Source organism: Actinobacillus equuli (genome assembly GCF_900636745.1).
Lineage (GTDB): Bacteria > Pseudomonadota > Gammaproteobacteria > Enterobacterales > Pasteurellaceae > Actinobacillus > Actinobacillus equuli.
This window is the reverse complement of record NZ_LR134310.1, coordinates 1,095,560-1,151,957: the sequence shown is the minus strand read 5'-3', so window position 1 is coordinate 1,151,957 and position 56,398 is coordinate 1,095,560. Positions and strand designations below refer to the sequence as shown.

General features: G+C 41.9%; 61 protein-coding genes, 8 tRNA genes and 4 rRNA genes (2 of these 73 cut by a window edge). 59 read left to right on the top strand and 14 right to left on the bottom strand.

Annotation, left to right across the window (positions count from 1 at the left end):
• Window positions 1-1,142 carry the 5' portion of a hypothetical protein gene (locus tag EL121_RS05420; RefSeq protein ID WP_039198250.1) on the bottom strand. Its footprint begins 145 nt before the window's first position, so only the first 1,142 of its 1,287 coding nucleotides appear in the window; it begins with the start codon at window positions 1,140-1,142; the stop codon falls past the left edge of the window.
• Between the two features lie 17 nt (window positions 1,143-1,159).
• On the bottom strand, window positions 1,160-1,639 hold the full coding sequence (locus tag EL121_RS05415; RefSeq protein WP_039198248.1) for a hypothetical protein: 480 nt from the start codon (window positions 1,637-1,639) through the stop codon (window positions 1,160-1,162).
• Window positions 1,640-1,994: 355 nt separating this feature from the next.
• On the opposite strand from EL121_RS05415, the gene wecA reads away from it, so the two are divergent.
• The 7 genes from wecA to wzxE all read left to right on the top strand — a co-directional run bounded on the left by wecA (window position 1,995) and on the right by wzxE (window position 9,479).
• Complete coding sequence (gene wecA, locus EL121_RS05410) at window positions 1,995-3,065, top strand: UDP-N-acetylglucosamine--undecaprenyl-phosphate N-acetylglucosaminephosphotransferase (RefSeq protein ID WP_039198246.1); 1,071 nt, start codon at window positions 1,995-1,997, stop codon at window positions 3,063-3,065.
• A gap of 15 nt (window positions 3,066-3,080) precedes the next feature.
• The gene (locus EL121_RS05405) at window positions 3,081-4,001 is read left to right on the top strand and encodes a transporter (protein WP_231554673.1); all 921 of its coding nucleotides are present in this window, start codon (window positions 3,081-3,083) and stop codon (window positions 3,999-4,001) included.
• Window positions 3,985-5,124, top strand: coding sequence for a non-hydrolyzing UDP-N-acetylglucosamine 2-epimerase (wecB, locus tag EL121_RS05400; RefSeq protein ID WP_081978378.1), 1,140 nt, complete (start codon window positions 3,985-3,987; stop codon window positions 5,122-5,124). Before EL121_RS05405 ends, wecB begins: the two co-directional genes overlap by 17 nt.
• 67 nt (window positions 5,125-5,191) lie before the next feature.
• Window positions 5,192-6,460, top strand: coding sequence for a UDP-N-acetyl-D-mannosamine dehydrogenase (gene wecC / locus EL121_RS05395; protein WP_039198244.1), 1,269 nt, complete (start codon window positions 5,192-5,194; stop codon window positions 6,458-6,460).
• The gene (gene rffC, locus EL121_RS05390) at window positions 6,460-7,083 is read left to right on the top strand and encodes a dTDP-4-amino-4,6-dideoxy-D-galactose acyltransferase (RefSeq protein WP_039198242.1); all 624 of its coding nucleotides are present in this window, start codon (window positions 6,460-6,462) and stop codon (window positions 7,081-7,083) included. The genes wecC and rffC overlap by 1 nt, the downstream gene beginning before the upstream one ends.
• Before the next feature lie 15 nt (window positions 7,084-7,098).
• On the top strand, window positions 7,099-8,232 hold the full coding sequence (gene rffA / locus EL121_RS05385; protein ID WP_039198240.1) for a dTDP-4-amino-4,6-dideoxygalactose transaminase: 1,134 nt from the start codon (window positions 7,099-7,101) through the stop codon (window positions 8,230-8,232).
• Window positions 8,229-9,479: a lipid III flippase WzxE gene (gene wzxE, locus EL121_RS05380; protein WP_039198238.1), complete on the top strand. Its 1,251-nt coding sequence runs from the start codon at window positions 8,229-8,231 to the stop codon at window positions 9,477-9,479. Before rffA ends, wzxE begins: the two co-directional genes overlap by 4 nt.
• Before the next feature lie 76 nt (window positions 9,480-9,555).
• Here the strand turns inward: wzxE and hcr are convergent, their stop codons facing one another.
• Complete coding sequence (hcr, locus tag EL121_RS05375; RefSeq protein ID WP_039198236.1) at window positions 9,556-10,575, bottom strand: NADH oxidoreductase; 1,020 nt, start codon at window positions 10,573-10,575, stop codon at window positions 9,556-9,558.
• A gap of 110 nt (window positions 10,576-10,685) precedes the next feature.
• Window positions 10,686-12,341 carry a hydroxylamine reductase gene (gene hcp, locus EL121_RS05370; RefSeq protein ID WP_039198234.1) on the bottom strand — a complete coding sequence of 552 codons (1,656 nt, stop codon included), beginning with the start codon at window positions 12,339-12,341 and terminating at the stop codon, window positions 10,686-10,688.
• Window positions 12,342-12,733: 392 nt separating this feature from the next.
• On the opposite strand from hcp, the gene EL121_RS05365 reads away from it, so the two are divergent.
• From EL121_RS05365 to EL121_RS05290, 16 genes are all read left to right on the top strand, one after another.
• Complete coding sequence (locus EL121_RS05365; protein WP_039198232.1) at window positions 12,734-13,804, top strand: TDP-N-acetylfucosamine:lipid II N-acetylfucosaminyltransferase; 1,071 nt, start codon at window positions 12,734-12,736, stop codon at window positions 13,802-13,804.
• A gap of 1 nt (window position 13,805) precedes the next feature.
• Entirely contained in the window at window positions 13,806-15,122 is a 1,317-nt protein-coding gene (wzyE, locus tag EL121_RS05360; RefSeq protein ID WP_197050927.1) for an ECA oligosaccharide polymerase, read from the top strand.
• Between the two features lies 1 nt (window position 15,123).
• Window positions 15,124-15,849 carry a lipopolysaccharide N-acetylmannosaminouronosyltransferase gene (gene wecG / locus EL121_RS05355; protein WP_039198230.1) on the top strand — a complete coding sequence of 242 codons (726 nt, stop codon included), beginning with the start codon at window positions 15,124-15,126 and terminating at the stop codon, window positions 15,847-15,849.
• A 159-nt stretch (window positions 15,850-16,008) separates the two neighbouring features.
• Window positions 16,009-16,085 (top strand) — tRNA-Arg (locus EL121_RS05350).
• 30 nt (window positions 16,086-16,115) lie between these two features.
• Window positions 16,116-16,191: transfer RNA gene (locus EL121_RS05345), tRNA-His, on the top strand.
• A gap of 28 nt (window positions 16,192-16,219) precedes the next feature.
• A tRNA-Pro gene (locus EL121_RS05340) sits at window positions 16,220-16,296 on the top strand.
• 180 nt (window positions 16,297-16,476) lie between these two features.
• Window positions 16,477-18,016 (top strand): 16S ribosomal RNA (locus EL121_RS05335).
• 81 nt (window positions 18,017-18,097) lie between these two features.
• Window positions 18,098-18,174: transfer RNA gene (locus tag EL121_RS05330), tRNA-Ile, on the top strand.
• 51 nt (window positions 18,175-18,225) lie between these two features.
• Window positions 18,226-18,301: transfer RNA gene (locus EL121_RS05325), tRNA-Ala, on the top strand.
• Window positions 18,302-18,569: 268 nt separating this feature from the next.
• Window positions 18,570-21,469: ribosomal RNA gene (locus EL121_RS05320) — 23S ribosomal RNA — on the top strand.
• A gap of 96 nt (window positions 21,470-21,565) precedes the next feature.
• A 5S ribosomal RNA gene (gene rrf, locus EL121_RS05315) occupies window positions 21,566-21,681 on the top strand.
• 57 nt (window positions 21,682-21,738) lie between these two features.
• A 5S ribosomal RNA gene (gene rrf / locus EL121_RS05310) occupies window positions 21,739-21,854 on the top strand.
• Together the 16S, 23S and 5S rRNA genes with 7 tRNA genes alongside form the textbook arrangement of a ribosomal RNA operon.
• 12 nt (window positions 21,855-21,866) lie before the next feature.
• A tRNA-Asp gene (locus EL121_RS05305) sits at window positions 21,867-21,943 on the top strand.
• Window positions 21,944-21,993: 50 nt separating this feature from the next.
• Window positions 21,994-22,069 (top strand) — tRNA-Trp (locus EL121_RS05300).
• Window positions 22,070-22,182: 113 nt separating this feature from the next.
• Window positions 22,183-23,076 (top strand): site-specific tyrosine recombinase XerD, encoded by an 894-nt coding sequence (xerD, locus tag EL121_RS05295; RefSeq protein WP_039198229.1) that lies wholly within the window; start codon window positions 22,183-22,185, stop codon window positions 23,074-23,076.
• Between the two features lies 1 nt (window position 23,077).
• On the top strand, window positions 23,078-23,368 hold the full coding sequence (locus tag EL121_RS05290) for a DUF5389 family protein (protein WP_039198227.1): 291 nt from the start codon (window positions 23,078-23,080) through the stop codon (window positions 23,366-23,368).
• Window positions 23,369-23,395: 27 nt separating this feature from the next.
• Here the strand turns inward: EL121_RS05290 and tilS are convergent, their stop codons facing one another.
• The gene (tilS, locus tag EL121_RS05285; protein ID WP_039198225.1) at window positions 23,396-24,655 is read right to left on the bottom strand and encodes a tRNA lysidine(34) synthetase TilS; all 1,260 of its coding nucleotides are present in this window, start codon (window positions 24,653-24,655) and stop codon (window positions 23,396-23,398) included.
• 130 nt (window positions 24,656-24,785) lie between these two features.
• Here tilS and tldD point away from each other — a divergent pair, with 130 nt between their 5' ends.
• Window positions 24,786-26,246, top strand: a complete 1,461-nt coding sequence (gene tldD / locus EL121_RS05280; RefSeq protein ID WP_039198223.1) for a metalloprotease TldD — start codon at window positions 24,786-24,788, stop codon at window positions 26,244-26,246.
• 129 nt (window positions 26,247-26,375) lie between these two features.
• Complete coding sequence (gene prmA / locus EL121_RS05275) at window positions 26,376-27,257, top strand: 50S ribosomal protein L11 methyltransferase (RefSeq protein ID WP_039198221.1); 882 nt, start codon at window positions 26,376-26,378, stop codon at window positions 27,255-27,257.
• A 110-nt stretch (window positions 27,258-27,367) separates the two neighbouring features.
• Here prmA and fumC read toward each other — a convergent pair whose 3' ends face one another.
• The 5 genes from fumC to selA form a co-directional block, all read right to left on the bottom strand.
• The gene (gene fumC / locus EL121_RS05270) at window positions 27,368-28,762 is read right to left on the bottom strand and encodes a class II fumarate hydratase (protein ID WP_039198220.1); all 1,395 of its coding nucleotides are present in this window, start codon (window positions 28,760-28,762) and stop codon (window positions 27,368-27,370) included.
• Window positions 28,763-28,974: 212 nt separating this feature from the next.
• On the bottom strand, window positions 28,975-30,351 hold the full coding sequence (gene trkA / locus EL121_RS05265) for a Trk system potassium transporter TrkA (protein WP_039198218.1): 1,377 nt from the start codon (window positions 30,349-30,351) through the stop codon (window positions 28,975-28,977).
• Window positions 30,348-31,655, bottom strand: coding sequence for a 16S rRNA (cytosine(967)-C(5))-methyltransferase RsmB (gene rsmB, locus EL121_RS05260; protein WP_039199069.1), 1,308 nt, complete (start codon window positions 31,653-31,655; stop codon window positions 30,348-30,350). The genes trkA and rsmB overlap by 4 nt, the downstream gene beginning before the upstream one ends.
• 1 nt (window position 31,656) lies before the next feature.
• Window positions 31,657-33,507, bottom strand: a complete 1,851-nt coding sequence (gene selB / locus EL121_RS05255; RefSeq protein WP_039198216.1) for a selenocysteine-specific translation elongation factor — start codon at window positions 33,505-33,507, stop codon at window positions 31,657-31,659.
• Entirely contained in the window at window positions 33,504-34,889 is a 1,386-nt protein-coding gene (selA, locus tag EL121_RS05250) for an L-seryl-tRNA(Sec) selenium transferase (RefSeq protein ID WP_039198214.1), read from the bottom strand. Before selA ends, selB begins: the two co-directional genes overlap by 4 nt.
• A gap of 69 nt (window positions 34,890-34,958) precedes the next feature.
• Here selA and EL121_RS05245 point away from each other — a divergent pair.
• Window positions 34,959-35,053: transfer RNA gene (locus EL121_RS05245), tRNA-Sec, on the top strand.
• 131 nt (window positions 35,054-35,184) lie between these two features.
• Here the strand turns inward: EL121_RS05245 and EL121_RS05240 are convergent.
• Together EL121_RS05240 and murJ are read right to left on the bottom strand one after the other, a co-directional pair.
• The gene (locus EL121_RS05240) at window positions 35,185-36,252 is read right to left on the bottom strand and encodes an MFS transporter (protein ID WP_039198210.1); all 1,068 of its coding nucleotides are present in this window, start codon (window positions 36,250-36,252) and stop codon (window positions 35,185-35,187) included.
• A gap of 20 nt (window positions 36,253-36,272) precedes the next feature.
• Window positions 36,273-37,841, bottom strand: coding sequence for a murein biosynthesis integral membrane protein MurJ (murJ, locus tag EL121_RS05235; RefSeq protein WP_039198208.1), 1,569 nt, complete (start codon window positions 37,839-37,841; stop codon window positions 36,273-36,275).
• 406 nt (window positions 37,842-38,247) lie between these two features.
• Between murJ and rpsT the strand changes: the two genes are divergently transcribed.
• Complete coding sequence (gene rpsT / locus EL121_RS05230) at window positions 38,248-38,511, top strand: 30S ribosomal protein S20 (protein WP_005619152.1); 264 nt, start codon at window positions 38,248-38,250, stop codon at window positions 38,509-38,511.
• Window positions 38,512-38,569: 58 nt separating this feature from the next.
• On the opposite strand, the gene EL121_RS05225 is transcribed toward rpsT, so the two are convergent.
• Window positions 38,570-39,205, bottom strand: coding sequence for a TfoX/Sxy family DNA transformation protein (locus EL121_RS05225; protein ID WP_039198207.1), 636 nt, complete (start codon window positions 39,203-39,205; stop codon window positions 38,570-38,572).
• 415 nt (window positions 39,206-39,620) lie between these two features.
• Between EL121_RS05225 and rpsJ the strand changes: the two genes are divergently transcribed.
• The 32 genes from rpsJ to rplS all read left to right on the top strand — a co-directional run bounded on the left by rpsJ (window position 39,621) and on the right by rplS (window position 55,606).
• Entirely contained in the window at window positions 39,621-39,932 is a 312-nt protein-coding gene (rpsJ, locus tag EL121_RS05220) for a 30S ribosomal protein S10 (RefSeq protein ID WP_001181005.1), read from the top strand.
• A gap of 25 nt (window positions 39,933-39,957) precedes the next feature.
• Entirely contained in the window at window positions 39,958-40,584 is a 627-nt protein-coding gene (gene rplC / locus EL121_RS05215; RefSeq protein WP_014992369.1) for a 50S ribosomal protein L3, read from the top strand.
• 15 nt (window positions 40,585-40,599) lie between these two features.
• A complete protein-coding gene (gene rplD / locus EL121_RS05210) occupies window positions 40,600-41,202 on the top strand; it encodes a 50S ribosomal protein L4 (RefSeq protein WP_005599282.1) in 603 nt (200 codons plus the stop codon).
• Window positions 41,199-41,504, top strand: a complete 306-nt coding sequence (gene rplW / locus EL121_RS05205) for a 50S ribosomal protein L23 (protein WP_005599290.1) — start codon at window positions 41,199-41,201, stop codon at window positions 41,502-41,504. The genes rplD and rplW overlap by 4 nt, the downstream gene beginning before the upstream one ends.
• A gap of 20 nt (window positions 41,505-41,524) precedes the next feature.
• Complete coding sequence (rplB, locus tag EL121_RS05200) at window positions 41,525-42,346, top strand: 50S ribosomal protein L2 (protein WP_014992368.1); 822 nt, start codon at window positions 41,525-41,527, stop codon at window positions 42,344-42,346.
• 27 nt (window positions 42,347-42,373) lie between these two features.
• The gene (gene rpsS, locus EL121_RS05195) at window positions 42,374-42,649 is read left to right on the top strand and encodes a 30S ribosomal protein S19 (RefSeq protein ID WP_005539416.1); all 276 of its coding nucleotides are present in this window, start codon (window positions 42,374-42,376) and stop codon (window positions 42,647-42,649) included.
• Between the two features lie 10 nt (window positions 42,650-42,659).
• Window positions 42,660-42,992: a 50S ribosomal protein L22 gene (rplV, locus tag EL121_RS05190; protein ID WP_005599292.1), complete on the top strand. Its 333-nt coding sequence runs from the start codon at window positions 42,660-42,662 to the stop codon at window positions 42,990-42,992.
• 18 nt (window positions 42,993-43,010) lie between these two features.
• Complete coding sequence (rpsC, locus tag EL121_RS05185) at window positions 43,011-43,715, top strand: 30S ribosomal protein S3 (RefSeq protein ID WP_014992367.1); 705 nt, start codon at window positions 43,011-43,013, stop codon at window positions 43,713-43,715.
• Between the two features lie 13 nt (window positions 43,716-43,728).
• Window positions 43,729-44,139 carry a 50S ribosomal protein L16 gene (gene rplP / locus EL121_RS05180; RefSeq protein ID WP_005625160.1) on the top strand — a complete coding sequence of 137 codons (411 nt, stop codon included), beginning with the start codon at window positions 43,729-43,731 and terminating at the stop codon, window positions 44,137-44,139.
• Window positions 44,139-44,330: a 50S ribosomal protein L29 gene (rpmC, locus tag EL121_RS05175; protein WP_005599295.1), complete on the top strand. Its 192-nt coding sequence runs from the start codon at window positions 44,139-44,141 to the stop codon at window positions 44,328-44,330. Before rplP ends, rpmC begins: the two co-directional genes overlap by 1 nt.
• Window positions 44,330-44,584, top strand: coding sequence for a 30S ribosomal protein S17 (gene rpsQ, locus EL121_RS05170; RefSeq protein WP_014992366.1), 255 nt, complete (start codon window positions 44,330-44,332; stop codon window positions 44,582-44,584). Before rpmC ends, rpsQ begins: the two co-directional genes overlap by 1 nt.
• Window positions 44,585-44,822: 238 nt before the next feature.
• Window positions 44,823-45,194 (top strand): 50S ribosomal protein L14, encoded by a 372-nt coding sequence (gene rplN, locus EL121_RS05165; protein ID WP_005619403.1) that lies wholly within the window; start codon window positions 44,823-44,825, stop codon window positions 45,192-45,194.
• Window positions 45,195-45,204: 10 nt separating this feature from the next.
• Entirely contained in the window at window positions 45,205-45,516 is a 312-nt protein-coding gene (gene rplX, locus EL121_RS05160; protein WP_014992365.1) for a 50S ribosomal protein L24, read from the top strand.
• Window positions 45,517-45,533: 17 nt separating this feature from the next.
• Complete coding sequence (rplE, locus tag EL121_RS05155) at window positions 45,534-46,073, top strand: 50S ribosomal protein L5 (RefSeq protein ID WP_005619405.1); 540 nt, start codon at window positions 45,534-45,536, stop codon at window positions 46,071-46,073.
• A gap of 11 nt (window positions 46,074-46,084) precedes the next feature.
• Window positions 46,085-46,390 carry a 30S ribosomal protein S14 gene (gene rpsN, locus EL121_RS05150; RefSeq protein ID WP_005625153.1) on the top strand — a complete coding sequence of 102 codons (306 nt, stop codon included), beginning with the start codon at window positions 46,085-46,087 and terminating at the stop codon, window positions 46,388-46,390.
• 36 nt (window positions 46,391-46,426) lie between these two features.
• Window positions 46,427-46,819 (top strand): 30S ribosomal protein S8, encoded by a 393-nt coding sequence (gene rpsH / locus EL121_RS05145; protein ID WP_005619408.1) that lies wholly within the window; start codon window positions 46,427-46,429, stop codon window positions 46,817-46,819.
• Between the two features lie 16 nt (window positions 46,820-46,835).
• Window positions 46,836-47,369: a 50S ribosomal protein L6 gene (gene rplF, locus EL121_RS05140; RefSeq protein WP_014992364.1), complete on the top strand. Its 534-nt coding sequence runs from the start codon at window positions 46,836-46,838 to the stop codon at window positions 47,367-47,369.
• A 14-nt stretch (window positions 47,370-47,383) separates the two neighbouring features.
• Window positions 47,384-47,737: a 50S ribosomal protein L18 gene (gene rplR, locus EL121_RS05135; RefSeq protein ID WP_005625149.1), complete on the top strand. Its 354-nt coding sequence runs from the start codon at window positions 47,384-47,386 to the stop codon at window positions 47,735-47,737.
• 14 nt (window positions 47,738-47,751) lie between these two features.
• Entirely contained in the window at window positions 47,752-48,252 is a 501-nt protein-coding gene (rpsE, locus tag EL121_RS05130; protein WP_005625147.1) for a 30S ribosomal protein S5, read from the top strand.
• A 6-nt stretch (window positions 48,253-48,258) separates the two neighbouring features.
• Window positions 48,259-48,438 carry a 50S ribosomal protein L30 gene (gene rpmD, locus EL121_RS05125; protein WP_005599315.1) on the top strand — a complete coding sequence of 60 codons (180 nt, stop codon included), beginning with the start codon at window positions 48,259-48,261 and terminating at the stop codon, window positions 48,436-48,438.
• Between the two features lie 4 nt (window positions 48,439-48,442).
• Window positions 48,443-48,877, top strand: coding sequence for a 50S ribosomal protein L15 (rplO, locus tag EL121_RS05120; RefSeq protein WP_039198204.1), 435 nt, complete (start codon window positions 48,443-48,445; stop codon window positions 48,875-48,877).
• A 3-nt stretch (window positions 48,878-48,880) separates the two neighbouring features.
• Window positions 48,881-50,203 (top strand): preprotein translocase subunit SecY, encoded by a 1,323-nt coding sequence (gene secY, locus EL121_RS05115; protein ID WP_014992362.1) that lies wholly within the window; start codon window positions 48,881-48,883, stop codon window positions 50,201-50,203.
• 25 nt (window positions 50,204-50,228) lie between these two features.
• On the top strand, window positions 50,229-50,342 hold the full coding sequence (gene rpmJ, locus EL121_RS05110; RefSeq protein ID WP_005599318.1) for a 50S ribosomal protein L36: 114 nt from the start codon (window positions 50,229-50,231) through the stop codon (window positions 50,340-50,342).
• A gap of 136 nt (window positions 50,343-50,478) precedes the next feature.
• Window positions 50,479-50,835, top strand: a complete 357-nt coding sequence (rpsM, locus tag EL121_RS05105; RefSeq protein WP_005599322.1) for a 30S ribosomal protein S13 — start codon at window positions 50,479-50,481, stop codon at window positions 50,833-50,835.
• 16 nt (window positions 50,836-50,851) lie between these two features.
• Entirely contained in the window at window positions 50,852-51,241 is a 390-nt protein-coding gene (gene rpsK, locus EL121_RS05100; RefSeq protein ID WP_005599323.1) for a 30S ribosomal protein S11, read from the top strand.
• Window positions 51,242-51,269: 28 nt separating this feature from the next.
• Complete coding sequence (gene rpsD / locus EL121_RS05095; RefSeq protein WP_005599325.1) at window positions 51,270-51,896, top strand: 30S ribosomal protein S4; 627 nt, start codon at window positions 51,270-51,272, stop codon at window positions 51,894-51,896.
• 65 nt (window positions 51,897-51,961) lie between these two features.
• Window positions 51,962-52,951, top strand: a complete 990-nt coding sequence (locus EL121_RS05090; protein WP_014992361.1) for a DNA-directed RNA polymerase subunit alpha — start codon at window positions 51,962-51,964, stop codon at window positions 52,949-52,951.
• A 35-nt stretch (window positions 52,952-52,986) separates the two neighbouring features.
• Window positions 52,987-53,370: a 50S ribosomal protein L17 gene (gene rplQ / locus EL121_RS05085; RefSeq protein WP_014992360.1), complete on the top strand. Its 384-nt coding sequence runs from the start codon at window positions 52,987-52,989 to the stop codon at window positions 53,368-53,370.
• Between the two features lie 238 nt (window positions 53,371-53,608).
• Complete coding sequence (rpsP, locus tag EL121_RS05080; protein WP_005625134.1) at window positions 53,609-53,857, top strand: 30S ribosomal protein S16; 249 nt, start codon at window positions 53,609-53,611, stop codon at window positions 53,855-53,857.
• A 33-nt stretch (window positions 53,858-53,890) separates the two neighbouring features.
• Window positions 53,891-54,418 (top strand): ribosome maturation factor RimM, encoded by a 528-nt coding sequence (gene rimM / locus EL121_RS05075; RefSeq protein ID WP_039195411.1) that lies wholly within the window; start codon window positions 53,891-53,893, stop codon window positions 54,416-54,418.
• A 56-nt stretch (window positions 54,419-54,474) separates the two neighbouring features.
• On the top strand, window positions 54,475-55,230 hold the full coding sequence (gene trmD / locus EL121_RS05070) for a tRNA (guanosine(37)-N1)-methyltransferase TrmD (protein ID WP_005599344.1): 756 nt from the start codon (window positions 54,475-54,477) through the stop codon (window positions 55,228-55,230).
• A gap of 25 nt (window positions 55,231-55,255) precedes the next feature.
• Window positions 55,256-55,606 carry a 50S ribosomal protein L19 gene (gene rplS, locus EL121_RS05065; protein WP_039198199.1) on the top strand — a complete coding sequence of 117 codons (351 nt, stop codon included), beginning with the start codon at window positions 55,256-55,258 and terminating at the stop codon, window positions 55,604-55,606.
• A 190-nt stretch (window positions 55,607-55,796) separates the two neighbouring features.
• Here the strand turns inward: rplS and EL121_RS05060 are convergent, their stop codons facing one another.
• Window positions 55,797-56,398 carry the 3' portion of a ribosomal protein uL16 3-hydroxylase gene (locus EL121_RS05060; RefSeq protein ID WP_014992356.1) on the bottom strand. Its footprint extends 592 nt past the window's final position, so only the last 602 of its 1,194 coding nucleotides appear in the window; the start codon falls outside the window, past its right edge; its stop codon occupies window positions 55,797-55,799.

The window sequence follows — 56,398 nt, the reverse complement described above, 5'->3', positions numbered from 1 at the left end:
TTATCTACTTTATCGTATGATAAAGAATATTTACCATTAGCCACAATTTTCTCAATTTTATGAGAATTATCAGGTACTGTTTGCATTTCGTTAACTGTAACGAAACGTCTTTTTAGACCACCTTTCCAGCGCTTAGTAGCAACCATTTCTGTTTTTAAGTTAAACCAGTTTTGTACTAAGAGGGCATTGCTAGATGTCGTATCTATAATTTTTAAGTCATTTCCTGATTTTCTAAATAGTAATTTACTAAAATCCTGGTGAATGTTTAGTGTATCGTTTCCTCCACTGTCTGAAATTATTATATTTTTATTTGTGTTTATCTCATACGTATCATTACTATCTCCTTTATTAAAGAGAATCGAATTAAATCCAGTAGAATTACTATATTTTCCGATGATTCTAGGTATATCATCGTACTTCATATTCTTGAAATCTTGAAACTCATTATTAGAAAAAACTTTTTCATAAGCAATATTTTCGGGAATTCCATTAGTAATTAAAGAAACTACTTCTGCATAGCCACTAGCTAAGGTTTTTCCTTGCATAAAATTAGCAACAATTTTCTCGGAATTCTTGATGTCTGCTTTTTTTAAAATATCAATAGAAAAATCGACACAATTATGTGCTTTACCAATAATATCGTAATCTTCTTTCTTTGCATTAGTATTTTCGTGCATCTTTTGAGCTTCAATTAATGCCTTACTATAAGATTCTTTTGATACTTCAATTACTTGATATGAATGTTTATTTGGTTTATATCTTATTCTTGATTGGGAATCCATGTATTCGGGAAATATTCCTCCTGTTATATTTCCTAATTCAATTTTTTCAGTATTAGCTCCAAACCAACCATCTCTTTTAGCGTTGTGAACAAATTCTATATTAGTGTGACCAATAATTGTATCTTTATATTCATGTATTACGATATAAAATCCTTTTCCTGTAGGAAATCCAGAATATACTTTATCAATTCTTTCAGCAGCTTGCTCCGTAAGTTTTTTGTTTAGACTCCATACTGATGACGGGGTGTAGTCATGGTGATTGTTATCATCACTTTTCTCTCGGCTATATTTATCAGAGTCATCTAATTTGCCAGTGACTTCAATAGTATCTAGTTCCATTGTATCGTTATTTTTAGACATGGAAAAACTCCTTTGAATTAATATTTGATAATAAAGGTATGTTGGTTTATTTGTTCTAATTTATAGTATCCTTTTCGGCAGCGAATAATACTTTTCATTCGACCGAATGGGAATCCTAAGCCGGCAGGCTTATAATGGCTCATTTCATCATTCTTCATGACTTTTGCTTTACATGGTGAATTGAATAAGGAGATAAGAAAATCTTTTTCTTTAACTAATTCAGGGTCTTGTATTTCAAATAAATAACCTTGTTTGGAGAGGTTTATGTGTCTTTTATCATTAGGGTAAATATTAGTAATGTAATTTGGTATAACACTTTGGTGTATTTGAATATTATATGGGTTAATACCTGTTTTCTTTAGATGCCATTCAGATCTAATCAGGTCGTTTAATGCAATATAATGATCTATATATCCAAACTCTGCTCTGAGGAAATTAATACTGCAAGCACTCATGGGTAATATACAAATAAGATAATAAATTGATTTCTTAAACATAGAAATACTCCCTTTGATATTAGTGTAGCAAGATAGTAACAGCAATTTTACTTTTCTATTTCAAATAAGTAAAAATACAACAGATGCCAGTTTATATTTAGTTACGATAGTAGAATTTAGTATCATGGTTAGTCAATTACAAAAAGTAAAAAGTGTGAACTATCTCAAAAAAAATGATGAAGAGATGTGATAAAAATGGTTTCACCAAAGTGTTATTTGCTGAATATATAATAGTAGTGAACATTTTGTTTGTAGGATTGTTTAGCTTCAGTAATTTAAAAAAATTTGAGAGTCCGCCCCTTTATGATATTCTGCACACATTTTTGTACATTCGTTTTGAGGGAGTAAACCCTTTATGTGGCTTACTTTTATAGCTGTTTTTATTGTCTCGTTCGCCAGTCTCATTTTTATGCGCCCTGTGGCGGAAAAAATCGGTTTGGTGGATAAACCTAACTATCGTAAGCGCCACCAAGGGCTTATTCCATTAATCGGCGGAATTGCTTTATTTTTAGGCAATCTCACCTTCTATTTTATGGAATGGCAAGATATGCGATTACCGTGGTTGTATTTAACGGCGGTGACTTCGTTGCTGATTATCGGTGTATTAGACGACCGCTTCGATGTTAGCCCGTTTATTCGTGCCGTTATCCAAGCAACGCTAGCCGGTTTGATGATTTATAACGGGCTTTCGTTGGATAGCTTAGGTCAGGTAATTGCACCGTTTAGTATTGAACTCGGTGTGTTGGGTATTATTTTCACTGTGTTAGTGACCATCGGGGTGATTAACGCCTTTAACATGGTGGATGGAATTGACGGCTTATTGGCGGGGCTTTCCAGTGCCAGTTTTGCCGGTATCGGTGTGCTGATGTGGCTGGACGAGCAATACACCTTAGCTTATTGGTGCTTTGCGATTATTGTCGTATTGATTCCGTATGCGCTGTTTAACCTCAGTGTCTTCGGTGCAAAGTGGAAAGTGTTTATGGGCGATTCGGGTAGTACTCTGATTGGCTTTACTATTATTTGGATTCTGTTACTCAGCACGCAAGGTCAAGGGCATACGATTAGCCCGATTACCGGTTTATGGCTGATTGCCGTGCCGCTAATTGATATGGTAGCGGTAATTATTCGCCGTTTGAAAAAGGGCAAAAGCCCGTTTCGACCGGATCGCTTACACTTACACCATTTAATGATGCGTGCGGGATTAACTTCGCGCCAAGCGTTAGCGGTGATTACCTTCGGGGCGGCAATTTGTTCTACCATCGGCGTGCTAGGTGAATATTACTATTGGAACCAGTGGGTGATGACTATTGGTTTTATTGCGCTGTTCTTTATCTATGCTTACTCAATTACGCATGCTTGGCGTGTTACTCGTTTGATTCGCCGAATGAAACGTAGAGCAAAAAGAAAGCTGAAACTTGAGCAATAATCATAAGGTTTTGTTATGCAACAACAGCAATCAATCAGCCTAAGCGCCTTTTTCAAAAGATTATGTAAAGGTACGACAACGCTTATTTTCACTACCGCCATCGGTGCGGGCGCTGCTTTTGGTTTAGCGCAGTTACAAACACCAGTATGGAAATCGGTCGCACAGTTTGATCAGCCGAGAGTATTAGAGCTTGGCAATTACTATGCACTGTATTCGACTTATAGTTTTTTAAATGGTGGTGATAATGTCACTTACCATGTCTTAAAAGACGATAAAAGTGCGCTTTCCTTAGCACCGGCGGTGTCACAAAAAGCGGAAGAACTTGCGGCACAGGCGGCGTATGAGGAATTTAAACGAAATCTTACGTCAGTCGATGTGTTAGTAAATTTCTTAGCGCAAACGGAAACGGTGAAATTAAAGGCTCAGCTTGAAAATAAGCCGATTGCGGTGGTAGCACAACAAATGGCAACCCAGTTTGTGTTTGATAATGCTTCAAAACGTCAACCGGCGGATCGTTTAAGCGTATCGTCAGTCAATCCGGAAGAAGCGCAACAGTTACTGAGCCAATTTATTGCGTTTGCTAATCAACAGACGAAACAAACCTTAAATGCGGAACTGATTGCCAAATGGAAAATCTTATTTCAACAAGTGAAAACGGCAGCGGAAATCAAATTAGGTGCAACGCAACAAGGCAATCAAATTGCTGCGCAAGATTGGAACGGGAAATTAGCTTTAATGCGTTCAGTACAACCGCTGGATGATAAATTGGTGGCATTCCGTTTCGTCAAAGCACCGAATGTTCCGCTTTCACCCCATTCTCCTAATCAATCGCTTTGGTTAATGATTGGCGGATTAAGCGGATTATTATTCGGTATCATGCTGGTTTCTTTTTCGGGTTTATTGAGCAGAAAGCAAGGTAATGGCGAAACAAATTAATGTGTTAACCGTTTTTGGTACACGTCCTGAAGCGATCAAGATGGCACCGCTGGCAAAGATGTTGGCGGATGATCCGGCATTTAATGCCAAAGTGTGCGTAACCGGACAACATCGAGAAATGCTGGATCAGGTATTGGAACTGTTTGAGATTCGACCTGATTTTGATCTGAATGTGATGAAGTCCGGACAAGACCTCACCGATATTACCGTGCGAATCTTGCAAGCACTACAAGCGGTATTTGCAGAGTATCGTCCGGATATTGTGTTGGTGCATGGCGATACCACCACCACATTCGCCACAACATTAGCTTGTTATTATCAGCAAATTCCGGTCGGACACGTTGAAGCGGGGCTTAGAACCGGTGACCTATATTCACCGTTTCCGGAAGAGGGCAATCGCTTATTAACGAGTGTACTTGCCAACTATCATTTTGCGCCAACCCAAGAAGCGAAAGCCAACTTATTACAAGAGCGTAAAGCGGCGCAATCTATTTGGGTGACGGGCAATACTGTTATTGATGCGCTTTTGAGTATTTTGCAAAAAATTGGTCATAATGAACCGCTTGCAAGGCAATTAGCAGCACGTTACCCGTTTTTGGATCATACTAAAAAAATGATTTTAGTGACCGGGCATCGCCGAGAAAGTTTCGGACAAGGTTTTGAGCGTATTTGCCAAGCATTGGTTGAGCTTGCGAATCAGTATCCTGAAGTACAAATTGTTTATCCGGTACATTTAAATCCGAATGTACACGAACCGGTCAGCCGTTTGTTAGCCGGTATTCAAAATATTTTTCTAATTGAGCCGCAGGATTATTTGCCGTTTGTCTATCTAATGGATCGGGCTTATTTGATTTTAACCGATTCCGGCGGTATTCAAGAGGAAGCGCCGGCGTTAGGCAAACCGGTATTGGTGATGCGTGAAACCACCGAACGTCCGGAAGCGATTAAAGCCGGCACGGTACGTTTGGTGGGGACGGATACACGAAAAATTATTGCGGAAGTAGAGCGCTTGTTACAAGACGAGAACGCCTACCAAGCGATGGCGCAAGCGCATAATCCTTATGGTGACGGTCAGGCTTGCCAACGTATCGTGACTGCAATTAAACAAACTTTCTATTCATAAGCTTTGTGCTGTCCACAAAGCTTTTTTTACCACCTGTAGTTATATGGTGGTTTTCGGAAATCAGCAAATGACAACTTTTAATACCATTTCAGTAATTGGCTTAGGTTACATCGGGCTACCGACCGCAGCGGCATTTGCGACAGCAGGCTGCCGAGTTTTGGGGGTCGATATTAATGCCGATACGGTCAATACCATTAACCAAGGTAAGATTCATATTATTGAACCGGACCTAGACCAAGCCGTCCAACAAGCGGTCGAAAAAGGGCTACTTTCTGCAAGTGTTTCGGTTCAGCCTGCCGATGCTTTTCTTATTGCCGTTCCTACCCCTTTCAAAAATCATTACCAGCCGGATCTGAGTTATATTGAAGCCGCCGCGCGTGCGATCGCACCGCATTTAACCGCAGGTAATTTAGTTATTTTAGAATCGACTTCACCGGTTGGCACGACGGAACAATTAGCCCAGTGGTTGAAAGAAATTCGCCCGGATTTGAGCTTCCCGAATGAAGCCGGAGAGGCTGCCGATATTCGTATCGCATATTGTCCGGAACGTGTTTTACCAGGCAAAGTGATGGTGGAACTGTTCCAAAATGATCGCGTGATTGGCGGACTAAGTGCTAAATGCGCACAACAAGCGGTCGATTTATACAAACTTTTTGTAAAAGGCGAATGTATTCAAACTAATGCCCGTACAGCGGAAATGTGTAAATTAACCGAGAATAGCTTCCGTGACGTCAATATCGCTTTTGCCAATGAGTTGTCGATGATTTGCGATAAATTGCAAATCAGTGTTTGGGAATTGATTGAGCTGGCTAATCGCCACCCGCGAGTGAATATTTTGCAGCCGGGCGCGGGGGTCGGCGGGCATTGTATTGCGGTTGATCCTTGGTTTATTGTTTCGCAAGCGCCGGAACAGGCGCGTTTAATTCGCACGGCACGGGAGGTGAATGACAGCAAACCGCATTGGGTGATGGATAAAGTAAAAGCGGCATTAGCGGATTGTGTGACGGAGAAAAATGTTAAACCGAGTGAGGTAAAAATCGCTTGTTTGGGTTTGGCATTTAAACCGGATATTGATGATTTGCGTGAAAGCCCAGCGGTGGAAATTACCGAAAATCTTGCAAATTGGCACAACGGTAAAGTGTTTGCGGTGGAACCGAATGTCACTCGTTTACCGGCAAAATTGCAAGATAAAGTCGAGCTGTTAAGCTTTGAACAAGCGTTACAGCAGGCGGATATTTTAGTCTTGTTGGTGGATCATCAATCGTTTAAAGCGGTGTCGGCCGAGGCAATTCCGCAGCGCTGGTTAGTCGATACAAGAGGCGTATGGATAAAATAATGCAGCGTAAAATTGCACCGAATCAATGGCTATCCGAATTTTTCGGACGAGACATTTACGAAATCAAAGTTGCAGCAGACGATATAGAACAGATTCGCTTGGTACAGCAACAAGGGTTTCAGTTTGTTGAGGGCGAGTTGGATTTCTGTCTGTCATTGGTAAATTTTTTGCCAAAAATGACCGCTTATCAGCTGGCAACCGAAGCGGATATTACTTCATTACAAGCGTTGTTTGGTACGGCATTTCCTATGAGTCGCTTTCGAGCGCCGTGGTTTTCCGCAGAAGAAAATCAACGTTTTTACCAAACGTGGATTAGCAACGCAGTACGAGCGGAATTTGATGACGTTTGCTTAGTATTAAAAACGGTAAGCGGTCAAATTCAGGGCGGAATTAGCGTTCGTGTACAAGATAAGCAGGCTCGGGTTGGTTTACTGGCGGTTGCTCCATCATTTCGCCGACAAGGTATCGCCAGTCAATTATTACAGGCGGCAATCAATTGGGCGCAACAGCAAGGTGCGGAAACATTAGCGGTTGCCACTCAAACGAGCAACCTAAACGCTATTCGCTTGTATCAGAAATTAGGCGCTTCGCTTCAGCAGGCAAGCTATTGGTTTTGTCTTTAAATAACGTGATGAAATATGATTCCATTTAATAAACCGCCGGTCATTGGCAGTGAATTGGCTTATCTACAGAATGCGATTAATAGCGGGAAATTATCCGGCGATAGCTATTATACCAAGCAATGCGAACGCTGGTTTGAACAGCACTTCGGCACACCTAAAGCGTTGTTAACGCCGTCATGCACCGCCTCACTTGAAATGGCGGCAATTTTGCTGAATATTCAAGCGGGTGATGAAGTGATTATGCCAAGTTACACCTTTGTTTCTACGGCAAATGCGTTTGCGTTGCGTGGGGCGAAAATTGTGTTTGTCGATATTCGTCCGGATACGATGAATATTGATGAAACGAAAATTGAGGCGGCGATTACCTCTCGTACAAAAGTCATCGTGCCGGTACATTACGCCGGCGTTGCTTGTGAAATGGATAGCATTATGGCGATTGCAGCTAAACACAATTTATATGTGGTGGAAGACGCAGCGCAAGCCGTGATGGCTTTTTATAAAGGCAGACCGTTAGGTACAATCGGGCACTTAGGTTGTTATAGTTTTCACGAAACTAAAAATTACAGCTCAGGCGGCGAAGGCGGGGCGATCTTAATTAATGACGCTAAATTGGTAGAACGTGCTGAGATCGTGCGAGAAAAAGGCACTAATCGCAGCCAATTTTTCCGAGGACAAGTAGATAAATATACGTGGCGTGATATCGGTTCAAGTTTTTTGATGTCCGATTTACAAGCGGCTTATTTAGCGGCGCAACTTGAAGCGGCGGAACAAATCAATCAGCGCCGTTTGAGTATTTGGCAACAGTATTTCGAAGCGTTTTCGCCTTTTGCAGCGGAACAACGCATTCAGTTACCGCAAGTACCGGCGGAATGTCAGCATAATGCGCATATGTTTTATCTAAAATTTAAAGATTTAACTGAACGTAGCGCCTTTATTGAATGGATGAAGCAAAAGGATATTTTAGCGGTATTCCACTATATTCCGTTGCATTCAAGCCCGGCAGGGCAACAATTCGGCACTTTTTTCGGTGAGGATCAATACACTAGCGTGGAAAGCGATCGTTTAGTACGTTTACCTTTATTTTATAATATGTCGGAAGCAGAATTACGCCTTGTGATTGAGGCGGTATTGGAATTTCTTCATCAATGAAATCGTTAAGTAGCACAACCCTTTGGACGGCATTTTCTACTGCATTTAAAATTGTCGTCGGGTTATTACTGATTAAGTTATTTGCGTTGCAATTCGGCACGGCGGGCTTAGGTCAAGTTGCCAATTTTATGACCCTAATTACCGTGTTAGGTGTTTTTGCCGGTGCAGGTATTTTTAACGGCGTCACCAAGTATGTGGCGGAATTTGAACATCAGCCTGATAAGTTAACCGCTTTGCTCTCAACCTCTAATCGCATTATTGTGCTGTTTTCCGGTGTGTTGGCATTGATTTTGTTCTTATTTGCCGAGCAGATTAGCCAATGGCTCTTTTATTCGAAAGATTATCAAGCCGTGATTATGGCAACTGCTGTTGCGCAGTTTGGGATTGCCAATAGCAATTATTTTTTAGCGATTTTAAAAGGCTATCGTAACGTCAAAGCAAATGCATTGAGCGTGATTATCGGTTCTTTGTTAGGCTTAATCTTTTTTCTCATCGGCTTATATAGCTATGGCTATCAAGGCGCATTAGTCGGTTTTGTTGTGTTACCGGCATTAGTGTTTTTGCCGGCTCGTTATTTCTTAAGCAGGCAGCTACAAGCGGTCAAATTTTGGGGAAATTTTACATTTTCTGCCGAATACGCGAAGAAATTGCTGAAATTTAGCGTGATGGTTTTTCTGACTGCAGTAACTTTGCCGGTTGCTTATGTGTTGATGCGAGATTTATTAGTTGAACATCATTCGTTAGAAGCGCTTGGTTTATGGCAAGGAGTGAGTAAGATTTCCGATGCTTATTTACAATTTATTACTGCGGCATTTTCGGTTTATTTGTTACCGACTTTTGCCAAATTGCATGAAAAATTTGCGGTGCAAAAAGAGCTGATTAAAGCGCTTAAATTTGTCGGTATTTCTGTTATTGGGATTAGCTTTATCATTTTCATGTTTAAGCATTGGATTATATTGCTGCTTTATACCGAAGATTTCTTGGCGATGGAGTCGCTGTTTATCTGGCAGTTACTTGGTGATGTTTTTAAAGTAATGGCTTATGTATTCGGCTATTTGGTTGTGGCTAAGGCATCGTTAAAACTGTATGCGGCAGCCGAGTTCTTACAATTAGCGTTATTAGTTGGTATGGGCTATTTGTTCATTCCGCCGTATGGTGCGGAAGGGGCAACGCAAGCCTATTTTGTCACTTACTTTTGTTATTTCTTGCTATGCGTGGCAGGATTCAAATACTATATGAAGCATTAAAGAAAAAGCCCTCGGGACATCCTGCCTGAGGGCTTTGTTATTAACAATACTTGCTAATTATTTGTTGAGGTTGAATTTAGACTGAGACACTCACATTTTCTTTCACACGGCAGCTACACGCCAGCACATAACCTTGTGCAATTTCTTCTTCGGTTAAATCGCCGGTGTGTACCACTTCATATTCACCGCCGGTGACTTTGGTTTTACATAAACCGCATAAACCGGTACGACAGCCGGAAACCACCGGTTGTTCTTGTGCTTCTAATGCGGCTAATAGGGTCATACCGACCGGCACTTCTGCAGTGATTTGTTTTGCACCGTTGATGGTTAAGGTGGTTTTCTTATCCGAACTGATTTCACCGGCTAAGGCAGTATTAAAGAAAGCTTCGGTAAAGAATCGATCTTCGCTTACGCCTAATTCGGTTACGATATCTTTTAACGCCACCATATAGGCTTCGGGGCCGCAGGTCATCACGGTGTAATCGCTCACATTCGGCACGGCATTTTTGATAATTTCTGCCGAAATTCGACCGCTTGCAAAGCCTTCGGTTGCCCCGACCGAAGCGTTAATCACTAAGTTGAGTTTCGGATATTTAGCTTGTAGCTCTTGCCATTCCGATTTGAAAATTACATCTTCCGGTGAATGTACGGAATGGATAACGGTTAAGTTTACTTCCGGACGGTTTGCCAATAACCAACGAGCCATCGACATAATTGGTGTAACACCGCTTCCTGCCCCGACTAATAAGTAATTATCTGCTAACACCTGTTGGCAAGAAAACTCGCCCATTGGATTCGAGAACCACACTTGGTCGCCGACTTTCACTTCATTATTAAGCCAAGTCGAACCGACCCCGCCTTCAATTTCACGCACGGTAATCGACACGAAACGGCTCTCGCCCGGGGTAGAAGAAAGTGAATAAGCACGAGTAATATGCGGCGTGTTTTTAATGCTGACTAACGCATATTGCCCTGCTTGGTATGGGTAGAAATCTTGTGCGATAAAGTTAATCGTTTTTACCTTTGGCGCTTCTTGTACGATTGAATAAACCTGTAATTCGTTAATACATAAAGGGTTTTTATTGGTATTTGCCATTTTAATTATTCCTTCTTGTTCTTTTCGGGCGGGCACTGAACCCGCCCCTACAAGCGGTTTAAATTTGCAAAAATTTTGCGAAATTTAACCGCTCTTTTTTAATTAGCCGATTATTTATTGATGATATGACCGAAATCTTGTTCAGGGGTAGTTAAACCGCTTAAACCGAATTTTTCGTGTAATAAATTCATCACATTGTCATTTAAGAACGCCGGTTTGCTTGGGCCTGAATAAACATTTTTCACGCCAAGCGCTAACAGCGTTAATAACACGATAATCGCTTTTTGTTCGAACCAAGAAAGCACAATCGAAAGTGGCAATTCGTTTAAGCCAATCCCTAATTTCTGCGAAAGCGTTACCGCTAACATAATCGCTGAATAGGTGTCGTTACATTGACCTGCGTCTAGTAAGCGAGGTAAGCCGCCATCAATCGTACCGAAATCCAGTTTGTTGAAACGGTATTTACCGCAACCAAGCGTAAGCACCGCAGTATCTTTCGGTAACGCATAGGCTAAATCAGTGTAATAGTGGCGTTCTTCTTTATCGCCATCACAACCACCGATCACAAATACATGGCTTAATTTGCCCGCTTTGACTAAATCAATTACTGCGTCCGATGCGTCAATTAAAGTCTTGCGACCGAAGCCAACGGTGATGTAATGTTCTAATTCGGTATATGGGAAGCCTTCACATTCCAACGCTTTTTCGATAACCGGTGCAAAGTTGTGTTTTTCTAAATGCACCACACCCGGCCAGCCTACGATGTTACAAGTGAAGATACGATCGGCATAATCGCCCACATTCGGATCGATTAAACAGTTTGATGTCATCACGATCGCACCTGGGAAGCGCGCAAATTCTTTTTGTTGATTCTGCCAGCCTGAACCGTAGTTACCGACTAAATGTTTGTATTTTTTCAGTTCCGGATAGCCGTGTGCCGGTAGCATTTCACCGTGGGTGTAAACATTAATGCCTTTGCCTTCGGTTTGTTCTAATAATTCTTTTAAGTCTTTTAAATCGTGACCTGAAATCAGGATACATTTGCCTTTCACCGGACGGATATTTACCGTTGCCGGCACCGGATTGCCGAAAGTTTCGGTTTCGCCGGCATCTAACATTGCCATCACTTTAAAGTTCATTGCACCAATAGCGAGCGATTTCTCGAGTAATTCGTTTAAATCGCTTGGTTTTGTGCCTAACCAAGCCATAAAGCCGTGGTATTCCACATATAAATCGTTATCGAATTTGCCTAACACATAAGCGTGTTCTAAATAAGCCGCCGCACCTTTTAAGCCGTAAAGCGCTAATAAACGCACGCCGTGAACTTCTTCACCGATTTCCGCTCGATCTGTATCTAATGCAAATTCTTTAGCCTGTTCGGCAAGTTGATCAATTGAAATGCCTTTGAGTTCAATGTGTGCTAATGGATGGTTGAGCGTGGGGTTCGGCTCAATTTCGCTGACCGCTTTAATTAATTCGTTACGATAAATAATCGCTTGTTGCGCATAGCCAACGATACGGTTTGAATCGAAGTTTACGTTGGTTAGGGTGGCAAAGAACGCACGAGGGGCGAAGTTGTCCGCATCGTGGTTGATAATGCCGTGTTCACGCGCTTTTAACGCCCACGCAGAAAGACTGTGTAAGCAGGCAATTAATAAGTCTTGTAAATCTGAGGTTTCCGCCGTTTTACCGCACATACCTTGACCGAAACTACAACCGTTTCCCACCGGGGTTACCATAGTTTGTTCACATTGAACGCAGTACATAAAATTACTCCAATTTAAATAATAAAATAAGTAACCTACTAAAATAGTAGGAATTAATGTTCGCAATCATAGCGATAACAAAAATGGAGAAAAAGCAGAAAATTTTGGAAAATGCAGGGAATTTGATCTAGTCGTAGTTATCTACTTAAAATAGGGTATAGGTTATTTTTATTGCAAATTATTCCTAATTTTATTGGTAAAGTTTTAGTGGTTTTTGACCGCTTGTTTTGATTCTAAGCGGCATATGATAAACTTTTAATCATCAGAGTATTTTTATACTGATCTGAAGCTGTCATTTAAAAAACATAATATTAGAACGTATCTCGGCGATCAGTATTGGTCGCTTTTGTCTTTGGCTATAACAAGCGTCATATATTTTCAGAAAGCATTTTATGAAACCGATTTATCACATTTTAGGCTCAGATATTCCACATCATAATCATACGGTGTTGAGCTTTTTCCAGAACGAACTGTTGCCTCAATTAAATGGTCAACAGCATTTCTTTTATGTTGTAGCGGATCGCTCACTACTTAGTGCGTACCCTAATCTATCTCTTTCTTGTTTCGACACGAAAAAAAGTATTGCTCAAACGGTGGTGCGTAAAGCTCGTTTGGATAAGCAGGCGCAATTTATTTTGCACGGTCAGTATAATTTTCCGCTTTGGTTTGCAATTTTAAGTGGGAATCTACCTGCTTCTCGCTGCTATTGGCATATTTGGGGCGCGGATTTATATGAAGACTCAAAAGCGTGGAAGTTTAAAATGATGTATCCCGTTCGCCGTATGGCACAAAATAAATTGCCGGTGTTATGGGGAACGAAAGGAGATTTGGCTTTTGCACATCAAAAGTTGCAACGTGATCCTACACAAGACAGCGTATTATATTTTCCAACCAAGATGGCAAATCTTCAGCCTCAAGAAATAGTGCCGAATCATTCACAATTAACCGTTTTATTAGGGAATTCGGGCGATCAGTCGAATCGTCATATAGATGCGCTGGTACAAATTAAGCAACATTTGGGCGATCAGGTTCGCATTATTATTCCAATGGGTTATCCGGCGAATAACCAGCACTATATCGAGCAAGTAAGGCAACAGGCGGTCAAATTATTTCCGGAAAATGCAATTGAAATTCTGACGGAGCAATTGAATTTTGAGGACTATTTGGCGCTATTGGCAAAATGCGATGCGGGCTATTTTAACTTTGAACGTCAACAGGGCATAGGAACCATCTGTTTACTGACGCAGCTAAATATCCCGACGATTTTATGTCGTAATAATCCTTTTACGCTTGATATGCAAGCGGAGAATGTCCCTTTTCTCTATAGTGAAGAGATAACGCCGACCAAGCTTGCACAAACTCAACAACAATTAGCGAATTTAGATAAAAGTACGATTAGCTTTTTTGCACCGAATTATCGTACGCAATGGTTAGCGCTTTTAACGCAGGTAAGTGAAAAATAATATGATAATGGAATATGCTTTACTCGGTGGATTTTATATCTTGTCGGCATGGCTGCTCTTAGCGCTTTGCTATATGGCTTATCAGCGAAAGCCTTTTTCGTTCCACTTATTATTTAGTGTTATTTATTTTGTGACTTTTTATTTAGGTTTTCCGTTATCGCTGACATTATTTCTAGGTTTTAATGTTGAGCTACAAAGTGCGGACAGCTTGTTGCTAACTTTATTTAGTGCTTTATCCGGTTACCTCATCTATTACGCTATCTATCATTCTTCATTATTATCAAGAGTGGATACAAGACAACAAGCGGTCGAATTTCCACAGAAATTTGCAAAATTTGAAGCAAAAGTGACCGCTTATCTGTTAGCGGGAGTGGCAATTGCGAGTTTAGTGGCGTTTATTGCGATAAATGGGCTACTACTCTTTAAACTTACGCAATATAACCAAATCTTTTCCGCAGCGGTAAGCGGCGTGGCTTTAAAACGCTTCTTCTATTTCTTTATTCCTGCGCTACTGATTATGTTTTTCTTATCGAACAATAAAAAAGCGTGGGTTACTTTTCTGAGCTGTGGTGTGGCATTTGGAGTACTCACTTATTTAGCAGTGGGCGGAACCAGAGCCAATATGGCATTGGCATTTGTGTTGTTCTTTTTTATTGGCCTTTATAAACGCTACCTTAGCTTTAAATGGTTAGTGATAGCGGGAGTAGCAATGATAGGTGCAATGTTCGTCTTAGCACTGGTACGTTACGGCTTGAATGTGAGCGGTAAAGAAGCATTATTTACTTTCTTATATTTAACACGTGATACCTTCTCACCATGGGAAAATGTTGCCTTAATTTTAGATCAACCGATGGAACATCAGGGATTGATGCCGATAGTGCGTGATTTTTATGTGTATATTCCTAAATGGCTATGGTTGGACAGACCGGACTATGTTTTAAATACGGCAAATTATTTTACGTGGGAAATATTAGGTAATTTTTCCGGATTAGCCATTTCGCCGACTCTCTTAGGTTCTTTCTATATTATGGGCGGCTTTCCGATGATCGCTTTAGGTATGGCATTTATTGGCTTACTTATTAAAGCTTTCGATAGATTGCTTGATTACGGCAGAACACATTCTCAAGCCAGTCGTGCCGCACTGATTCAGGCTTATTGCTTTGCGAATTTATTCAATATCATTGTTTTGGTGCGAGAAGGGAGCGATGCCTTTTTTTCTCGCTTGAGTTTTTTCAGTGTGATTTTTGCATTATGTTGGCTAATCGCCTATCTGGTTAGCACACTTGCTAACAACATTACACGTATAAAAGAAGGCTAATATGATACAAAGCGTCACCATTAGAGGCATTGAATTACTTGCCGCAAAAGACAAAATGACCTTCGTGGATTTTTTAATGAACCAACAAGCGATCAAAACCGGCAAACTAATTGCAATTAATGCGGAAAAACTCATTATCAGCGAGCAACAAGCCGAAGTTAACAAATTACTGGAGAATGCTGAGTATAAATATGCGGACGGCATTAGCATTGTCCGCGCTATTAAAAAGAAATATCCGAATATACAAGAAATAGAACGCATTGCCGGTGCCGATTTATGGGAAGCGCTGATGCAGAAAGCCGGCGAGTTAGCGGTTCCGGTATTCTTGGTGGGAAGCACTGCGGAGACATTGGCAAAAGTACAGCAAAAATTAACCGCTTGGAATGTCAATATTGTCGGGACGCAAGACGGCTACTTTAAAATGGAAGACGAACATGCGCTGATTGAAAGAGTTCGTCAGAGCGGCGCAAAGTTTGTGAGTGTCGCAATGGGTTCACCGAAACAAGAACTTTTTATGCAAAAAGCTCAACAAGCCCATCCGCATTGCTTATATATGGGCGTAGGCGGCACTTATGACGTATTTACCGGAAAAGTTAAACGTGCGCCTAAAATTTGGCAAGATCTCGGGTTAGAGTGGTTATATCGTTTATTGAGCCAACCGACACGCTGGCGACGTCAATTAAATTTAATTCGCTTTGCGTATTACTACTACACAAAACAGCTATAAAAAACAGCAAAATTGACAATTATTATTCATTTTGAATAAATTAAAAGCAGGCGAACGTATTTTTGTAACTTTTTTAAAAAAAGTGCTAGACAAGGTAAGGTGAAATCTATAATATACGCCTCCGTTGCGACGCACTAAACAAAACGATGAAAATCGTAAGCGTTCGTAGCTCAGTTGGATAGAGCGTTGGCCTCCGGAGCCAAAGGTCGCAAGTTCGAATCTTGTCGAGCGCGCCAGTGGTCAAAAGCAATATTCAATCGGCAATGGTGGCTATAGCTCAGTTGGTAGAGCCCCGGATTGTGATTCCGGTTGTCGTGAGTTCGAGTCTCATTAGCCACCCCATTTAAAATATACTCTTATGAGTAACTGACGGCGAGTAGCGCAGCTTGGTAGCGCAACTGGTTTGGGACCAGTGGGTCGTAGGTTCAAATCCTATCTCGCCGACCACTTTATTTTTCGTTCTTTAACAATTTATCAGACAATCTGTGTGGGCACTTGTTGATTGACTTAATTAAAAAATATTTTTGATTTTGAAGTCTTAATAGGTGCTTAAACTAGAAATTCATTTTTACTTTTAAAGTAATATGTAAACTTAGCTAAGCAGTTTATTGAGCGATTAAACTTTTTGAATTGAAGAGTTTGATCATGGCTCAGATTGAACGCTGGCGGCAGGCTTAACACATGCAAGTCGAACGGTAGCACGAAGGAGCTTGCTCCTTGGGTGACGAGTGGCGGACGGGTGAGTAATGCTTGGGAATCTGGCTTATGGAGGGGGATAACTACGGGAAACTGTAGCTAATACCGCGTAATATCTTCGGATTAAAGTGTGGGACCGCAAGGCCACATGCCATGAGATGAGCCCAAGTGGGATTAGGTAGTTGGTGGGGTAAAGGCCTACCAAGCCGACGATCTCTAGCTGGTCTGAGAGGATGACCAGCCACACTGGAACTGAGACACGGTCCAGACTCCTACGGGAGGCAGCAGTGGGGAATATTGCACAATGGGGGGAACCCTGATGCAGCCATGCCGCGTGAATGAAGAAGGCCTTCGGGTTGTAAAGTTCTTTCGGTAGCGAGGAAGGTATCAAATTTAATAGATTTGGTAATTGACGTTAACTACAGAAGAAGCACCGGCTAACTCCGTGCCAGCAGCCGCGGTAATACGGAGGGTGCGAGCGTTAATCGGAATAACTGGGCGTAAAGGGCACGCAGGCGGTTGATTAAGTGAGATGTGAAAGCCCCGGGCTTAACCTGGGAATTGCATTTCATACTGGTCAACTAGAGTACTTTAGGGAGGGGTAGAATTCCACGTGTAGCGGTGAAATGCGTAGAGATGTGGAGGAATACCGAAGGCGAAGGCAGCCCCTTGGGAATGTACTGACGCTCATGTGCGAAAGCGTGGGGAGCAAACAGGATTAGATACCCTGGTAGTCCACGCTGTAAACGCTGTCGATTTGGGGATTGGACTTTAAGTCTGGTGCCCGAAGCTAACGTGATAAATCGACCGCCTGGGGAGTACGGCCGCAAGGTTAAAACTCAAATGAATTGACGGGGGCCCGCACAAGCGGTGGAGCATGTGGTTTAATTCGATGCAACGCGAAGAACCTTACCTACTCTTGACATCCATGGAATCTTGTAGAGATACGAGAGTGCCTTCGGGAACCATGAGACAGGTGCTGCATGGCTGTCGTCAGCTCGTGTTGTGAAATGTTGGGTTAAGTCCCGCAACGAGCGCAACCCTTATCCTTTGTTGCCAGCGGTTCGGCCGGGAACTCAAAGGAGACTGCCAGTGATAAACTGGAGGAAGGTGGGGATGACGTCAAGTCATCATGGCCCTTACGAGTAGGGCTACACACGTGCTACAATGGCGTATACAGAGGGAAGCAATATGGCGACATGGAGCAAATCTCACAAAGTACGTCTAAGTCCGGATTGGAGTCTGCAACTCGACTCCATGAAGTCGGAATCGCTAGTAATCGCAAATCAGAATGTTGCGGTGAATACGTTCCCGGGCCTTGTACACACCGCCCGTCACACCATGGGAGTGGGTTGTACCAGAAGTAGATAGCTTAACCGCAAGGGGGGCGTTTACCACGGTATGATTCATGACTGGGGTGAAGTCGTAACAAGGTAACCGTAGGGGAACCTGCGGTTGGATCACCTCCTTACCAAGATTAAGCGACTGCAAGTGTTCACACAGATTGTTTGATAGAAAGAAGACGAAAACGGATATAATCCGGCATCCTTTTGGGTCTGTAGCTCAGGTGGTTAGAGCGCACCCCTGATAAGGGTGAGGTCGGTGGTTCAAGTCCACTCAGACCCACCACTCTAAACGAGTGAAAACTGAAAGGTGAGATTATGTTCAGTCATGATGTATGGGGATATAGCTCAGCTGGGAGAGCGCCTGCCTTGCACGCAGGAGGTCAGCGGTTCGATCCCGCTTATCTCCACCAATCATCATGACTAAGTGAATAAATAGAATGTTTGTTTATTTAGTCATGATGATAAGTCAAATTATTGTCTTAAATTGTTCTTTAAAAAATTGGAAACAAGCTGAAAAACTGAGAGATTTTTCAAGTTCGTTAAAGCGGAAGTGATAACGAATACATTGAAAGTCTGAGTAGTTAAAAAATCTTAGCTGAACAAAAGCAGCTAAGTGTTTAGTTTAAAAACTAACGTCAAATGCGAAGTTTGAAAGAATAAGAACATTTGAGGTTGTATAGTTAAGTGACTAAGCGTACACGGTGGATGCCTTGGCAATCAGAGGCGAAGAAGGACGTGCTAATCTGCGAAAAGCTTGGATGAGTTGATAAGAAGCGTTTAATCCAAGATATCCGAATGGGGAAACCCACTAGATGAAGAATCTAGTATCACTATCTGAATACATAGGATAGTGAGGCAAACCGGGAGAACTGAAACATCTAAGTACCCCGAGGAAAAGAAATCAACCGAGATTCTGTAAGTAGCGGCGAGCGAAAGCGGAAGAGCCTGTTAGTGATAATAGTTTTGTTAGGAGAATGAGCTGGGAAGCTCAATCGTAGAGGGTGATAATCCCGTATCCGAAAACATTATTATGGTACTAAGCTAACGATAAGTAGGGCGGGACACGAGAAATCCTGTTTGAAGATGGGGGGACCATCCTCCAAGGCTAAATACTCCTGATTGACCGATAGTGAACCAGTACTGTGAAGGAAAGGCGAAAAGAACCCCAGTGAGGGGAGTGAAATAGAACCTGAAACCGTGTACGTACAAGCAGTGGGAGCCTCTTAATGGGGTGACTGCGTACCTTTTGTATAATGGGTCAGCGACTTATATTTTGTAGCGAGGTTAACTGAATAAGGGAGCCGAAGGGAAACCGAGTCTTAACTGGGCGTTTGAGTTGCAAGGTATAGACCCGAAACCCGGTGATCTAGCCATGGGCAGGTTGAAGATTGGGTAACACTAATTGGAGGACCGAACCGACTAATGTTGAAAAATTAGCGGATGACTTGTGGCTGGGGGTGAAAGGCCAATCAAACCGGGAGATAGCTGGTTCTCCCCGAAATCTATTTAGGTAGAGCCTTGAGCGGACACCTTCGGGGGTAGAGCACTGTTTCGGCTAGGGGTCCATCCCGGATTACCAACCCGATGCAAACTGCGAATACCGAAGAGTGATACTCAGGAGACACACGGTGGGTGCTAACGTCCATCGTGGAGAGGGAAACAACCCAGACCGCCAGCTAAGGTCCCAAAGTACTAGTTAAGTGGGAAACGAAGTGGGAAGGCTTAGACAGCTAGGATGTTGGCTTAGAAGCAGCCACCATTTAAAGAAAGCGTAATAGCTCACTAGTCGAGTCGGCCTGCGCGGAAGATGTAACGGGGCTAAAACTAGTCACCGAAGCTGCGGCATCAGTAGAAATACTGTTGGGTAGGGGAGCGTTCTGTAAGCGGATGAAGCTGAATTGAGAAGTTTGGTGGACGTATCAGAAGTGCGAATGCTGACATAAGTAACGACAAAACGAGTGAAAAACTCGTTCGCCGGAAGACCAAGGGTTCCTGTCCAACGTTAATCGGGGCAGGGTGAGTCGGCCCCTAAGGCGAGGCTGAAAAGCGTAGTCGATGGGAAACGGGTTAATATTCCCGTACTTGGTATAACTGCGATGTGGGGACGGAGAAGGTTAGGTTATCAGACTGTTGGATGTCTGTTTAAGCCGGTAGGTGGGAATTTTAGGCAAATCCGGAATTCCGTTAACACCGAGAAGTGATGACGAGTCTCTACGGAGATGAAGTAACCGATACCACGCTTCCAGGAAAAGCCACTAAGCTTCAGGTTATACTAAACCGTACTATAAACCGACACAGGTGGTCAGGTAGAGAATACTCAGGCGCTTGAGAGAACTCGGGTGAAGGAACTAGGCAAAATAGCACCGTAACTTCGGGAGAAGGTGCGCCGGCGTAGATTGTAGAGATTTACTCTCGAAGGTTGAACCGGTCGAAGATACCAGCTGGCTGCAACTGTTTATTAAAAACACAGCACTCTGCAAACACGAAAGTGGACGTATAGGGTGTGATGCCTGCCCGGTGCTGGAAGGTTAATTGATGGTGTTATCGAAAGAGAAGCTCCTGATCGAAGCCCCAGTAAACGGCGGCCGTAACTATAACGGTCCTAAGGTAGCGAAATTCCTTGTCGGGTAAGTTCCGACCTGCACGAATGGCATAATGATGGCCAGGCTGTCTCCACCCGAGACTCAGTGAAATTGAAATCGCCGTGAAGATGCGGTGTACCCGCGGCTAGACGGAAAGACCCCGTGAACCTTTACTATAGCTTGACACTGAACATTGAATTTTGATGTGTAGGATAGGTGGGAGCCTTTGAAGCAGTCACGCCAGTGATTGTGGAGGCGTCCTTGAAATACCACCCTTTAACGTTTGATGTTCTAACGAAGATTGCGGAACGCGGTCTCGGACAGTGTCTGGTGGGTAGTTTGACTGGGGCGGTCTCCTCCCAAAGAGTAACGGAGGAGCACGAAGGTTTGCTAATCACGGTCGGACATCGTGAGGTTAGTGCAATGGTATAAGCAAGCTTAACTGCGAGACAGACAAGTCGAGCAGGTGCGAAAGCAGGTCATAGTGATCCGGTGGTTCTGAATGGAAGGGCCATCGCTCAACGGATAAAAGGTACTCCGGGGATAACAGGCTGATACCGCCCAAGAGTTCATATCGACGGCGGTGTTTGGCACCTCGATGTCGGCTCATCACATCCTGGGGCTGAAGTAGGTCCCAAGGGTATGGCTGTTCGCCATTTAAAGTGGTACGCGAGCTGGGTTTAGAACGTCGTGAGACAGTTCGGTCCCTATCTGCCGTGGGCGTTGGAGAATTGAGAGGGGCTGCTCCTAGTACGAGAGGACCGGAGTGGACGCATCACTGGTGTTCCAGTTGTCTCGCCAGAGGCATTGCTGGGTAGCTACATGCGGAAGAGATAAGTGCTGAAAGCATCTAAGCACGAAACTTGCCTCAAGATGAGTTCTCCCAGTCTATAAGACTGTAAGGGTTGTTGGAGACTACGACGTAGATAGGTCTGGTGTGTAAGTGGTGTGAGCCATTGAGCTAACGGATACTAATTGCCCGAGAGGCTTAACTATACAACGCTCAAGTGTTTTTGGGCATGAAGCAAATAAATGCTAAAGAGAACTAAACTAAAAATCAGTAGCAGCTTGTTTCGAATTTAAACCGAATTTCCCGACGACAATAGTGCGGTTGTCCCACCTGAATCCATTCCGAACTCAGAAGTGAAAAGCCGTTACGTCGATGGTAGTGTGGGGCTTCCCCATGTGAGAGTAGAGCATCGTCGGGTTTTTATTACCTTAGCTTATTTTAACTAAGTGAGTTAAGTTAATAAGTACAGAATTTGATTAACAGCCATAGTGCCGTGGCTCTACCTGACTCCATTCCGAACTCAGAAGTAAAACGCGGTAACGCCGATGGTAGTGTGGGGCTTCCCCATGTGAGAGTAGGGCACTGTTAATCTACTAAATTTGCGGAGCGGTAGTTCAGCTGGTTAGAATACCTGCCTGTCACGCAGGGGGTCGCGGGTTCGAGTCCCGTCCGTTCCGCCACTTATCTAAAAGCGAGTTAGTTACTCGCTTTATCTATATATGATACCAATAGGGGCGTAGTTCAATTGGTAGAGCACCGGTCTCCAAAACCGGGTGTTGGGAGTTCGAGCCTCTCCGCCCCTGCCATATTTAAGAAGCCGATTAGTTTATACTAATCGGCTTTTTGCATATTTATACTTTTTCTTTGAGGTTAGGTTTTCTGTTAGAATAATAAAATATTCCGAAACAAAAGTAGCTTTATGAAGAGTTTAGATCCTATTATTGAACAATTTCTAGATACCTTATGGCAAGAGCATGGGTTATCTGAAAATACCTCAGCTTCATATCGTTTAGATTTAGAGAGTTTCTCTGAATGGTTGCCTACACCCAAAGCATTTCTTACTTTAGATCATTTTGACTTACAGTCTTTTCTTGGCGAGAGATTGGAACAAGGTTATAAGGCAACGAGTTCAGCTCGAATGTTAAGTTGTCTACGTAAGTTTTTTCGCTTTTTATATATAGAGAATTATCGACAAGATGATCCTACATTAACTTTAACTTCTCCTCGTAAGCCGATTCATTTACCTAAATCTTTAAGTGAAGAGCAAGTGATGGATTTATTGGATTGTCCGAATACGTTAGATCCGGTCGAGTTACGTGATAAAGCAATGCTAGAATTACTTTATGCGACAGGGCTACGTGTTACCGAGCTTGTTTCTCTCACAATAGACAATGTGAGTTTACATCAGGGCGTAGTACGTGTTGTGGGTAAAGGTGATAAAGAAAGATTAGTACCGATAGGTGAAGAGGCAAGTTATTGGATTCAAGAATTTTTCCAATATGGGCGTGCAATATTATTAAATAATATACAATCAGATGTTGTATTTCCAAGTCGCCGTGGTCAACAAATGACACGTCAAACCTTTTGGCACAGAATAAAGCATTACGCTGTTTTGGCCGGTATTGATAGTGAGAAGCTGTCTCCACATGTATTGCGCCATGCTTTTGCAACACATTTAGTCAATCATGGCGCTGATTTAAGGGTGGTACAAATGCTTTTGGGGCATAGTGATCTTTCTACTACTCAAATTTATACTCATGTCGCGAAAGCACGTTTAAAATCACTACATCAACAATTTCATCCACGAGGATAATATGCAAAAATCATCATCTAAATTTAATTGGGCATTAGCATTCTTTTGCTTACCTTGTGCATTATGGCCGCTTGCATTATTGGTTTCACCCAAATTTTCTAGCCTAGCGTTAAGTCCAGCTCAGATTAATTGGTTTTCAACGGCTTTCTGGATTTATCCATTAGTCTTATTTGTAATTGCATTGGTTTTATATAAGTTACATCAATCAAAAAAATCGTTAGCAAGAGGCTTATTGATGTTTTTTCTCATTGGGTTTTATGTCTTACTTGGCTATATTATCCAATCCTTATAACCCATAAACCTGCGAAAGCAGGTTTTTTTAATGGCAAAGAAAAACTAACTGATCGCTGAAAAAGATAAGCGGTGTGCGTTTACGTAACCAGACTGGAACTTGCGCTTGTTGGTAGCGTTTCTTCATTTCTTCTCGCATCGGCTTGCCATACTGTTTGACTTTACCCTGATGCGCCAACTTTACTTGCAGCGGAGCATTTACTAACGCTTCCGGCAATAACAAGCGGTCAATTTTACCTGATTTTTTGTAAATAATGCTGTCGCCTAAATGTTGTAACTCGCCGACTCCGTCCGGTAGCGTTAACGATTGTTGTGTGCAGAGCGGCTGGCAAAAATCGTTTATCTCGAGCAGTTCACCGGTTAAATATAAATGATGTTGATAACGGCGTAGCCAAAAATCGGCTAATTTAAGCTGCGGATTTTTATCGGCATCCGCATAAATTGTTTGCTGAATCACTTGCATCAGCTGTGCCGTGCTTGGCATTTGTGCGCCGCATTTTTCCAGCCATAAACGAATTAATTGCTGTTGCTTTGCCATAGAAAATTGTGGGAACTCTTTGATATTTAAGCGCTTTTCAGAAAAGTCCGCATAGTGTTGTAATTCTTGAGCGAGTAATTCTTCCAATAACATTTGTTGTTCGGCACAATGCTGTGCAGAACGAGCCACCATTTGACTGAAATGCTGCCAGCGTTGATTCACAATCGGCAACACTTCATTGCGTAAAAAATTACGGTCGTAATGGCTGTCGTGATTACTTTCGTCTTCAATCCAAGTTAATTGCTGTTGCAGCGCATATTGTTCGATTTGCGCTTTGCTCACATTAAGAAGCGGTCTAAAAATGGTAAAATTTTGCCAAAATCCGACCGCTTGCATCGCCGATAGTCCTTTGATTCCACTGCCACGTTTCAAGGCAAGCAGGAACGTTTCTGCTTGATCATCAAGATGATGAGCGGTCACTAACACTTCGTTAGGCAGAATAATTTCACCGATTGCTTGATAACGTGCCGTTCTGGCGCCGGCTTCGATACCTTCACTGCGATCCACCGTAACTTTTTGCAAAATAAACGGGATTTTTAACCGCTTGCAAAGTTGCTCACAGAAAGCTGCCCAACTATCGGCATTCGGACTAAGTCCATGGTGAATATGTACCGCTCTTAGGTTGAGCTGTAATTCGGCTAACAGGTGCAGTAACACAATCGAATCAATACCACCGCTTAAGCCAAGCACAAAATCTCGCTGGGTCGGGAAGTAGTGTTTAAATTGTTTTCGAAGTGTATCAAATAACATATTGCGCCTTATTTATGGTCGGTCATTTTCCTCATTCTATCATTATTCAGCGGCTCTTTTTGAAAAAGAGCAGTGAGAGCCGACTTGAATATGTTAAAATTTAAAGAATTTTATTAAGAAGAGAAAAACAATGTTAAACCAAGTTTCAGAAAGCTTGCTTGCGCCAAGTGGGCTTGAGTTATCGCACTTGAGTAAAGTGCTTGATCATTTTGCGAATCGCCAAATTGATTATGCGGATCTCTATTTTCAATTAAGCCAAGACGAGAGTTGGTCGTTAGAAGATTCGATTATCAAAGAGGGCGGTTTTTATATTGACCGTGGTTTCGGTGTACGTGCGGTATCGGGCGAGAAAACCGGCTTTGCGTATGCAGACCAAATCGGCTTGAGCCAGCTTGAACAATGTGCAACCGCAGCCCGTTCGATTACTAATGCAAGCGGTCAATTATCGGTAAAAAGTTTCAAACAAACGAATGCGATCCAACGTTATGCTTCGGTCAATCCGTTGGATACGTTAAGCCGTGAGCAAAAAGTTGAGCTACTCCATTTAGTCGATAAAGTCGCACGTGCGGAAGACCCTCGTGTGATTCAAGTTAATGCAGGGCTTTCAGCAGTTTATGAAGAAATGTTAGTGGCTGCGACGGACGGCACGCTTGCAGCGGATATTCGCCCATTAGTGCGTTTATCAGTTTCGGTATTGGTAGAAGAAAATGGTAAACGTGAGCGAGGCTCTGCCGGTGCCGGTGGACGTTTCGGCTTAAATTGGTTTTTTGAACCGCAGGTGGTTAACGGAGAAATGACCGGTGACACTCGAGCAGTTTATTTGGCGAAAGAAGCGGTACGTATGGCATTAGTTAATTTAGGCGCAATGCCTGCACCGGCCGGCACGATGCCGATTGTCTTGGGTGCGGGTTGGCCGGGGATTTTACTCCATGAAGCGGTTGGGCACGGTTTAGAGGGAGACTTTAACCGTAAAGAATCTTCGCTATTTACCGGCAAAATTGGGGAGTTAGTGACTTCACCGCTTTGTACTATCGTTGATGACGGTACGGTGCCAGATGTGCGAGGCTCGATTACGGTGGATGACGAGGGTGTGCCTTCGCAACGTAACGTATTGATCGAAAACGGTATTTTGAAAGGCTATATCCAAGATAAACTTAACGCTCGTTTAATGGGTGTTGCACCGACAGGTAATGGTCGTCGTGAGTCTTATGCGCACTTGCCAATGCCCCGTATGACCAATACCTATCTCACGGAAGGCTCGCACAGTTTTGAAGAAATGATCGAATCGGTCGATTATGGTATTTACGCACCGCATTTCAGCGGCGGTCAGGTGGATATTACTTCGGGTAAATTCGTGTTCTCAACTGCAGAAGCTTATTTAATCGAAAAAGGTAAAATCACTAAACCGGTTACCGGCGCAACCTTAATCGGCAGCGGCATTGACGCTATGCAGCAAGTTTCAATGGTCGGTAAGAAAATGGAACTCGACCCAGGTATCGGCACTTGCGGTAAAGAAGGACAATCCGTCCCGGTCGGTGTAGGTCAGCCTACCGTGAAATTAGATAAGATTACGGTTGGCGGACGAGGGTAAATTTTGCGATCTTACTCGCGAAATTAACAAAATCTTCTTTATATAGGAAACAAGCGGTCATTTTCGGCTGATATTTTACAAATTATCCGCTTAATTTCGGACATCGGATAAAAATAAGGAAAAAATAATATGGCATGGGTACAAATTCGTTTAAATAGTACGGATAAACAGGCAGAACAAATCAGTGATTTTTTAGAAGAAATCGGGGCGGTGTCGGTCACTTTTATGGACAGTCAGGATACACCGATTTTTGAGCCGCTACCGGGTGAAACCCGTTTATGGGGTAATACGGACGTAGTGGGTTTATTTGATGCGGAAACCGATATGAAAGCGATTGTTGAAGCATTAATTGCTAGCCATTTAGTCGAAGCGGATTTTGCACATAAGATCGAGCAAATTGAAGATAAAGACTGGGAACGTGAATGGATGGACAACTTCCACCCGATGCAATTCGGTAAACGCTTATGGATTTGCCCAAGCTGGCGTGAAGTGCCGGATCCGAATGCGGTAAACGTGATGCTTGACCCGGGTCTTGCTTTCGGTACCGGTACGCACCCGACGACCGCTCTTTGTTTGCAATGGTTGGATAGCTTAGATTTAACCGGTAAAACGGTGATCGATTTTGGTTGCGGTTCAGGTATTTTAGCGATTGCGGCACTTAAACTCGGTGCAAAACAAGCGATCGGGATTGATATCGACCCACAAGCGATTTTAGCTTCGGGTAATAATGCGGAAGCTAACGGTGTGGCGGATCGTTTACAGTTATTCTTAGCGAAAGATCAACCGCAAGATCTACAAGCCGATGTAGTGGTGGCGAATATTCTTGCCGGCCCGTTGAAAGAGCTTGCACCAAATATTATTACTTTGGTGAAACCACAGGGTGATTTAGGTTTATCCGGTATTTTAGCAACGCAAGCGGAATCGGTCTGTGAAGCTTATGCGCCGGACTTCAATCTTGATCCGGTGGTAGAAAAAGAAGAGTGGTGCCGTATTACCGGCGTGAAGAAATAAGCGCTCATTTTTGTCAGATTATTTGCAAAAAAAGCGGAAAATTAGACCGCTTGTAAACAGTAAAAAGGGCTATCAAACGATAGCCCTTATTTTATCTGTCAGTTAACAGCTTATTTTAAGCTGCCCACCATATCTTCCGGACGAACCCATTCATCGAATTGTTCAGCGGTTACTAAACCTAAGTTAATCGCTTCTTCTTTTAAGGTTGTGCCGTTTTTGTGTGCGGTTTTCGCAATTTTCGCTGCATTTTCATAACCGATATGGGTATTTAATGCGGTTACCAACATTAATGATTGCTCAAGTTGTTGCTTAATGCGTGGGAAGTTTGGCTCAATACCGGTTGCACAGTGCTCATCGAATGATACGCAAACATCACCTAATAATTGCGCTGATTGTAAGAAGTTTGCCGCCATAACCGGTTTGAATACGTTCAATTGGAAATGACCTTGCGTACCGGCAAATGAAATGGTCGTATCGTTACCTAACACTTGTGCCGCAACCATGGTCATTGCTTCACACTGTGTTGGGTTTACTTTACCCGGCATGATTGATGAACCTGGCTCATTTTCCGGAATTAAGATTTCACCGATACCTGAACGAGGGCCTGAAGCAAGTAAACGAATATCGTTGGCAATTTTATAAAGTGACACGGCAATTTGTTTTAATGCACCATGTGTTTCTACGATTGCATCGTGTGTTGCAAGCGCTTCAAATTTATTTTGTGCAGTAATGAACGGTAAACCGGTGAATTTAGCGATATAGTTCGCTACGGTCACATCATAACCTTTCGGTGTATTTAAACCGGTACCCACCGCTGTACCGCCTAATGCTAATTCAGATAAGTGCGGTAAAGTATTTTCCAACGCTTTAATACCGAATGCTAATTGTGCCGCATATGCAGAGAATTCTTGACCTAATGTTAACGGCGTTGCGTCCATTAAGTGAGTACGACCGATTTTTACCACGTCTTTGAATGCTTCAGCTTTTTCCGCAAAGGTTTTTTGTAAGCGTTTTACACAAGGTAAGGTATGTTCTACCACTTTTTTGTATGCCGCAATGTGCATTGCTGTCGGGTAGGTATCGTTTGAAGATTGTGATTTGTTTACATCATCATTCGGATGAATAATCGATTTTTCACCTAATTTGCCGCCGTTAATTACGTGGGCACGGTTAGCGATAACTTCATTGAGGTTCATATTTGACTGTGTACCCGAACCGGTTTGCCAAATAACTAATGGGAATTCGCCGTCTAGTTTATGATCAAGAATTTCATCGCAAGCGGTTGCAATTAAGTCACGTTTTTCAGCAGGAAGCACGCCTAAATCGGTATTTGCAAAGGCTGCGGCTTTTTTCAAGTAAGCGAATGCTTCGATGATTTCAGCGGGCATCGATGCTTCCGGGCCAATTTTGAAGTTATTACGAGAGCGCTCGGTTTGCGCCGCCCAATAACGATTAGCAGGTACTTGAACTTCGCCCATTGTATCTTTCTCAATACGATATTCCATTTGTGTTCTCCTGTGGATAATGTAAATGTTTAATTTGGGTATCTAATAATTTCTAGGTAGGATAGTAGCACTGGCAAAAGAAGAAAGAAACCGACTCAAAACATTCCGTTCTACTTTTTTTATTATTTTGTGATATGGATCAGAATTTACCGAATTAGCTAAAAAAATAGCCATAGTAACGATTTTTTACTATGGCTTTTATTTATTTTAGTTTATAAGAAGAAAGTGCTTAATTGGAATAATTTTTCAATCTCGCTGACTTGTTTTTTGTCGTTCACAAACACAATCACTCTGTCGTTTTCTTCAATTTGGGTGGATTTATGGGCGATGATGATTTCTTCATTTCGCACGATCGCACCGACAATCGCACCTTGTGGCAGTTTCAATTCTCGGACGGTACGTCCGACAACTTTAGACGATTCCGCATCACCGTGCGCAATGGCTTCGATACATTCCGCCTGCCCTTGTTTTAATGAAGCGACTTGCACAATATCACCTTTGCGAACATGGCTGGATAACGCAGAAATCGTGGCTTGTTTCGGCGACAGCGCAATATCAATGGTTCCGCCTTGAATCAGGTGTAAGTAAGCCATTTTCTGTACTAGAACAATCGCTTTTTTCGCACCAAGTCGTTTTGCTAATAACGCCGACATAATGTTGGCTTCATCATCGCTGGTGAGTGCGAGGAATAAATCAATATTTTCGATATGTTCTTCAAATAGTAACTCTTGGTCGGATGCGTCACCGCACAGTACCAACGCTTTTTCTAATTTTTCAGCGAGTTTCTCCGCCTTACGAGGATCTCGCTCAATCATTTTAACGCTGCATTGTTCTTCGAGATCTTTTGCCAGACCGGTGCCGATACTACCGCCGCCGACAATCATCACTCGCTTATGCGGTCTGTCCAAGCGTTGTAACTCACTCATAACCGCTTTGATGTTATGGGTCGCACAGATAAAGAACACTTCATCGCCGGCTTCGATAATGGTTGAGCCTTGCGGAATGATGGCACGGTCTTGGCGGAAAATCGAGACGATACGTGTTTCAATATAAGGTAAATGGTCACGTAATGCCGAAATCGGATAGCCGACTAACGGGCCGCCGTAATAAGCTTTTACACTGACGAGGCTGACAAGCTCATTGGCAAAATGTGCCACTTGCAGCGCACCCGGATAATCAATTAAGCGCAGAATTTCTTTTTTTACCAATACTTCCGGCGCAATAATATGATCGATCGGCAACGCACTATCGGTAAATAGCTTTTCCTTTTCTCGTACGTAATCGGAATTACGAATCCGGGCGATTTTGGTTGGGATATGAAACAATGTATGAGCGATTTGGCACGCAATCATATTGGTTTCATCACTTTCGGTTACTGCAACAATTAAGTCGGCATCACTGGCGCCCGCATCTCGTAATACTTGCGGCGATGCGCCGTTCCCCTTTAATACTTGTAAATCGTGTTTATCTTGTAACGTGTTTAAACGCCCCTGATCGTCGTCGATTAAGGTAATGTCGTTATCTTCACTTACCAGATTTTCTGCGAGAGTGGAGCCGACTTGACCGGCTCCTAAAATAATTATTTTCATTCAGTTTTTACCAACTTTGCATAGAAGAACCCGTCTCCGCCTTTTTCCTGAGGGAAGAATTGCTTCATTGCTGTTTTTTCACCGTTAAAATCCATTTCTACCAGTTTGGCATCCGTTTGCTGGGCGACAAAGCGGTTGATTTGTTGCTCGTTTTCTTCAGGCAGAATAGAACAGGTTGCATATAATAAAATGCCGTTTGGTTTTAGCCTTTGCCATAATGCGTGCAGGATTTTGCTTTGCAATTCGGCGAGTTCGGCAATATCTTGTTCTTTGCGCAGCCATTTAATATCCGGATGGCGGCGAATCACACCGGTTGCCGAGCAAGGTGCATCTAATAGGATACGATCAAACATCACATCCGGTTCAAGCCATTCTTGCGGCTTTGAAGCATCTCCGCAAATTACCTTAGCGGTTTGCCCTAAACGTGCTAAGTTTTCTCGCACACGTTTGAGACGGTTTTCTTCAATGTCTAATGCAATCACTTGTGCTTGCGGTGCTTTTTCTAAAATATGGGTGGTTTTGCCACCGGGTGCGGCACAAGCGTCCAGCACTAATTCGCCGTTTTTTGCACCGAGTAATTCGGCAGACCATTGTGCATGCGCATCTTGCACGGTCGCCCAACCTTGCTCGAAATGCATAAGTTTAGCCACCGGTACCGGATTCTCAAGCAAAATGGCGCAATCCGGCACACAAGCGGTCGAATTTTCAGAATTTTTTGCAACTAACTCACCGAGCAATACCGCGTAGTCTTGCGCTTTAATATGTTGCTGATTTGCTCGAATCCACATCGGTGGGCGCTGATTATTCGCTTCCACAATCTCGCGCCAGTGCGGGTACACTTTTTTGATGCGATTCACAAACCAGTCCGGATGTAGCGTCTGCCAATGTTTATCGGCAACCGCTAAAATCTGTGCTTGTTCACGTAAGAAGCGGCGCAATACCCCGTTGGTTAGCGCTCTGAAGCTATCTAGTTTTAGCACTTTAGTAGCATTAACTACTTCATCCACTGCAGCGTGTGCAGGCACTCGCATATAGAGTAATTGATATAGTCCTACCAGTAATAAACAATGGACTAAATGAGTTTTGCCTTTAAGCGGCTTTGCGACTAATTGTTTAATCACCAGTTCCAAACGTGGTAATACACGACAGATCCCAAATGTGATTTCTTGCACTAAGGGAACATCTTTCGGATCAAGTTGGGTTTGTATTTCCGGCAGTAGGCTGGAAAGTGATTTCCCCTGATCTAAAACTTGTAAGATAATTTGTGCGGCAATCGCACGTGTATTTTGTTTGTTATTTTTCATATTAAAAAATGTCATGGTCTCTTAATAAATGCACATTGCCTTTACGGCGTAAAAAGCCGCAACGGTCAAAATATTCAATTAATTGTACGGTGAGCTTGCGTCCGTATTGAATTTCATCTCGTAGCTGATTTACCGAGATTTCGCCGTGTTGGAGAATAAAGTCTCGAATCAATTGTGCAAAGGCTTCAATTTGTTCATTTAATAAGAAACGGTCTTTTACAATAGGGATTAAATAGCCTAATTTCCCTGCTTTATATAATAAATTTCGCATTTCGGTTTCATCAATTGCCAATTGATTTGCAATATCTCGTACCCATAATGCTTGGTTGGTTGCTTCGAAAAGCGGTCGAATTTGTTGCCAAATTTGCAATTCTTGCGGATTGAACTCAATGCGGTGATCGGGCAGATGCAACCAGCCACGTGTTTGGGCTAATTGTTGTGTTGCCAACAGATCATCAATAAATGCCAATCCAAGTTTTTCAGGCAATTCCAATAATGCCATTCTACGTAGGCGGGCTTTCGCTACGCCTAATTGATCTTGATGGAGCGAATGATATTCCGCTAGTTTAGCTAAAATTTTTTGTTGAGCCGCTTGTTTGAAAGCTGGGCTATAAAGCCATTCGGCATTCGTATCAAAACCAAGTCTGGCAATCTCTGTCGCAAATAATTGTTCGTCCCATAATAAACGTTCCAGCGCAAGAACATTGTGTTGCAGATAAAGCGTGATACGTTGTGCATAATTACCGGTTTGCGCTAACGCGGTTAAATAAGCTAAACGAGCTTCGCTACGTTTATGGCGTTTCGGTGAATGAATTTCTAATACCTGTGCGCCGGCGACGGTTTGGCTATCATCACCATTACGTATAATCAGTTTATCATTGAATGCAATGTGTAACGGCTCATCTAATAGCACTTCTGCAAAATATTCAGCGTTTTTGACCGCTTGTTTCGCATTGAGTAAGCTTAATTTGCCGGTGATATGCGAGGCAAAATGGTAAATATGTGCCACTGACGTTTCTTTTAATGGCTGCGCAGCGGTCAGTTTTACCGTAATACGGTCGGTGGCAAATGTTGGTACCAGCTCGGTTAGCCAGTGACCTCGGGCGATTTGTTGTTTATCCACATTAGCGAGGTTCAGCGCTAAACGCTGTCCGGTAACGCCAGATTCTGACGGATGATTTTGTGCGTGAATCGCTTTAACTCGTACTTTTGTTCCATCGGACAAATAGATTTCATCACCAACAACAACTTTACCGGCAACTGCCGTACCGGTCACTACCAGCCCAGCACCTTTAATGTGGAATACTCGGTCGATAACATAACGAAACGGTTGGCTATTCGTCACTTGTCGGTTTTGCGTAATTAAATACGCTTTTAATTCGGCAATACCGGCACCTGTTACGCAAGAGGTCACAAAAAAAGGCGCGCTATTGAGCGAAGGTAATTGTTGCTTGATCTGCGAAATAAGCTGATCAATTTGCGCCGGTTCAACCTTATCCGCTTTGGTTAATACCACCATAATATGCTTGAAATTCAGCAAGTTAAGAATTTCGAAATGCTCAAGCGTTTGCGGTTTAAGCCCTTCTTCCGCCGAAATGACTAACAGAGCATGTTCTACACCGCCTAATCCTGCCAACATATTCGATAAAAATTTTTGGTGACCCGGCACGTCAATAAAACCAAGCGTATCGGTTTGGCTTGAATCTGTGTGTATCGGCAAATAAGCGTAACCCAAATCAATGGTTAAGCCACGCTTTTTTTCTTCCGGTAAATGGGCGGTGTGAGTGCCGGTGAGAGCATGCAAAAGGGCGCTTTTGCCATGATCGACATGGCCTGCCGTGACAATAATCATTCTTTCTCCAACATGGTAATTAATTGCTCAAACTGCGTAACCGATCTCAAATCTAACCAAAACTTCTGCTGTGCAAAACGCCCAATAATTGGACAACTAAAGGCTTTAAAGCGTTGCTCTAATGCTAATAAATCACTTTGCTTATCAGCGCTAATCGTGACAGCGATTGAAGGTAAGGTTTCGGTCGGAAGTGCGCCGCTGCCGATTTGGGCGACACTGTCTTCAATTTGCACGTTAAAATTCGGGGCTAAGTGCTTAATTAGCGCTTGCTTTAATTGTTCCGCCTTAACTTTCAATACATAAAGCGGCTGCGTGAGCAAATGTAACGTAGGCAATTCATCCGCTAATTTTTCTGGAAATAAATAGTGGCGCAATGTGGCTTCCAGTGCCGATAAGATCACTTTATCGCAACGTAGCACGCGTTTGAGCGGGTGTGCTTGTAATGCAGCGATTTGAGCTTGTTTACCGACAATAATACCGGCTTGAGGCCCGCCTAGTAACTTATCACCGGAAAACGACACTAAATCAACGCCGGTGGCCACTTTTTGTTGCACCATCGGCTCTGAAGGCAAGTTAAGCAACGTCATATCGGTTAATGAGCCGCTGCCTAAATCACTGATAACCGGTAAATTAAATGCTTTACCCAGTTCGACTAATTCTTCTTCGGAGACGCTGCTTGTGAATCCTTGAATCTGATAGTTACTGGTGTGTACCTTCATTAACAAGGCGGTATTTTCAGTAATCGCATTGCGATAATCTCTTAAATGAGTACGGTTAGTTGTACCGACTTCCACTAGTTTACATCCGGCTTGTTGCATAATATCCGGAATGCGGAATGCACCGCCGATTTCCACCAATTCTCCTCGTGACACAATCACTTCCTTGCCTTGGGCAAAGGTAGCTAACATGAGTAACACCGCTGCCGCATTGTTATTCACAACGCAAGCGGCTTCAGCGCCGGTGAGTTGGGAGATTAAGGCGGAAACAGCATTATCTCGATGGGAACGCTGACCTTGCTCGATATCAAATTCTAAGGCAACGTTGTGGCGCATTGCATCGGTTGCCGCAGTAATGGCTGATTCCGACCATAATCCTCTACCTAAATTGGTATGCAGCACTGTACCGGTCAGATTGAATACTTTTTTGATTTGTGGCTGGCACATGGCTTGTAAATTCGTTTCAATCAGCGCAAACAGCGCGGACTCATCTTGTAGAAAAGCTGGCAACATTTGGTTTTTGACAATTTGCTGCCGTGCTTCTTCAATAAAGGATCTCGCCTGTGTGACGAAGGCGTAATGTCCAAATTGATGAATTAAATCAGTACCTTGCGGGCTTTTTATCAATTTATCCATTGAGGGAATGAGTCGGAATAGTGCTTGCATAATTAAAAAAGAATAGGAGGATTTTGAACAATTTTAATAAATAAAGTAGAATACCGCTACTTTTTCCATGGAAGTGAGTCGCCTCCGGTGAGGCGGCAGGACTTCAAATCCTGTTGAGGACGCCAGCGTTCTTGGGTGGGTTCGACTCCCATTCACTTCCGCCAAATTCAATTAAAAAGGCTTAACTTAATGCTTTTATGCGATGTAAGTTAAGCCTTTTTGCTTTTTAGCGCTTTTTACAAGCGGTCTAATTTCGCCAAAATTTTGCAAATTTTTACCCAAAAACAACCGCTTGTTACACGAGGAATATATAAGGCAGTAGATTCATTACCCCGGCAGTCGTAATTGCCAAAATGAGCTTAGATAAACCGAACATTAACCCTTGGTTTTCACCTTTATCCAGTTTAACCAACATATTCGCTAAGGCGGTATTGGCAAATAAACTGACTAGCGAAAAGATAATCAGGTATAAAAAAGCAGTCACTTCCGAGATATATTCCAAAGCATAAAACCACGGCACAATCAGTAATGCGATAAGTATCGGTGCAATATAATTCAGTTTCACCACGCCGAAATTTACCTTGCGAGAGAATTGTGCCTGCAGCAGTACCGCAATCAGATTATTGATAAAAAATGCGATCGGTACCAATTCTTGCTGATCCAAAAGCTCGGTAAAAATGTAAGGGAAAATCACATAAAATGCCGAGCCCATACCGAGCGGAATAAATAGCAATAAATGCACAAAAATAAACCGCTTGTTAATCACTTCTTTAAATTGTGCGAAGCGGAAAGGGGTAAAACGGAAGTTGCATTTTTTTCTCGGCATTGTCTGCCACATAAAAAGTAACATGGTGACTTCAATCGCACAACTACACCAAATCAACCATTCCGCTTTTTGATAATGAATAAACGGAATGGAAACTAACGGTGCAACCATAGACGCCATACTGGAGATTTTGAGAAACTTCCCTTGCGCTTTGGTTTTAGAGGCATAATTATCCTCGGCAGAGGAGAGTAAAAATGCTCTAGCATTAGTACTAAATAGTGTACTACCTAAACCGAAGCAGAATGTTGCTAACAAGAGTAGAGCGTAATGATTAGTCGTGAGTAACAAAATATAGGCTAATGAATCCAGTAAGCACCCGAACAACATAATTGGCATTCGTCCGAAGCGATCTCCCCATGAGCCGGCAAATAAGGAGAAAGCTTGGCTGGCAAACACCAATAACGAAAATGCACTGGCAATTTGTACTGAGTCAAAGTCTTTGTATTTCATCAAATAGATAAAAAAGACGCTTTGCATGGCTGTGTACGCCAGGCCTGAGAAGAATCTGCGCCATAAAATAATATTTTGCATCTCCATATTTTTTTACCTTTATTTTTCTAAGCTCTGAAATCTCGCTTACGAATCCCAAGTACAAATAATGCACTAAAATAGACAATTGCCGCTAATACGATTAGCCAAGCGAGCCAATATACTTTTACCCAAGTTGTCATCGCATACCAACCTTCTAAACTTGGTGAGAAATAAGCAACCAATGCTCCCATTAAGCAAGCAGAAATAGCGACTTTTAATACAAAGAGCGCAGTTTTTCCGGTAATACGATAAGCTCCTTCTTTGGCTAATCCTCGATAAAGTAACGAAGCATTCACTGCCGCTGACAGTGCGGATGCCATTGCCAAGCCTAAATAGCCGAACGGAATTGCCAACACGCCGAAACAGATATTACAAATTGTGGCAATAATACCGATTTTGACCGGTGTTTTGGTATTTTGGCGGGCATAGAAGCCGTTTGCTAAAATGCTAATTAACATATAGCTGTTTAAGCCTAGGCACATAATCCATAAGGCGTGGGAGGTAGCAACCACATCGGATAAACCGAATTTGCCTCGCATAAAGATAGTCATCATTAACGGCTGTGCTAATACGGCGATACCAATCATTGCCGGAATGCCGAGTAATAACACCATTCTCACGCCCCAGTCCATCGTACCTTGGAATTCCACCGCACGCTGTGCTTCATCAATCTCTTTCTTTTTCGCAATACGGGACAAACTCGGTAACACAACTGTAGATATCGCAATACCAAATAGCCCGAGCGGAAACTCGATTAAACGGTCGGAATAATAGAGCCAGGTAATTGAACCGGTGACCAAGAAACTGGCAATAATTTGGTTGATTAACAGGTTGAGTTGGGTAACGGAAACCCCAAACAATGCCGGAATCATTAGGTTACGCACTTTAGTGACCCCTTCATCTTTCCACGCCCATTTCGGTTTAACCAATAAACCTTCTTTTTTCATAAATGGAATTTGGAATAAGAATTGCAACAAGCCGCCGAGAAAGATCCCCCAAGCTAAGGCAACATCAGGTTGTTCGAAGTAATCCGCACCGAATAACGCCATACTGATCATCGCAATATTCAGTAATACCGGCGAAAATGCCATCACCCCAAACTTACCAATGGTATTTAATACTGCACCGGACAGCGCCACAAAGGTAATAAACCATAAATAAGGAAAAGTGATTTTAAGTAGTAATGAAGCTTGGGTGAATTTCTGGGCGTCAGGGCCGTCATTAACCCAATCCATAAACCAACCGGTACCGAATAATGCTGCAACTACCGGTGAGCCAATCATTGCCACCAAAGTAACAATTGTGACTAAACCACCTAATGTACCCGATACTTTTGCGACAAATTCACGGGTTTTATCCAAATCGTTATCAGCGTTATATTCGGCAAGTACCGGCACGAATGCCTTTGAAAAGGCTCCTTCCGCAAATAGGCGGCGTAAAAAGTTCGGAATACGATTAGCAAATAGGAATACATCTGACATCGCTCCGGCACCGAGTAATCCGGCGATAACTACGTCTCGTACTAAACCTAAGATGCGAGAAATGAGAGTCATACTACTTACTAATATGCCCGATTTAAGAAGTTTTTTGCTCATAGAATATCGCTTACTATAAATAGGAAAGAAAAAGTTAGTTTAACAAAGGTTAATACAAAAAAGTGAAGAACCACATATGCCTGTTAGAGATAGAACATAGAAATAATAGAGGAATAGTTCACTTTTTTTCCATAAGCGGTCATTTTTAGGCGATTTTTTGCAAAAAATAGCAAGGATCCGACCGCTTGCATGAAGATCTTCATATAAATTGAACGGAATTTTATCAGTTTGTTGTAGGAAAATCAGAAAAAAACTGATAAAATCCCCGCCTATCGTTTTCTATCAGTAAAACGGTGTTATTTTCAAGCACGTGTCTCGTTGAAAATGAATTTAAACTATCGATAGCTAAACATAAACCAAAGTTTATGTTTTTTAATTTTTACACAGATATTTTAGGAGTTTGACCTTGGCTAATATCAAGTCAGCAAAAAAACGTGCGGTTCAATCTGAAAAACGCCGCCAACACAACGCAAGCCAACGCTCAATGATGCGTACATTCATCAAGAAAGTATACGCAGCAGTAGCAGCAGGCGATAAAGCAGCTTCACAAGCAGCTTTCGTTGAAATGCAAAAAGTAGTGGATCGTATGGCATCTAAAGGCTTAATCCACGCTAACAAAGCAGCTAACCACAAAGCAAAATTAGCAGCTCAAATCAAAAAATTAGCGTAATTGCTTTTTGTATAAAAGAACCGACCAAATGGTCGGTTTTTTTACGCCTGGCTTTATTTCACGGCATGAATCTTTTCCGTAATCCAGCTTGATAAAGCGCATTGTCGGCTTCAATCAGTAAATCCTGTTTTTCTTGTTCTGTCAGCATATAAATATATTTATATTGAATCGCACTATATAGTTTAAATAATAACAATGCGGTTGCTTCCAAACCTTGTTGGATTAAACGTACGAAAACGTTAATTGCACCTACCGTTTTTAAATCTGTTACCGTATAAATACCGACTTTAGCCAGTAATCTCTCAATACTGACATTTAAGTTTGGCAACATACGAATTTTATTCTGATTTTGGTTTTCGATTTTTGCTTTAGACTGTTGATATTCGAGAATAGCTGAGGATATCCAGTGGGAATAAGTTTGCAGATTATTGAGAATGGAAGGAGGAAGAAGATAAAAGATTTTAGAACGATTGCTGATGTGACGATCAACTAGAAAGTGAATAGATATCGTTTGAGCTATTTCCTCTAAGTATTGAACCGATTTGCGTACGTATAACTGTTGATTTTTGTAGAGAGCAAACATGGTATCGTCTTTAAAGATACCTAAGAATGAAAAATAAGGCTTAAAGGCGACCTCCCCGAGAGGGGATAATAATGCTTTAAGTTTTTCTAGCTCCTCTGCTGTGTATTTCATGCGTTCTCCTTTTGATAATTTAATTATTGTAACTTTTATTCGTTATGAATCGCTTATATTTATAATTAACATAAGAGAGATGAATAATGTAAAATAAATTAAGCAATGTCAATAACTTATAAAATCAAGGCCATATTCTATCAATAGTTTATTTATATACATATTAGACTTGCACTTGCTTAATAAGTAGTGTAATATACGCACACTTTGATACTCATCGTATTTACGATGTAGATACGAAGATTTTAAAGTCGCTTAATGTAATCATTTATTAAGCGGTACTACAGACATTGTAGTACATACAATGTTTCCGATTTGGAAACTATACAGGTATAACTGCGCTCCCTTATGCTATATGGTTTAAGTGGTAGTTCGGTTTTTTTATTAGCTAAATTTTAATTGGAGCTCTGGTCTAATGCAGAACCAAAGAATCCGTATCCGCTTAAAAGCATTTGATCATCGTTTAATTGATCAATCTACTGCGGAGATCGTAGAAACAGCTAAACGTACTGGTGCACAAGTTCGTGGTCCAATTCCTTTACCAACTCGTAAAGAACGTTTTACTGTATTGATTTCTCCACACGTGAACAAAGACGCACGTGACCAATATGAAATCCGTACTCACAAACGTTTAGTTGATATTGTTGAACCAACAGAAAAAACTGTTGATGCATTAATGCGTTTAGATCTAGCTGCTGGCGTTGACGTTCAGATTAGTCTAGGTTAATTGGGAATTTTAAGAGGTTATTACAATGATTGGTTTAGTCGGTCGTAAAGTTGGTATGACCCGCGTTTTCACTGAAGACGGCGTGTCAATTCCAGTTACCGTTATCGAAATCGAAGCCAACCGTGTTACTCAAGTTAAAACCCTTGAAAACGATGGCTATTCTGCAATTCAAGTTACTACTGGTACTAAAAAAGCTAGTCGTGTAACTAAGCCAGAAGCAGGCCATTTCGTGAAAGCAGGTGTTGAAGCTGGTCGCGGTTTATGGGAATTTCGTACTGAAGGTGAAGAATTCACTTTAGGTCAAGAAATCAATGTTGACATCTTCACAGATGTTAAAAAAGTAGATGTTACTGGTACTTCTAAAGGTAAAGGTTTTGCCGGCGGTGTTAAACGTTGGAACTTCCGTACTCAAGATGCTACCCACGGTAACTCTTTATCACATCGTGTACTTGGTTCTATTGGTCAAAACCAAACTCCAGGTCGTGTGTTTAAAGGTAAAAAAATGGCAGGACACTTAGGTGCTGAGCGTGTAACCGTTCAATCACTTGAAGTTGTTCGTGTAGATGCTGAGCGTAAATTATTATTAGTTAAAGGTGCTGTTCCAGGCGCAACTAATAGTGATGTTATCGTAAAACCAGCAGTTAAAGCATAAGTCTAGGAGATAGAGATGGAATTACAAGTTGTAGGTGCAAACGCACTAACTGTTTCTGAAACTACCTTCGGACGTGAGTTTAACGAAGCGTTAATCCACCAAGTAGTTGTTGCATATGCAGCAGGTGCTCGTCAAGGTTCACGCGCACAAAAAACTCGTGCTGAAGTGTCTGGTTCAGGTAAAAAACCTTGGCGTCAAAAAGGTACAGGTCGCGCACGTTCAGGTGATATCAAATCACCAATCTGGCGTTCAGGTGGTATCACATTCGCTGCGAAACCACAAGATCACAGCCAAAAAGTGAACAAAAAAATGTACCGTGGTGCAATCAAAAGCATCCTTTCTGAATTAGTTCGTCAAGAACGTTTAGTGGTTGTTGAGAAATTCGAAATCGAAGCACCAAAAACTAAAGTATTAGTACAAAAATTAAAAGATTTAGCGTTAAACGACGCTTTAATCATTACTGCAAACTTAGATGAGAATCTATTCTTAGCAGCACGTAACTTATACAAAGTAGACGTTCGTGATGTTCAAGGTATCGATCCAGTAAGTTTAATCGCTTTTGATAAAGTGGTTATCACTGCTGATGCAGTAAAACAAATTGAGGAGATGTTAGCATGATTCAACAAGAACGTTTGCTAAAAGTGCTTAAAGCACCACATATCTCTGAAAAAGCGACGAATAATGCTGAAAAAGGCAACACTATCGTTTTCAAAGTAGCATTAGATGCTAACAAAGTTGAAATTGCTAACGCAGTTGAACAATTATTTGAAGTGAAAGTGGATTCTGTACGTACTGTTGTTGTTAAAGGTAAAACTAAACGTCACGGTGCTAAATCAGGTCGTCGTAGTGACTGGAAAAAAGCTTATGTTACTCTTCAAGAAGGTCAATCACTTGACTTCGTTGAAGGTGCGGCAGAGTAATTACGGAGGAGAATTTATAAATGGCTATCGTTAAATGTAAGCCGACCTCCGCTGGTCGTCGTCACGTAGTTAAAGTTGTTAACGCAGAATTACATAAGGGTAAACCTTATGCACCTTTATTAGATAGCAAATCTAAAACTGGTGGTCGTAACAATTTAGGTCGTATCACAACTCGTCACATCGGTGGCGGTCATAAACAACACTACCGTTTAGTGGATTTCAAACGTAATAAGTTAGATATCCCAGCAGTAGTTGAGCGTTTAGAATACGATCCAAACCGTTCTGCGAACATTGCATTAGTGCTTTATAAAGATGGTGAACGCCGTTATATCTTAGCACCAAAAGGTTTATCTGTTGGTGATACGATTCAAGCAGGCGCTTCAGCTCCAATTAAAGCTGGTAATGCGTTACCAATGCGTAATATCCCAGTAGGTACTACAGTTCATAACGTTGAATTAAAACCTGGTAAAGGTGGTCAAATTGCGCGTTCTGCTGGTGCTTACGTACAAATTATCGCTCGTGAAGGTAACTATGTAACTTTACGTCTTCGTTCAGGCGAAATGCGTAAAGTATTAGCTGAGTGTACTGCAACCATCGGTGAAGTAGGTAACTCAGAGCATATGCTTCGCGTTCTTGGTAAAGCAGGTGCTAACCGCTGGAGAGGCGTTCGCCCAACAGTTCGTGGTACTGCGATGAACCCGGTAGACCACCCACACGGTGGTGGTGAAGGTCGTAACTTCGGTAAACACCCTGTTACACCTTGGGGCGTTCAAACCAAAGGTAAGAAAACTCGTCACAACAAACGTACTGATAAATACATCGTACGTCGTCGTGGCAAATAATTTTATTCATTAATATAGGATAGTCCAATGCCACGTTCCCTCAAGAAAGGTCCTTTCCTTGACCTACACTTGTTGAAGAAGGTAGAGAAGGCGGTGGAAAGCGGGGATAAAAAACCAATTAAAACTTGGTCCCGTCGTTCAATGATCATTCCATCAATGATTGGTTTGACCATCGCAGTCCATAATGGTCGTCAGCATGTTCCAGTTTATGTATCAGACGAAATGATCGGTCATAAATTAGGTGAATTTGCACCGACTCGTACATACCGCGGTCATGCCGCAGATAAGAAAGCTAAGAAATAAGAGGTAAAAGATGGAAACTATTGCTAAACATCGTTACGCTCGTACCTCTGCACAAAAAGCTCGCTTAGTTGCTGACTTAATTCGCGGTAAAAAAGTTGCGCAAGCATTAGAAATTTTAACTTTCACTAACAAAAAAGCAGCGGCTTTAGTTAAGAAAGTATTAGAATCAGCTATTGCGAACGCAGAGCACAATGATGGTGCAGATGTAGACGATCTTAAAGTTGCTAAAATCTTCGTAGATGAAGGTCCAAGCATGAAACGTGTAATGCCACGTGCAAAAGGTCGTGCAGATCGTATCTTAAAACGTACAAGCCACATCACAGTGGTTGTGTCAGATCGTTAATCGGTAGGAGAATAACAAATGGGTCAGAAAGTACATCCTAATGGTATTCGCCTTGGTATTGTTAAACCATGGAACTCTACTTGGTTCGCGAATACACAAGATTTCGCTGATAATTTAGAAGGCGATTTCAAAGTACGTAAATTCTTAAATAAAGAGTTAGCGAACGCTTCAGTATCACGTATCACTATTGAACGTCCTGCGAAAAGCATTCGTGTAACTATCCACACAGCGCGTCCTGGTATCGTTATCGGTAAAAAAGGCGAAGATGTTGAAAAATTACGTAACGCAGTATCTCAAATTGCTGGCGTTCCTGCTCAAATCAACATCGCTGAAGTGAAAAAACCAGAGCTAGATGCAAAATTAGTTGCTGATAGCATCGCTTCTCAACTTGAACGTCGTGTAATGTTCCGTCGTGCAATGAAACGTGCAGTACAAAACGCAATGCGTTTAGGTGCTAAAGGTATCAAAGTTGAAGTTAGCGGTCGTTTAGGTGGTGCAGAAATTGCTCGCTCAGAATGGTATCGTGAAGGTCGTGTGCCATTACATACTCTTCGTGCAGACATCGATTATAACACTGCAGAAGCTCACACAACTTACGGCGTAATCGGCGTTAAAGTGTGGATCTTCAAAGGTGAAATTCTTGGTGGTATGGCTGCAGTGATTGAATCAGAACAACAACCAGCGGCACAGCCTAAAAAGCCAGCTCGCAAAGGTCGTAAATAAGGAGAATCACTGAATGTTACAACCAAAACGCACAAAATTCCGTAAAGTACACAAAGGCCGTAACCGTGGTATCGCGGGCGGTACAGAAGTGAGCTTCGGCACATTCGGTTTAAAAGCAATTGGCCGTGGTCGTTTAACAGCTCGTCAAATCGAAGCTGCTCGTCGTGCGATGACTCGTGCGGTAAAACGTCAAGGTAAAATCTGGATCCGTGTGTTCCCAGATAAACCAATTACTGAAAAACCATTAGAAGTCCGTATGGGTAAAGGTAAAGGTAACGTTGAGTACTGGGTAGCTTTAATCCAACCGGGTAAAGTTTTATATGAAATGGATGGTGTTTCTGAAGAAATCGCACGTCACGCATTTGCGTTAGCGGCAGCGAAACTTCCGTTTAAAACCACATTTGTAACTAAGACGGTGATGTAATGAAAGCTCAAGAACTACGTAACAAAAATGTTGAAGAGCTGAATGCTGAATTAATCAACCTTTTAGGTGAGCAATTCAAATTGCGTATGCAAGCAGCCACCGGTCAGCTTCAACAAACCCATCAGTTAAAACAAGTGCGTCGTAGTATTGCACAAGTTAAAACTGTATTAACCGAAAAGGCGGGTGAGTAATGACTGATAAAATTCGTACAGTACAAGGTAAAGTAGTTAGCGATAAAATGGATAAATCATTCGTTATTGCTATCGAACGTACAGTGAAACACCCTTTATACGGTAAATTCATTCGTCGTACTACTAAATTACACGTACACGATGAAAACAACGAAGCTAAATTAGGTGATGTAGTAGAAATCAAGGAATGTCGTCCTGTTTCAAAAACTAAATCACACACTTTAGTTCGTGTTGTAGAAAAAGCAGTAGCTTAATCTACGAATCTATTTAAAAACAAGCGGTTTAATACCGCTTGTTTTTTGCAAATTTTAAGCCCTAAAGCTAAGCGATTAGGGCTTTTTTATTTGTAATTTTTGAGCGAAATATTACCGTTTGCCTGTAAATTTTATTTGATTTCAGGTGAGTTATTGAGGTATAATTCGCCACCTACTTGCATAGGGCAAGTAGATTTTCGTCCCGAAAGGGTTTTTTTTAATTTAACGGAGCACTAATATGATCCAAGAACAGACTATGCTGGATGTTGCTGATAACTCAGGGGCTCGTAGCGTAATGTGTATCAAGGTTCTAGGTGGATCGCACCGTCGTTACGCTGCAATTGGCGACATTATCAAAGTTACTGTAAAAGAAGCAATTCCACGCGGTAAAGTTAAAAAAGGTGATGTGTTAAAAGCAGTTGTTGTGCGCACCAAGAAGGGTGTTCGTCGCCCAGATGGCTCAGTTATTCGTTTCGATGGTAACGCTTGTGTAATTTTAAACAATAACACTGAGCAACCAATCGGTACTCGTATTTTTGGACCTGTGACTCGTGAACTTCGTTCTGAGAAGTTTATGAAGATCATTTCATTAGCTCCAGAAGTACTGTAAGGGGAATGTAATGGCTGCTAAAATCCGTCAAAATGATGAAGTAATTGTTCTTACCGGTAAAGATAAGGGCAAACGTGGTAAGGTAACTCAAGTGTTACCAAACGGTAAAGTGATTGTTGAAGGTGTTAAAATCATCACTAAACATGAAAAACCAGTTCCTGCTTTAGGTAAAGCTGGTGGCTTAGTGAAGAAAGAAGCTGCGATTGATGCATCAAACGTTGCAATTTTCAACCCGAAAACAAATAAAGCTGACCGTGTAGGTTTTAGATTCGAAGATGGTAAAAAAGTACGTTTCTTCAAATCTAATAATGAAATTATTTAATTAACTGGAGTAATGCGATGGCGAAACTGCATGATTACTACAGAGATCAAGTAGTTAATGAATTAAAAGCTAAATTCAACTACTCATCTGTCATGCAAGTCCCACGAATCGAAAAGATTACCCTGAATATGGGTGTGGGTGAAGCATTGACCGATAAAAAACTTTTAGATAACGCGGTAGCGGATCTAACAGCAATTAGCGGTCAGAAACCTTTAATTACTAAAGCACGCAAATCTGTTGCAGGCTTTAAAATCCGTCAGGGATATCCAATCGGATGCAAAGTAACCCTACGTGGCGAACGTATGTGGGAATTCTTTGAAAGATTGATTACTATCGCTGTTCCACGTATCCGTGACTTCCGCGGTTTAAATGCGAAGTCATTCGACGGTCGTGGTAATTACAGTATGGGTGTTCGTGAACAAATCATTTTCCCAGAAATCGACTATGATAAAGTAGATCGTGTACGTGGTTTAGATATTACTATCACCACAACTGCGAAAAGTGATGAAGAAGGCCAAGCTTTATTAGCTGCTTTCAATTTCCCATTCCGTAAATAAGGTAGGTTATCGTGGCAAAACAATCAATGATTGCACGTGATGTTAAACGTGCTAAATTAGCTGATAAATTCTACGCTAAACGTGAAGAATTAAAGAAAATCATCTCTGATGTGAATTCTTCAGACGAAGATCGTTGGGCAGCAGTGTTAAAATTACAAACACTTCCACGCGATTCAAGTCCTAGCCGTCAGCGTAACCGTTGCCGCCAAACTGGTCGTCCACACGGTGTACTTCGTAAGTTTGGTTTAAGCCGTATTAAGGTACGTGAAGCTGCAATGCGCGGTGAAATTCCAGGCCTTAAGAAAGCAAGCTGGTAATAACCTCTTTTAATTTGGAATCATGGGAGTAAATACATGAGCATGCAAGATCCAATCGCAGATATGCTGACCCGTATTCGTAACGGTCAAGCTGCGAATAAAGTTGCAATCAGTATGCCTTCATCTAAGTTAAAAGTTGCTATTGCAAGCGTTTTAGCTGAAGAAGGTTATGTTGAGAGCTTCAAAATTGTTGAAGGTTCAAAACCTGAATTGGAAATCACTTTAAAATATTTCCAAAATAAACCAGTTGTAGAAAGTATCCAACGCGTAAGCCGTCCGGGTCTTCGTATTTACAAACGTAAAGACGAATTACCAAAAGTTATGGGTGGTTTAGGTATCGCAGTTGTTTCTACATCTAAAGGTGTAATGACCGACCGTGCAGCGCGTCAAGCGGGCCTCGGCGGTGAAATTATCTGTTACGTAGCATAATAGAGAGGTAGGAAGAATGTCTCGTGTTGCAAAAGCACCTGTTAATATTCCTGCCGGTGTTGAAGTAAAACTCAACGGTCAGCTATTAACAGTTAAAGGTAAAAACGGCGAGTTATCTCGTGAAATTCATAATGCAGTTGAAGTAAATCAAGATGCTAACGCATTAACTTTCGCACCACGCGCTGGTGTTGCAAATGCAGATGCTCAAGCAGGTACTGCTCGTGCACTTGTTAATGCTATGGTTATCGGTGTTACTGAAGGCTTTACTAAGAAATTGCAATTAGTAGGTGTTGGTTATAGAGCACAAATGAAAGGTAACGTAGTTGCTTTAAGTTTAGGCTATTCACACCCAATTGAACATACGTTGCCAGCTGGCGTAACTGGTGAATGTCCATCTCAAACAGAAATCGTTCTTAAGAGTGCAGACAAACAGTTAATCGGCCAAGTAGCAGCTGATATTCGTGCATATCGCCGTCCAGAGCCTTATAAAGGCAAAGGTGTACGTTACTCTGATGAAGTAGTTCGTACAAAAGAAGCGAAGAAAAAGTAAAGTAAGGTAACACTATGGATAAGAAAGTAGCTCGTATCCGTCGTGCAAGCCGTGCACGTCATTTAATGAGAGAGCAAGGTGCAACCCGTTTGGTTGTGCATCGCACACCTCGCCATATTTATGCGCAGGTTATTGCACCTAATGGCTCAGAAGTACTAGCAGCAGCTTCAACTGTTGAGAAAGTAATTAAAGAGCAAGTTAAATACACTGGTAATAAAGACGCAGCTGCAGTAGTTGGTAAATTAGTTGCAGAGCGTGCTTTAGCTAAAGGTATTCAAGCAGTTGCATTTGATCGTTCAGGTTTCAAATACCACGGTCGTGTGCAAGTATTGGCAGACGCTGCTCGTGAAGCTGGTCTACAGTTCTAATAGAGGAATTTGAGATGTCAAACATCGAAAAACAAGCTGGTGAACTGCAGGAAAAGCTAATCGCGGTTAACCGTGTATCAAAAACCGTAAAAGGTGGTCGTATCATGAGCTTCACTGCTTTAACAGTAGTAGGCGATGGTAACGGTCGTGTTGGTTTTGGTTACGGTAAAGCACGTGAAGTTCCAGCAGCGATCCAAAAAGCGATGGAAAAAGCTCGTCGCAATATGATTAACGTAGCTTTAAACGAAGGTACATTACAACACCCTGTTAAAGGTTCACACACTGGTTCACGTGTGTTCATGCAGCCAGCTAGCGAAGGTACTGGTATCATCGCTGGTGGTGCAATGCGTGCTGTGTTAGAAGTAGCAGGCGTTCACAACGTTCTTTCTAAAGCATACGGTTCAACCAACCCAATCAACGTTGTTCGTGCAACAATTGATGCACTTGCAAATATGAAATCACCTGAAATGGTTGCTGCTAAACGTGGTAAAACTGTTGAAGAAATTTTGGGGTAATTGAATATGGCAAAAACAATTAAAGTAACTCAAACTCGTAGCTCTATCGCTCGTTTACCGAAACATAAAGCAACGTTAAAAGGCTTAGGTCTTCGTCATATTCGTCATACAGTTGAATTAATCGATACTCCGGCAGTTCGCGGTATGATTAATCAAGTGTCATATATGGTTAAAGTGGAGGAATAATAGAATGCGTTTAAATTCTCTTTCTCCAGCTGAAGGTGCTAAGCACAGTGCTAAACGTTTAGGTCGTGGTATCGGTTCTGGTTTAGGTAAAACTGGTGGTCGTGGTCATAAAGGTCAAAAATCTCGTACAGGCGGCGGCGTTCGTCGTGGTTTCGAGGGTGGTCAAATGCCTTTATACCGTCGTTTACCAAAATTCGGTTTTACTTCATTAAAATCATTCCATGTAGCTGAAATTCGTTTAAACGACTTAGCTAAAGTAGATGGTAACGAAGTAACTTTAGAAGCTCTTAAAGCTGCTAACGTAATCACTAAAGATATTTTATCTGCAAAAGTAATTTTAGCAGGTAAAATTGAAAAAGCGGTTGTAGTTAAAGGTTTACGTGTAACTAAAGGTGCTAAAGCTGCTATCGAAGCTGCTGGCGGTTCTATCGAGGAATAATAGATGGCAAAGCAACCAGGGTACCAAGGTAGTACACAAAAAGGGACTGGCGAGCTTAAATCAAGATTATTATTTGTTTTAGGTGCGTTAATCGTTTTCCGTATCGGTTCTTTTATACCTGTTCCTGGCATTGATGCTTCTGTATTATCCGAATTAGTTCGACAACAGCAAGGCACCATCATTGATATGTTTAATATGTTCTCTGGTGGTGCTTTAAGCCGAGCGTCTATATTTGCGTTAGGTATTATGCCTTATATTTCGGCGTCAATTATTGTTCAATTATTGACAGCGATTCATCCTCCTTTAGCTGAGCTAAAAAAAGAAGGTGAAGCGGGACGTCGAAAAATTAGTAAATATACTCGCTATGCTACTTTGTTATTAGCATTTATTCAGTCTATTGGTATTTCAATTGCCCTACCGAATATGTTGCAAGGATTAGTTCCTAATCCAAGTATCTTATTCTATGTAACTTCTGTAATCAGCCTAGTTACGGGAACAATGTTCCTAATGTGGTTAGGTGAGCAAATCACTGAGCGTGGTATCGGTAACGGTATCTCTTTGATTATCTTTGCAGGTATTGTTGCGGATTTACCGGCGACAATTGGGCAAACAATTGAGCAAGCTCGTCAAGGCGAAATTTCTCCACTTGTTCTTTTATTAGTAGCTGTAATCGCATTTGCGGTAACATATTTTGTTGTCTTTGTTGAACGCGGACAAAGAAGAATTGTGGTAAATTATGCAAGTCGCCAGCAAGGTAGAATGATGGCGCCAGCTAGATCTTCTCATTTACCATTAAAAGTTAATATGGCAGGTGTAATTCCTGCAATCTTCGCGTCAAGTATCATCTTATTCCCTGCGAGTATTACGCAGTGGTTTGGTCAAAGCGAAGGACTTGAATGGTTATTTGACTTATCACAATTATTACAGCCAGGACAACCGTTATATATTGTGTTATTCACAATGGCAGTAATCTTCTTTGCATTCTTCTATACGGGAATGCAATATAATCCTCGTGATACAGCGGATAATTTGAAGAAATCAGGTGCGTTTGTACCAGGTTATCGACCAGGCGAACAAACATCACGTTATATTGATAAAGTGATGACACGCTTAACCTTAATCGGTGCGTTGTATATTACTTTTGTTTGTTTGGTTCCTTATATCATTACATCTTTATGGAAAGTACCATTCCAATTAGGCGGTACTTCACTGTTAATCGTAGTGGTAGTTATTATGGATTTCATCGCACAGGTTCAAAGTCATTTAATGTCATTACAATATGACTCTGTGTTGAAGAAAGCCAATTTGAAAGGCTTAGGGCAGTAGTCCCTTAGATCAAAAAGGATAAGCAATGAAAGTTCGTGCTTCAGTTAAGAAATTATGCCGTAACTGTAAAGTTGTTAAACGTGAAGGTGTTGTTCGCGTAATTTGTAGCGATCCTAAACACAAACAACGTCAAGGTTAATTAGTATTCTTTCTTGCAAAGAACCCGCTGAGCAGGTATACTGCTCAGCTCATTCGTCCTGATATGCTGTTTGAGTATCCTGAAACGGGCTTTTCAAGATCAGCATATCAATAAACTTAAATAATAGGAGTGCATAGTGGCCCGTATTGCAGGCATTAACATTCCTGATCAAAAACACACTGTAATCGCATTAACTGCAATTTACGGTATCGGTAAAACTCGTGCTAAAGCTATCTGTGCAGCAACGGGTATTGCTGAAGATGTAAAGATCAGAGAATTGTCTGAAGAGCAGATTGAAAAACTGCGTGAAGAAGTTGGTAAATTTACTGTCGAAGGTGATTTACGTCGTGAAGTAACATTAAGCATCAAACGTCTTTTAGACTTAGGTTGCTACCGTGGTTTACGTCATCGTCGTAGTTTACCAGTACGTGGTCAACGTACTAAGACTAATGCGCGTACTCGTAAGGGTCCACGCAAACCGATCAAAAAATAATCGGAGTAGATAAATAATGGCTAAAACACCAGTTCGCGCACGTAAGCGCGTTAAAAAACAGATTGCAGATGGCGTAGCTCATATCCACGCATCTTTCAATAACACAATCGTGACTATTACTGACCGTCAAGGTAACGCTCTAGCATGGGCAACTGCAGGTGGTTCAGGTTTCCGTGGTTCTCGTAAATCAACTCCGTTTGCTGCACAAGTTGCTGCAGAACGTTGTGCTGAAGCTGTTAAAGAATTCGGCTTAAAGAACTTGGAAGTTATGGTTAAGGGTCCGGGTCCAGGTCGTGAATCAACAATCCGTGCATTAAATGCTGCAGGTTTCCGTATCACGAACATTACTGATGTGACTCCGATTCCTCATAACGGTTGTCGTCCACCGAAAAAACGTCGCGTTTAATTGACGTTAGAATAATTGGAGAAAGAAAATGGCAAGATATTTGGGTCCTAAGCTCAAGCTAAGCCGTCGTGAAGGTACTGATTTATTCCTTAAATCAGGCGTTCGTGCGATTGAATCAAAATGTAGAAATCGTCTTGATGTAGCACCAGGTCAACACGGTGCACGCAAGCCACGTTTATCTGACTACGGTAGTCAGTTACGTGAAAAACAAAAAGTTCGCCGTATCTATGGTATCTTAGAACGTCAATTCCGTAATTACTATACAGAAGCAAACCGCTTAAAAGGTAATACCGGTGAGAACTTATTAGTATTATTAGAAGGTCGTTTAGACAACGTAGTTTACCGTATGGGTTTTGCTGCAACTCGTGCTGAAGCGCGTCAGCTTGTAAGCCACAAATCTATCGTAGTAAACGGTCGTGTAGTGAATATTCCTTCTTATCAAGTTTCTGTTGATGATGTAGTTGCTGTTCGTGAGAAATCTAAAAAACAAGCACGTATCAAAGCATCATTAGAATTAGCAACTCAACGTGAAAAACCAACTTGGTTAGAAGTTGATGCAACTAAGATGGAAGGTGTATTTAAACGTACTCCTGAACGCTCTGACTTATCAGCAGATATTAACGAACATCTGATCGTTGAGCTTTACTCTAAATAATAGTTAATTTTTAAAATTACATTATTAGATTAGTAAATAAAGCTTAAAAACAAAGAGAGGATAAAATGCAGGGTTCTGTGACAGAATTTTTAAAGCCGCACTTAGTGAACATTGAACAAATCAGTTCAACTCACGCAAAAGTGACCTTAGAGCCGTTAGAACGTGGTTTTGGCCATACATTAGGTAACGCACTTCGTCGCATTTTACTTTCGTCTATGCCAGGCTGTGCAGTAACAGAAGTCGAAATTGATGGTGTATTACATGAATACAGCAGCAAAGAAGGCGTACAAGAAGATATTCTTGAAGTATTGTTAAACCTTAAAGGTCTAGCGGTAAAAGTGTCAAATAAAGATGATATCATCCTGACACTTAATAAGTCTGGAATTGGCCCTGTGACTGCAGCCGACATTACGCACGATGGTGACGTAGAAATTGTAAATCCAAATCACGTTATTTGTCATTTGACAGATAAAAACGCATCAATCAATATGCGTATCCGTGTTCAACGCGGTCGTGGTTATGTGCCAGCATCAGCTCGTGTACATTCTCAAGATGAAGATCGTCCAATCGGTCGTTTATTAGTTGACGCTCGTTTTAGCCCAGTAGATCGCATTGCTTATAATGTTGAAGCTGCTCGTGTAGAACAACGTACAGACTTAGATAAACTTATCATTGAGATGGAAACTAATGGCACAATCGATCCAGAAGAAGCCATTCGTCGTGCTGCAACGATTTTAGCAGAACAGCTAGATGCATTCGTTGATTTACGTGATGTTCGTCAGCCTGAAGTTAAAGAAGAAAAACCGGAGTTCGATCCGATTTTACTTCGTCCAGTAGATGACTTAGAGTTGACGGTTCGTTCTGCTAACTGTTTGAAAGCAGAGACAATTCACTATATCGGTGATTTAGTACAACGTACAGAAGTTGAGTTATTAAAAACACCTAACCTTGGTAAGAAATCACTTACTGAGATTAAGGATGTGCTTGCTTCTCGTGGCTTATCACTGGGTATGCGCCTTGAGAATTGGCCTCCAGCAAGTATTGCTGAAGACTAATTTTAGGTATTAGATTTTCTAAGAAGGAATAGGTTATGCGCCATCGTAAGAGTGGACGTCAATTAAACCGTAACAGCAGCCATCGCCAAGCGATGTTCCGTAATATGGCAAGTTCTTTAATCGGTCACGAGATCATTAAAACAACTTTACCTAAAGCTAAAGAGTTACGTCGTGTAGTTGAACCATTAATTACTTTAGCAAAAGAAGATAGCGTTGCAAATCGCCGCTTAGCTTTTGCTCGTACTCGCAACGTAGAAACAGTTGCTAAATTATTCAATGAATTAGGTCCACGTTTTGCACAACGTGCGGGTGGTTATACTCGTATCTTAAAATGTGGTTTCCGTGCAGGCGACAACGCACCAATGGCTTACATTGAGTTAGTTGACCGTCCAGAAGTTGCTGAAGCAGCTGCGGAATAATAGCTAAATAGCTTAATTTGAAAAGCCCGAGTTATCTCGGGCTTTGTTTTTTCTAATACTTTTAAGCTTTTTCTTACCGATTTGCTTTATCGTAACAAAGATCTTTTCTTGTAATTTAGTGGAAAATCGGTATAATCTATCCGCTTTTTCTATCTTTTTTAGATGGTTAAAGCATATCAGTACCCTCACCTCGAACGAGGGTTTTCTTTTTTACTATCAACATTTTTAGAGGAAGGTTATGGTAACCATTCGTTTAACTCGTGGCGGAGCTAAAAAACGCCCATTCTATCAAATCGTGGTAGCAGACAGCCGTTCACCACGTGACGGTCGTTTCATCGAGCGTATCGGTTTCTTCAATCCATTAGCTGCAGGCCAAGCTGAACGTTTACGTTTAGACGTGGCTAAAGTTGATGCTTGGGTTGCTAAAGGTGCTGAGCTTTCAGACCGTGTTGCATCTTTAGTGAAAGAAGCTCGTAAAGCGGCTTAATTTATTAAAAATTTTGCAAAGTAGGTGAGTAGCATGAGCGAACAAAAAATTGAAGTTGTCGGAAAACTGGGGTCAACCTATGGGATTCGTGGCTGGTTACGCCTCTATTCATCAACTGAAGAAACTGAAAGCATTTTCGATTATCAGCCTTGGTTCTTAAAAATTAAGGGACAATGGCAACCAATCGAATTAGAAAGTTGGCGTTACCACAGCAATGATTTGATTGTGAAATTAAAAGGTACCGACGATCGTGAAAGCGCGCAGTTACTAACGAATGCCGAAATCGGTGTGGATTTATCTGTGTTTCCTGAATTGGAAGAAGGGGATTATTATTGGCACGATTTAATCGGCTGCCAAGTGGTAAATCTCGAAGGCTATACCATGGGCGTTGTGACTGAATTAATGGAAACAGGCTCAAATGATGTTTTGGTTGTACGCGCTAACAGTAAAGATGCTTTTGGTAAGCAAGAACGATTAATTCCGTTCTTATATGAACAAGTAGTTAAAAGAGTAGATCTCGCCACTAAAACAATTACGGTGGATTGGGACGCTGGTTTCTAACCTCAGGTATGCGGTGCGCTTTGGCTTTAAGTAGTAAGGACATTTGAGGATAAATTATGTGGATTGGTATCATTTCACTGTTCCCTGAAATGTTTAAAGCAATTACCGATTTTGGGGTGACAGGACGTGCGGTAAAACAAGATCTTCTGCAAATTCAATGTTGGAATCCTCGTGATTTCACGTTTGATAAACATAAAACGGTTGATGATCGCCCTTATGGCGGTGGACCTGGAATGTTAATGATGGTGCAACCTTTGCGTGATGCGATTCATGCAGCGAAGCAAGCAGCAAAAGCAGAAGACGGTGTAGAGGCAAAAGTTATTTATCTCTCACCACAAGGGCGTAAGCTGGATCAACAAGGTGTGAAAACACTGGCTTCAAATCAGAAACTAATTTTAATTTGTGGACGATATGAAGGGGTTGATGAACGATTGATTCAAACTGAAGTTGATGAAGAATGGTCAATCGGTGATTATGTGCTTACAGGGGGCGAATTGCCGGCAATGACGTTAATTGACGCTGTTGCGAGATTTGTGCCCGGAGTGTTAGGCAAACAGGCCTCTGCAGATGAAGATTCATTTGCGACAGGTTTATTGGATTGTCCGCATTACACTCGTCCGGAAATGTTAGACGGTATTCCTGTTCCCGAAGTGCTGATGTCGGGTCACCACGAAAATATTCGTAAATGGCGATTAGAACAATCGCTTGAACGTACGTGGTTAAGACGCCCTGAGCTATTGGATAGCCTAGCTCTGACTGACGAACAACGCGTGTTGTTGGCTAAAATTAAGAAACAACACAAAATCAGTTAATTCTAGGATTTAGAAGGTTTTTAAAATGAGTAACATCATCAAACAAATCGAACAAGAACAGTTAAAACAAAACGTACCTAGCTTCCGTCCAGGTGACACATTAGAAGTTAAGGTATGGGTAGTAGAAGGTAGTAAAAGACGTTTGCAAGCGTTCGAAGGCGTGGTTATTGCAATTCGTAACCGTGGCTTGCACTCTGCATTCACTCTACGTAAAGTATCAAACGGCGTAGGCGTTGAACGTGTATTCCAAACTCACTCACCAGTAATTGACAGCATCTTTGTTAAACGTAAAGGTGCGGTACGTAAAGCTAAACTTTACTACTTACGTGAGCGTTCAGGTAAATCTGCACGTATCAAAGAGCGTCTTGGCGAATAATTCGCACACGCTTAATGCGAAAGATAAAAAGGCTTGGGGGAAACCCAAGCCTTTTCTTTTATGTACGTAATGCAACAAGCGGTCAATTTTAGCTAATCTTTTGCAAAAGTTTGTGGAAATCAGACCGCTTGTAAAAATAAAGGCAGGTATTTACCCGCCTTTGCTGAACACTAAAAATAAAATGAACGGTTTATTCCGATTCTTCTAAAATCACCCAACCGCTATCGAGCCAATCACAAATAGTATCTAACAATAATTCAAGCTCTTCTTGGTTTTTCACTTTTGACGCTAGCTTGTTCCAAGAGATTGCATCACCGTTGGCAATACGAATTAACAAGTTTTGTTCCGCTTCATTTAGTTCGTCAATCCATTCACCGTTTACATAAATACGTTGCGGATTTTCGGTATAGAGCATTTTGACATTCGCATCTTGTTGAATCCAACCGCCTTCTTCCAAAATACCTTGTACTTCATCCGGATAGTATTCGTTATCCGTTTGTAGTAGATCGTAACGACGAGAACTTACCGCAGTAGCAACGCTGTGAGTAAAGATTTCATCAAATTGATCAGAGTTTTGTAATAAGTCGATTAATTGATGCTTCAACACTTTTACCATTTTCGGATCAAGTAACGCATTCGGTTGTTCATGCGGTGCAAGGCGGAACGGGATATTAAATTCCGAGCCGGCAATCACTTCCGAATGGTGTTCCAATGTTTTGCAGAAGTTTTCGAGTAAATCCGCCGCATTCGGGTAGCGTAAACCGAATGAGAATGTTAGCCCTTCGGTTTCCG

Coding starts and splice junctions, on each gene's coding strand:
- rplR (WP_005625149.1), top strand. CDS start 47,384: ATGGATAAGAAAGTAGCTCGTATCCGTCGTGCAAGCCGTGCACGTCAT.
- fumC (WP_039198220.1), bottom strand. CDS start 28,762: ATGGAATATCGTATTGAGAAAGATACAATGGGCGAAGTTCAAGTACCT.
- rplO (WP_039198204.1), top strand. CDS start 48,443: ATGCGTTTAAATTCTCTTTCTCCAGCTGAAGGTGCTAAGCACAGTGCT.
- rpsQ (WP_014992366.1), top strand. CDS start 44,330: ATGACTGATAAAATTCGTACAGTACAAGGTAAAGTAGTTAGCGATAAA.
- rpsE (WP_005625147.1), top strand. CDS start 47,752: ATGTCAAACATCGAAAAACAAGCTGGTGAACTGCAGGAAAAGCTAATC.
- rplN (WP_005619403.1), top strand. CDS start 44,823: ATGATCCAAGAACAGACTATGCTGGATGTTGCTGATAACTCAGGGGCT.
- rplV (WP_005599292.1), top strand. CDS start 42,660: ATGGAAACTATTGCTAAACATCGTTACGCTCGTACCTCTGCACAAAAA.
- rplS (WP_039198199.1), top strand. CDS start 55,256: ATGAGTAACATCATCAAACAAATCGAACAAGAACAGTTAAAACAAAAC.
- rffA (WP_039198240.1), top strand. CDS start 7,099: ATGATTCCATTTAATAAACCGCCGGTCATTGGCAGTGAATTGGCTTAT.
- rpsC (WP_014992367.1), top strand. CDS start 43,011: ATGGGTCAGAAAGTACATCCTAATGGTATTCGCCTTGGTATTGTTAAA.
- hcr (WP_039198236.1), bottom strand. CDS start 10,575: ATGGCAAATACCAATAAAAACCCTTTATGTATTAACGAATTACAGGTT.
- wecC (WP_039198244.1), top strand. CDS start 5,192: ATGACAACTTTTAATACCATTTCAGTAATTGGCTTAGGTTACATCGGG.
- rpsJ (WP_001181005.1), top strand. CDS start 39,621: ATGCAGAACCAAAGAATCCGTATCCGCTTAAAAGCATTTGATCATCGT.
- wecB (WP_081978378.1), top strand. CDS start 3,985: ATGGCGAAACAAATTAATGTGTTAACCGTTTTTGGTACACGTCCTGAA.
- EL121_RS05240 (WP_039198210.1), bottom strand. CDS start 36,252: ATGGAGATGCAAAATATTATTTTATGGCGCAGATTCTTCTCAGGCCTG.
- tilS (WP_039198225.1), bottom strand. CDS start 24,655: ATGTTATTTGATACACTTCGAAAACAATTTAAACACTACTTCCCGACC.
- EL121_RS05365 (WP_039198232.1), top strand. CDS start 12,734: ATGAAACCGATTTATCACATTTTAGGCTCAGATATTCCACATCATAAT.
- wzxE (WP_039198238.1), top strand. CDS start 8,229: ATGAAATCGTTAAGTAGCACAACCCTTTGGACGGCATTTTCTACTGCA.
- rpmD (WP_005599315.1), top strand. CDS start 48,259: ATGGCAAAAACAATTAAAGTAACTCAAACTCGTAGCTCTATCGCTCGT.
- prmA (WP_039198221.1), top strand. CDS start 26,376: ATGGCATGGGTACAAATTCGTTTAAATAGTACGGATAAACAGGCAGAA.
- EL121_RS05090 (WP_014992361.1), top strand. CDS start 51,962: ATGCAGGGTTCTGTGACAGAATTTTTAAAGCCGCACTTAGTGAACATT.
- rffC (WP_039198242.1), top strand. CDS start 6,460: ATGCAGCGTAAAATTGCACCGAATCAATGGCTATCCGAATTTTTCGGA.
- secY (WP_014992362.1), top strand. CDS start 48,881: ATGGCAAAGCAACCAGGGTACCAAGGTAGTACACAAAAAGGGACTGGC.
- wecG (WP_039198230.1), top strand. CDS start 15,124: ATGATACAAAGCGTCACCATTAGAGGCATTGAATTACTTGCCGCAAAA.
- rpsK (WP_005599323.1), top strand. CDS start 50,852: ATGGCTAAAACACCAGTTCGCGCACGTAAGCGCGTTAAAAAACAGATT.
- rpsH (WP_005619408.1), top strand. CDS start 46,427: ATGAGCATGCAAGATCCAATCGCAGATATGCTGACCCGTATTCGTAAC.
- rpsD (WP_005599325.1), top strand. CDS start 51,270: ATGGCAAGATATTTGGGTCCTAAGCTCAAGCTAAGCCGTCGTGAAGGT.
- hcp (WP_039198234.1), bottom strand. CDS start 12,341: ATGTACTGCGTTCAATGTGAACAAACTATGGTAACCCCGGTGGGAAAC.
- rplP (WP_005625160.1), top strand. CDS start 43,729: ATGTTACAACCAAAACGCACAAAATTCCGTAAAGTACACAAAGGCCGT.
- EL121_RS05290 (WP_039198227.1), top strand. CDS start 23,078: ATGCAAAAATCATCATCTAAATTTAATTGGGCATTAGCATTCTTTTGC.
- EL121_RS05225 (WP_039198207.1), bottom strand. CDS start 39,205: ATGAAATACACAGCAGAGGAGCTAGAAAAACTTAAAGCATTATTATCC.
- EL121_RS05405 (WP_231554673.1), top strand. CDS start 3,081: ATGCAACAACAGCAATCAATCAGCCTAAGCGCCTTTTTCAAAAGATTA.
- selA (WP_039198214.1), bottom strand. CDS start 34,889: ATGCAAGCACTATTCCGACTCATTCCCTCAATGGATAAATTGATAAAA.
- xerD (WP_039198229.1), top strand. CDS start 22,183: ATGAAGAGTTTAGATCCTATTATTGAACAATTTCTAGATACCTTATGG.
- EL121_RS05415 (WP_039198248.1), bottom strand. CDS start 1,639: ATGTTTAAGAAATCAATTTATTATCTTATTTGTATATTACCCATGAGT.
- tldD (WP_039198223.1), top strand. CDS start 24,786: ATGTTAAACCAAGTTTCAGAAAGCTTGCTTGCGCCAAGTGGGCTTGAG.
- rplW (WP_005599290.1), top strand. CDS start 41,199: ATGATTCAACAAGAACGTTTGCTAAAAGTGCTTAAAGCACCACATATC.
- rsmB (WP_039199069.1), bottom strand. CDS start 31,655: ATGAAAAATAACAAACAAAATACACGTGCGATTGCCGCACAAATTATC.
- wzyE (WP_197050927.1), top strand. CDS start 13,806: ATGATAATGGAATATGCTTTACTCGGTGGATTTTATATCTTGTCGGCA.
- rpsS (WP_005539416.1), top strand. CDS start 42,374: ATGCCACGTTCCCTCAAGAAAGGTCCTTTCCTTGACCTACACTTGTTG.
- trkA (WP_039198218.1), bottom strand. CDS start 30,351: ATGAAAATAATTATTTTAGGAGCCGGTCAAGTCGGCTCCACTCTCGCA.
- rplC (WP_014992369.1), top strand. CDS start 39,958: ATGATTGGTTTAGTCGGTCGTAAAGTTGGTATGACCCGCGTTTTCACT.
- trmD (WP_005599344.1), top strand. CDS start 54,475: ATGTGGATTGGTATCATTTCACTGTTCCCTGAAATGTTTAAAGCAATT.
- rimM (WP_039195411.1), top strand. CDS start 53,891: ATGAGCGAACAAAAAATTGAAGTTGTCGGAAAACTGGGGTCAACCTAT.
- selB (WP_039198216.1), bottom strand. CDS start 33,507: ATGATTATTGTCACGGCAGGCCATGTCGATCATGGCAAAAGCGCCCTT.
- rplD (WP_005599282.1), top strand. CDS start 40,600: ATGGAATTACAAGTTGTAGGTGCAAACGCACTAACTGTTTCTGAAACT.
- murJ (WP_039198208.1), bottom strand. CDS start 37,841: ATGAGCAAAAAACTTCTTAAATCGGGCATATTAGTAAGTAGTATGACT.
- wecA (WP_039198246.1), top strand. CDS start 1,995: ATGTGGCTTACTTTTATAGCTGTTTTTATTGTCTCGTTCGCCAGTCTC.
- rplX (WP_014992365.1), top strand. CDS start 45,205: ATGGCTGCTAAAATCCGTCAAAATGATGAAGTAATTGTTCTTACCGGT.
- rplE (WP_005619405.1), top strand. CDS start 45,534: ATGGCGAAACTGCATGATTACTACAGAGATCAAGTAGTTAATGAATTA.
- rpsP (WP_005625134.1), top strand. CDS start 53,609: ATGGTAACCATTCGTTTAACTCGTGGCGGAGCTAAAAAACGCCCATTC.
- rpmC (WP_005599295.1), top strand. CDS start 44,139: ATGAAAGCTCAAGAACTACGTAACAAAAATGTTGAAGAGCTGAATGCT.
- rplB (WP_014992368.1), top strand. CDS start 41,525: ATGGCTATCGTTAAATGTAAGCCGACCTCCGCTGGTCGTCGTCACGTA.
- rplF (WP_014992364.1), top strand. CDS start 46,836: ATGTCTCGTGTTGCAAAAGCACCTGTTAATATTCCTGCCGGTGTTGAA.
- rpmJ (WP_005599318.1), top strand. CDS start 50,229: ATGAAAGTTCGTGCTTCAGTTAAGAAATTATGCCGTAACTGTAAAGTT.
- rplQ (WP_014992360.1), top strand. CDS start 52,987: ATGCGCCATCGTAAGAGTGGACGTCAATTAAACCGTAACAGCAGCCAT.